The sequence below is a fragment of the Jatrophihabitans endophyticus genome (assembly GCF_900129455.1).
GTDB lineage: Bacteria > Actinomycetota > Actinomycetes > Mycobacteriales > Jatrophihabitantaceae > Jatrophihabitans > Jatrophihabitans endophyticus.
This window is the reverse complement of the sequence record NZ_FQVU01000006.1, coordinates 111,907-168,978: the sequence shown is the minus strand read 5'-3', so window position 1 is coordinate 168,978 and position 57,072 is coordinate 111,907. Positions and strand designations below refer to the sequence as shown.

Below are 57,072 nucleotides of genomic sequence, written 5' to 3'. Positions count from 1 at the left end.
GCCGATGACGCCGAAGAACAGCACGCGGTGCTGGTACTCGCGCGGCACCTTGAAGTAGCCGAAGATCAGCGCGAACACGAACAGGTTGTCGACCGACAGGCTCTTCTCCAGCAGCCAGGCCGTCGTGTACTCGACGCCGGCGTCGCTGCCCAGGCCGACGAACACGCCGACGCCGAACAGCAGCGCGAGGCCGACCCACACGGCGCTCCACCACGAGGCCTCCCTGAAGCCGATCACGTGGGCGCCGCGGTGGGCGAGCAGGTCGACGGCCAGCGCGACGACGACGATCGCGCCGAAGGCCAGCCACGCCCAGAGTGGGACGTTCATCGCAGGTCTCCTAGTACTCGTGCGGTGATGTTCGAGTACCAGTCTGCTTGCCGGGAACGTGCCTCCCCAGGCCCGAACCGGACGCATCGGGGGTCTCTCGTTGCCGGTTCCCGGCAACTACCCCGTCGAACTCAGGTGCTCGCTGTGGACCAGTCGAGCAGCCGCGCCCCGAAGGCCGCGACGTGCAGCGCGAACCGGTCCGCGGGCCGGTCGACGTCGAGCCCGGTGAGCCCGTGGACGCGCTGCAGCCGGTAGGTCACCGCGCGCACCGACAGGTGCAGCTCCCTGGCGCACGCGGCCGTGTTGCCCCCGGCCGCGAAGTAGGCGATCAGCGTGTCCAGCAGCGGCCCGGGACCGCCGCGCGCGTCGCGCAGCCCGGCCAGGGTGCTCTCGACCAGGTCGGCCAGCGCCGCCCGATCCCGCAGCAGCAGCTGGTACACGAGCAGGTCCCGCGCGTCGATCGTCCGGCCGGGGAGGCCGAGCCGCTCGGCGAGCTCGAGCGCGTCGAGCGATTCGCGGTAGGACGCGACGACGGCGTCGGCGCCGGGGCCTGGCCGACCCAGCCCGATGCGCCACCGTCCCATCGACATCCGGCCGTCACGCTGTGCGTCGAGCGTGTTCCCGATGCGGCCGACGACATGGTCGATCGCTGCCCGGTCCGGCGCGGCGAAGACGACGACGAGCCGACCCTCCTTGGAGGCCAGCAGGGCGTGCGCGTCGCCCTTGATGCCCTGGATCGCGCGGTCGAGGGAGGTGAGCAGCGGGATGCCGTCGTCGAAGGCACGCTCGGCCGCGACCGTCGCGACGGCGTGCGGGCCGGCGAGGTCCAGGCCGAAGCCGTCCGCGCGGTGCAGCAGGCTCACCACGTCGGCCGTCCCGGTGAGCAGGTCGTCGATGAACTCGCGCCGCGCCGACTCCTGCGAGCGCACGAGCGCGCGCCGAGCCAGCTGATAGCCCTCCGCCAGCGCGGCGACGACGTCGTCGGCGGCGTGCAGCATCACCTCGCCGGCGGCCACGACACCGGCGGGCCGCCGGGCCGCGTCGCGGACCGGCGGCAGGTGGGGCCACAACCGCCACGCAGCCGAGAGGTAGAGGTCGAGCAACGCCCGCAACGCGACACCGTCGCGCGCCGCGCGGTCACCGAGGCCGCGGTAGACCCGCAGCGCGGTCGGGCTGACCTGCTCCCCCGCGACGACCGCCGCGCTCACGGTCTCGAGGAAGTCGCCGAGCAGGCCGACCGGCAGGCCGCCGGCGTCCCGCGCCCCGGCGGCGGCCACCTCGGCGAGCACGTCGTCGGGCACGGTCACCGCCCCATCCAACCGCGTCCGCGGCCCGGGGGACGATGCGAGCCCCGCATGATCGGCCCCGGAGCCGGGGACGCGGTCACCGAGCCGCAGCCACGAGCCGGGAGCCGAGGGCGCGCAGGGCGGCCGCCAGCTCGGGCGACGCGTCCACCTCGAAGTCGGCGTCGAGGAAGCCGAGCCAGATCGCGAGGTCGGACGCGTTGCGCGCCCCCACGCTGAGCCGACAGCGACCGTCGGGCAGCGCCTCGACGCCACCTTCGGCCCAACCGCCCATGCGGGCCGTCACGTCGTCCGCGGCCGCCGACACGACGACCGTCGCGCGGAACGGCTGCGCCACCGACCGCGTCTTGCGCGCGACCCAGGCGGCGATGTCCTCGGCCGGGAGCGGGCGCAGGGCGAAGCGGTGACCGACGGGACGCAGCTGCGCGACCCGGTCGACGCGGAACGTGCGCCAGTCGTCGCGGTGGACGTCGAAGGCCACGAGGTACCACCGGCGTCCCCAGTTGACGAGCCGATAGGGCTCGACCCGTCGCTCGCTGCCGACCCCCGCGGCGTCGGCATAGGCGAAGCGCACGACCTCGCGGTCGCGCGCCGCCGCCGTCAGCACGCCGAGCGTGGCGCCGTCCAGCCCGGGAGAGCCGCGGGTGGCGCCGTGACGCACGGTGGCGGTGACGGCCTGCACCGCGTCGACCCGACGCGCGAGCCGCGCCGGCAGCACCTGCTGCAGCGTGGTCAGCGCCCGGAGCGCGGCCTCCTCGACCCCGGCGACGGCACCGCCGGCCGCGGTCCGCAGGCTGATGGCCACCGCGACGGCCTCCTCGTCGTCGAGCAGCAGCGGCGGCATCGCGGTGCCCGCGGCGAGCCGGTACCCGCCGACCGCACCCCGGGTGGCCTCGACCGGGTAGCCGAGGTCGCGCAGCCGCTCGACGTCGTTGCGGACGGTGCGGGTGCTGACCGACAGCCGTCGCGCGAGCTCCGGCCCGGGCCACTCCCGCGGCGCCTGCAGCAGCGAGAGCAGGGTGAGCAGCCGCGCCGACGTCTGCGTCATATCGACGAGGCTAGCCGCCCATCAGGAACGAGGCGTGCCGCTTTCCGACGGGTCACCGAGCTCGCGTGCGGCGCGACGCAGCATCACCACCACGGTTGCCCGGTGCCCCGCGGCGATGGCCCGCCAGAGCAGCCGCGAGGCCCTGCTGCCGTGGCGGATCGCGGTGGCGAAGGCGACGCGGTGGCCGTCGACGGCGACGGACAGCCGCGCGTCGAACCCCAGCCGCGAATGCGCTCCCAGCACGACGAGGTCGGCGGCCTCGCTCACCACCGGCCACCCGAGCACCCGCGCCGGGACGGCCGCTGCGGGCGGCGCGGCGAAGTCCATCCCGAGGACGCGCCATCCCGGCGGCAGGCCACGACGCAGCGGCAGCGGCGCCCGCTCGATGATCGCGCGGGCCCACTCGAGCGCGGGGCGCGTGGTCGGCGCGGCCAGCGTCAGCACCGTCCGGTCGCCGTAGTCCGCGGCGGTGGCGTGGTGGGTCGTCGTCAACGTGGGCACGGCTGCCTCCCCGGGTCGGATCACAAGTGTGCCCAGACGGCCTGCCAGGCCAGCTCGGCGGCTCCGGTCACCGGGCCCTGCTCCCCCAGCGCCGCCGGCAGCAGCATGGGCGGGGCGTCCCGCCGCACGCGCATGAGGCCCGCGTCGTAGGCGGCGGCGAGCCGCTGGGGCTCGGCCCGCATGAGCGGGACCGCGCTGCCCCCGAGCGTCACGACGTCCGGGTCGATGGCGTTGACGAAACCGGCCACGCCGCGCCCCAGCGCGTCGACCACCGCCCCGACGGCGGCGCGGGTGCGCGCGTCGGTCGAGGCGGCCGACGCCGCCCGATCGAGGAAGGCGACCGGGTCGCGCGGCTCGCGCCGGCCCAGCAACCGTGCGAGCGCGGAGCCGTCGACGGCGGTGCCCCAGCAGCCCGACGCCCCGCACGGGCAGGTGACGGCGGGGTCGCCGAGCGGGACGTGCCCGAACTCGCCGCCGAAGCCGTGCGCGCCGGTCAGCACTCGACCTCGGTCGACGACGGCCCCGCCCACGCCGGCCTGCAGCCGGATGTGCAGCGCGACCTCCGCACCCACCGCCGCACCCCGCGAGGACTCCGCCGCCGCCGCCAGCGTGGCGTCGTTGCCGGCGACGAAGAACTCCGCCCGCGGCCAGATCGCGCGGAGGTCGAGGTTGCGCCAGCTCCGTCCGGTCGCGTGGCCGACGGTGGTGCCGGCCACCGTGCCCGGCGCGGCGACGCCGATGGCACGCACGCGCCGGGGGAAGCGGCGGCGCAGCCGCGTCACCGCCGCGCGGATGTCGGCGAGCACGACGGGCGCGTCCCGGCCGGCACCGTCCGCGTCGTCGTCACCCGACCCGGTCTCGGCGCTGCCGGCGCCGGCGACCACCGCCCCGCCGATCTCGACCGCCTGCAGCAGCCACGCCTCGTGCGTGATCGAGACGGCGAGGACGAGCGGGCCGCGCTCGTGGGGAACGAGCACGGTCGTCGGCCGACCCCGACCGCCGGTCCGCTGCGCCGGCCGCTCGCCGACCAGCTCGGCGGCGGCCAGCTGCGCCACGACCTCGGTCGCCGCGCCGGTGCCGATCCCGATGGCGCGGGCGGCGTCGGCCCGTGTCGTCCCCGGGCTCTCGTGGACCACCCGGAGCAGCTCGGCCGCGCGCGGCGACATGCCCATCGAACGTTGCCTCCACCACTCGACCGAAATTAACTCTGTCTTGGAGTATATTTGTTGCAGTGACCGCTGTTCTCGACGACCGTACCGACGCCGCCTTCCGGCGAGCGCCGCTCGCCGCCCTCGGCTTCGGCTCCTTCGCCTACGTGACGGCCGAGACGCTGCCGGTGGGCCTGCTGCCGCAGATCGCCGACGGTCTCTCGGTGCCGGAGGCGCAGGTCGGTCTGCTCATGACCACCTACGCGGCGGTCGCCGGTCTGACCGCGATCCCGTTCACGGCGTTCACCATCGGGGTCTCCCGCAACCGTCTGATCGCGCTCTGCGTCGCGGTCTTCACCGTCTCGCAGGTGCTGGCGGCCGTCGCGCCGACGTTCGAGGTCCTGGCCGCGTCGCGGCTCGTCGCCGCCCTCGCCCACGGCGTGTTCTGGGCGGCGCTCGGCCCGGTCGCGGCCCGGCTCGCCCCGCCGGGACAGGTCGGCCGGGCGACGTCGTTCGTGTTCGTCGGCAACTCCATCGCCCTCGTGGCCGGCGTCCCGCTGGGCACTGCCCTCGGCCAGCTCGCCGGCTGGCGCGCGTCGTTCGCACTGATGGCGGTGGCCGGCGCCGTCGCGACGGTGGCGCTGCTGCGGCTGCTGCCGGCGCTGCCGCCGCTTGACACGCAGCGGACGGTGCCGCCCCTGGCCCGCATCCGCGCGGCGGTCGGGGTCGTCCGCGACCGGGGGGTGGGCGTCGTCTGCATCGTGACCGCCGTGGTGGTCATCGGGCACTTCGCCGCGTACACCTACATCGCCCCGCTCGTGCACCGCGCCGGTGGGCTCGACGGCCTCGCGTTGAGCGCGCTGCTGCTCGGCTACGGCGGCGCGGGGCTGATCGGCAACCTGGTCGGGGGTCGCGCGGTCGACCGGCGCCCCGGGCCCGGGCTGGCCGGCTTCGTGGGGATCGCCGTGGCCGCGCTGGTCGCGATCGCCCTGACGCCCGGGACGGTCGGCACGGTGCTCGCCGTGCTCGCGTGGGGCGTGGGGTTCTCGGCGGTGCCGGTCTCGCTGCAGTCGGCGATCCTGCGGGTCGCCCCGCACGCCCAGGACTCCGCCTCGGCGCTCTACGTCGTCGCCTTCCAGATCGGGATCGGCGGCGGCGCGCTGCTGGGCGAACGCCTCTACGCCGGCGGTCAGCTCGGCCTGCTGCCCGGCCTGGCCGCGCTCACCGCGCTGATCGCCCTCGCCGTCGTCGTGGGGGCGCGGGGGTCCTTCCCGAGGCGCACAGCACGTGCCCAGGTGGCGCTAGCGCAGGGTTGACGTCGCGGTGAGGCCGGTTTGAGCCGGCGCGGACGACGCTCGTGGTCGAGTCGCTCCTGCTGATCGAAGGACAACCATGACCACGACGCTCACCCCGCCGCCCTCGACCGCGTCACGCGCGGACGACGGCGACACCCGTACCGTCCCGCCCTCGTCCCCACCGCCGCACCGGGGCCGCGCCGCGCGTCTCGTGCGCGGTGGCGCCGACGACCCCCGCTGGGCGCGCCCGGCCCTGCTGATCCTGTTGGCGCTCACCGCCGTCCTCTACCTCTGGAACCTCTCCGCGTCCGGCTACGCGAACAGCTTCTACGCGGCGGCCGCGCAGTCGGGGTCGCAGAGCTGGAAGGCGTGGTTCTTCGGCTCGCTGGACAGCTCGAACTCCATCACCGTCGACAAACCGCCGGCCTCGCTGTGGGTGATGGGGCTGTCGGCGCGCATCTTCGGCTTCAACTCGTGGAGCCTGCTCGTCCCGCAGGCACTGGAGGGCGTGGCCGCTGTCGGCCTGCTCTACGGCGCGGTGCGACGGGTGGCCGGGCACGGCGCGGGCCTGCTCGCCGGCGCGGTGCTCGCGCTCACCCCCGCGGCCGTGCTGATGTTCCGCTTCGACAACCCGGACGCGCTGTTGACCCTGCTGCTCGTCGCCGCGGCGTACGCGCTGACCCGGGCCCTCGAGGCCGCGAGCGGACGGTGGCTGGCCCTGTGCGGCAGCGCGCTGGGCTTCGCGTTCCTGACCAAGATGCTGCAGGGCCTGCTCGTGCTCCCCGTCTTCGCGCTCGTGTACCTGATCGCCGCGCCGACGTCGCTGCGCCGACGCATCGGGCAGACGCTGCTGGCCGGGCTCTCGCTGGTCGTCTCGGCCGGTTGGTGGCTCGTCGTCGTCGCGCTGTGGCCGGCCGGGTCGCGCCCCTACATCGGCGGCTCCACCGACAACACCGTCCTCGACCTCGTCTTCGGCTACAACGGCTTCGGCCGGCTGTTCGGCAGCGAGGGCAACGGCGGCGGTGGTGGCGGTGGCGGGACCGCGGGGTCGAGCTTCGGCGGGGCCACCGGCCTGACGCGGCTGTTCGGCAGCGAGATGGGCAACGAGATCTCGTGGCTGCTGCCGGCGGCGCTCGTCGCGCTCGTGGCCGGGCTGGTGCTGACCGGCCGGGCGCCGCGGACGGACCGGACCCGGGCGGCACTGCTCGGCTGGGGTGGCTGGCTGATCGTCACCGGGCTGATCTTCAGCTACATGAAGGGCACCATCCACCCGTACTACACGGTGGCGCTGGCCCCGGCGATCGCCGCGCTCGTCGCCATCGGCGGCGCGACGCTGTGGCGGGCGCGGGCGACCGTCGCCGGCCGGCTCGGCCTGGTCGCCGTGGTCGCCGCCGCGGGCGCGTGGAGCTGGGTGCTGCTCGGCCGGGTGTCCGACTGGCACCCGGAGCTGCGGTGGGCCGTGCTCGTCGCCACCGTGCTCGCCGCCGCCGGCCTGTTGGTGCCCCGTCTCGGCCGCGCCGCCCGCGGCGTCGTCGTGGCCGCGCTCGCGGCGGGCCTGATCGGCACGGCGTCCTTCGGCCTCGCCACCGCGGCGAGCGCGCACAACGGCAGCATCCCCACCGTCGGCCCGACCGCCGCGCAGTCCAGCGGCATGGGTGGCGGAACGGGGGGCAGCGGCAACGGCGGCCCCGGCGGTTCGACGGGCGGCCAGGCCCCCTCGGGCAGCAAGCCGTCGGGCAGCAAGCCGTCGGGCAGCAAGCCGTCGGGCAGCAAGCCGTCGGGCAGCAGGCCGTCGGCGACCTCCACCTCGTCGTCGGGCACCCGGTCGATGTCGGTGAGCGGCGCCGCCACCCGTGGTGGGAGCGGCGGCGGGACGACGAGCAGCACCGCGCTGACCACGGCGCTGCGGGCGACCACCACCACGTGGGCGGCCGCCACCGTCGGCGACCAGTCCGCGGCGGAGCTGATCCTGTCCAGCGGCAAGGCGGTCATCGCGATCGGCGGTTGGAGCGGCAGCGACAACTCCCCGACGCTCGCGCAGTTCAAGGCCTACGTCGCGGCCGGCAAGATCACCTACTTCGTCGCGGGGACGGGGCAGGGCGGCGGCCAGAGCGGTGTCGCCTCGCAGATCACCGCCTGGGTGAAGGCGCACTACACCGCCACCACCGTCGGCGGCCAGACCGTCTACAAGCTGGTCTGATCACCGATCGTGGACTCTTCTGCTCGCAATTCGAGCAGAAGAGTCCACGATCGCGTCGTCACCACGACGGTCGCAGCCGGCCGGAACCGCCGATGCGCGTGGCCGCCGCCGACAACGCCGCGAACTCCGGCGACGGCAGCACGGCACGCCACCCCGCGACCACGTCCCCGGCCGCCTGCTCCGCCGCGCGGGTGCAGGCCCAGCCCCGGTCGGTGAGCACGAGCAGCCAGGCCCGTCCGTCCCGGGGGTCCGGTTGCCGCTCGACGTAGCCGCGGGCGACGAGCTGGTCGACGAGCTGGCCGGCGGCCTGCTTGCTGACGGCCAGGTGCTCGCCGAGCGCGGACGCGGACGCCGCACCGCCCGACAGGAAGGCGAACGCGAACCCGTACGCGGGCCGCACGTCGGTGAAGCCGCGCGCGACGAGGCCGGCTTGGATGCCGTCGACGAGCTGCGCACTGCATCGCAGCAGCGCGGTCGCCGTGGCCCAGTCGGAGTCGATCACGCCGTCATTGTGTCAGCCGCGATCGTCAGCTAGCTTGACCATATAGTCAACTTGCTTGACCATTGGAGGCTTCATGGATCCCGCCGTCTTCGAGCTCCACGGCAACCGCTTCGACGCCTACGTCCGCCCGGCCGCAGGCAGCACGCAGCTGTGCGCCTGGCGACTCACCGTTCCCGCGGCCCTGGACGGCACGTCGCACCGGCCCGACCGCGAGGAGGTTCTGCTGGGCCTCAGCGGCGAACTCGCGGTGACCGTCGACGACCACACACACCGGCTCGTACCCGGCGAGGTCGTGCTCGTCCCCGCCGCGGCGCGGCTGCGCGTCTCCGGCGGACCGGACGGGGGCTCGGCGTGGGTCACCACGACCGTCGGCCTCCGCGCCACGACCGATGACGGCGCCGTACTGGCCCCACCCTGGTGCGGCTGACGACCGCCGGTGCGGCCCTCGTCGATACTGGGTCGGTGAATCCACTGCACGAACTCGCCGCGGCCTACGGTGTGGACGCCGAGGTGTGGAGCTGGCAGGGCGAGCACGCGGCCGTCGACGACGCCACGCTGCGGGCCGTCCTCGCCGCGCTCGGTGCCGACGCCTCGTCCGGGGACGCCTGCCGCGGCGAGCTGGCCCGCCTCGCTGCCGAGCGCGCCGCCCGCCCGTTGCCGCCGTACGCCGTGGCGCGCGAGGGCGACGAGGTCGAGGTCGCGACGTCGGCGACCGGGGTGACGCTCACGCGCGAGGACGGCACGACGACCGAGCTCGCCGCCGTCGACGGCGTGGTGACGCTGCCGGCGGACCTCCCCGTCGGGTACCACCGGCTCACCGCCGGCGACAGCGGCTGCGCGGTGATCGCTCCGCCCCGACGCGTGCCGTTGCCGCCGCGGCTGCGCAGCGGGCCGGCCTGGGGCCTGGCCGCCCAGCTCTACAGCGTGCGTTCACGTCGTTCGTGGGGCATCGGCGACCTCGCCGACCTCGGCACCATGGCCGAGTGGGCGGCCCGCGAGCACGGCGCCGACTTCGTCCTCGTGAACCCGCTGCACGCGGCCGAGGTCGTCGCCCCGATGAATCCGTCGCCGTACTCGCCGACGACGCGGCGCTTCGGCAACCCGATGTACCTCCACGTCGAGGACGTCCCCGAGTACGGCCGGCTCGACGACGCCACCCGCAGCCGCGTCGACGACCTCGGCGCCGACGTGCGCAGCGCCGCCGGCGACCTGCTCGACCGCGACGCCGCGTGGGCGGCGAAGCGGTCCGCCCTCGAGGTGCTGCACGACGTCGCGCCCACCGCGGCGCGCGCCGCCGCGTTCGCCGCCTACCGCGAGCGCGAGGGGGTCGCGCTGCGCGACTTCGCCACGTGGTGCGCCATCACCGACGTCCACGGCAACGTGCGTGACGCGTGGCCGGCCGGACTGCAGACCCCGGGCACCGCGGCGGTGGCCGCCTTCGCCGCGGAGCACGAGCCCCTGGTCACGTTCTTCGCGTGGTCCCAGTGGCTGCTCGACGAGCAGTTGACCGGGGTGCAGCGACGGGCGGTCGAGGCGGGCATGGGGCTCGGCATCGTCCACGACGTCGCGGTGGGCGTGAACCCCACCGGTGCCGACGCCTGGGCCCTGCCCGGCGAGCTCGCGACGTCCGTCACCGTCGGCGCGCCGCCGGACGCGTACTCGCAGACCGGGCAGGACTGGGACCAGCCGCCGTGGCGTCCGGACCGCCTCGCCGCCCTCGGCTACGCGCCGTTCCGGGACCTGTTCGCCGCGGCCGTGCGGCACAGCGGCGGGCTGCGCGTCGACCACGTGATCGGGCTCTTCCGGCTGTGGTGGATCCCGCGCGGCCGACCCGCGCTCGCCGGCACCTACGTCCACTACGACCACGACGCGGTGATCGGCATCCTCATGATCGAGGCGGCCCGGGCGGGTGCGGTGCTGATCGGCGAGGACCTCGGCAACGTCGAACCGTGGGTGCGCGACTACCTGCGCGAACGCGGGATCTTCGGCACGTCCATCCTCTGGTTCGAGTACGACGGCGACGCGCCGCTGTCACCCGAGCGCTGGCGCGAGCTCTGCCTCGCGTCCGTCACCACCCACGACCTGCCGCCGACGACCGGTTACCTGGCGGGCGATCACGTGCGGTTGCGTCACGAGCTGGGCCTGCTGACCCGCGACTACGACGAGGAGCTCGGCGCGGACCGCGCGGCGATCGAGCGCTGGCTGTCCGTCGTCCGCGACGCCGGGTTGCCGACCGGTGACGACGAGGAAACCGTGCTCTCGCTGCACCGGCTGCTGGGCCGGGCACCGTCGTTGTTGCGGTGCGCCGCGCTCACCGATGCCGTGGGTGACCGGCGCATCCAGAACCAGCCCGGGACGACGCAGCAGCAGCACCCGAACTGGCAGGTCCCGCTCAGCGGTCCGGACGGCACCCCGCTGCTGCTCGACGACGTCCTCACCGACGGCCGGGCCGCCGCGGTCGCCGCCGCGATGCGCGCCGCCGTCGGCCGGGACGCGACGCACACCTGATCGACAGCTGGCAGCCCGCGCCGCGCGGGTACAACAGCCAGACCCAGTCACCGCACAGCTGCTAGGAGAGACGACCCCCGTGGCCCTCGCCCTCGTCGGGCTCGCCGCCGTCATCGTGCTGACGCTCGGCACCGCCTTGTTCGTCGCCGCGGAGTTCTCGCTCGTCGCTGCCGACCGCGCCGAGCTCGAGAACGCCCAACGGCACGGCGACCGCGCGGCCGGCCGGGCGCTGCAGGCCGTCCGCACGCTGTCCTTCCAGCTCTCCGGCGCCCAGCTGGGGATCACGATCACCACCCTCGTGGTGGGGTTCCTGGCCGAGCCGTCGATCTCGGATCTGCTGCACCCCGCACTCACCGGTCTCGGCCTCCCCGACGCGGCGAGCGAGACGATCGGCGTCGTGGTGGCGCTCGTCGCCGCCACCGTGCTGCAGATGGTGGTGGGCGAGCTGATCCCGAAGAACTGGGCCATCGCCCACCCGACGCCGGTGTCACGCCGCATCGCCGGTCCGATGCGGACGTTCACCGGCCTGCTCCGGCCGTTGATCGCCGCGTGCAACGGCATGGCGAACCTCGTGGTGCGTCGGCTCGGCATCGAGCCGCAGGAGGAGCTGCGCTCGGCCCGCTCGGCCACCGAGCTCGGCAGCCTCGTCCGGACCTCCGCCGAGGAGGGGACGCTGCCCGGCGCCACCGCGCAGCTGCTCGCCCGGTCGCTGGCCTTCGGCGAGCGCGTCGCGGGCGAGGTGATGACCCCGCGCAACCGTGTCGTCGAGCTCGACGAGAACGCCACCGTCACCGATCTGCTCACCACGACGCGGGAGTCCGGGCACTCCCGCTTCCCGGTCGTGCGCGTCGTCGACGGGCTGCGCGACATCGACGACATCGCCGGCGTCGTCCACGTCAAGAAGGCCATCCAGGTGCCGCCCGAGCGGCGCGACACGACGTCGGTCCGCGAGCTCGTCGCCCCCATCCCGCAGGTGCCCGAGCAGCTGCGCCTCGGCCCGCTGCTGGCCCGGCTGCGGCAACCGGGGCTGCAGATGGCCGTCGTCGTCGACGAGTACGGCGGCACGGCCGGCATCGTCACGCTCGAGGACGTCGTCGAGGAGCTCGTCGGCGACGTCCGCGACGAGCACGACACCGCCGAGGCGTCGGACGAGGTGCGCCGGGCCGCGGACGTCGTCGAGCTGTCGGCCCGGTTGCGCATCGACGAGGCGGCCGAGCGCGTGCCGGGGTTCACGGCTCCGGAGGGCCCCTACGACACCCTCGCCGGACTGCTGCTCGCCCGCCTGGGCCGGCTCGCGCGGCCGGGCGACACCGTCGAGGTCGACGGCTGGACCCTCACCGCGACCGACGTCGAGGACAAGCGCATCGACACCGTGACCGTCCGGCTGGCCGACGCGGGTGGGACCGCCGCCGACGCCGGGCCGACCGGGGCCGAGGTCGCGTCGTGACCGTCCTCAACCTGCTCGTCGCGGTCCTGCTGCTGATCGGCAACGCGTTCTTCGTCGGTGCCGAGTTCGCCGCGGTCAGCGTGCGCCGCGCCCAGGTCGAACCACTCGCCGACGCGGGCAACAAGCGCGCCGTCCGCGTCCTCGACGCGCTGCGTCGGTTGTCGCTGCTGCTCGCCGGCGCGCAGCTCGGCATCACGCTGTGCTCGCTGGGTCTCGGCGCGGTCGCCGAGCCGGCGGTCGCCGTGCTCTTCGAGGACGTCTTCCACGCCCTGCACGTGCCGGCCGGGCTCACCCACCCGATCGCGTTCGCCATCGCACTGGCCCTCGTCGTCCTGCTGCACATGGTGCTCGGCGAGATGGTGCCGAAGAACATCGCGCTCGCCAGCTCCGAACGCGCCGCGCTGATCCTCGTCCCCGCCCTCGACTCGTTCGTCCGCGCGACCCGGGTGGTCATCGGCAGCCTGAACGCGCTGGCGAACGGATCGCTGCGGCTGCTCGGCATCCAGCCGCAGGACGAGCTCAAGTCGGCGTACACGCCGGAAGAACTCGCCGACATCCTCGCGGAATCACGCAGCGAGGGGTACCTCGACGCCGGCCAGCACCAGCGCCTGACCAGCGCGCTGTCCTTCGGCGACCGCACCGCCGGTGACGTCGTCGTCCCGGCCGCCGAGCTCGTCACCGTCGACCCGGACACGACCGCCGACGCCGTGCAGCGGCTGGCGGCCGAGACCGGCTTCTCGCGCTTCCCGATTCGACGCGGCGATCGACTGGTCGGTTTCGTCCACGTCAAGGACGCGCTCGTGGGCGATCTGGTGAGCGACGTCGCGATGCCGGCCCGGTTCCGGCACGCCATGCCCGCCGTCGACGTCGCGATGCCACTGCCGGACGTGCTCACCACGCTGCGTCGAGCGCGCAGCCACCTCGGCCACGTCGTCGAGAACGGTCGCAGCGTCGGCGTGGTCGCGCTGGAGGACGTCGTCGAGGAGGTCGTCGGCGAGATCGCCGACACGACGCACACCGCCTAGAAGTCCCAGTGCACGCGCACCGCGGCGGGCTTGCGGAACACGAGCCCCGCCGCCGCTGCCGGGGCGACCGGACGGAGTCCGGGCAGGCCGTCGAGCAGCGCGCCGAGCCCGACGCGCGTCTCGAGCCGGGCGAGATCCATGGCGATGCACGCGTGGGGGCCGCGGGCGAACGCCAGCTGGGAGCGCGAATTTGCTCGATCCAGCTCGAATTCGTCCGGGCGGTCGAAGACGGCGGGGTCGCGGTTCGCCGCGGCGAGTGACACCCGCACGAGGTCGCCCGCCGCGATCGCGGCCCCGGCCAGCACGACGTCCGCGGTCGCGTACCGGTCGACGACGGCCGCAGCCGGCTCCAGTCGCAGCGACTCCTCCACCGCGACGGGCACCAGGTCGGGCTCGACCCTCACCCGGTCGAGCGCGGCGGGGTCGGCGAGCAGGTGCGTCACCAGGTTCGCGATCATCCCCTCGGTCGTCTCGATGCCGCCGAACATCATCACGGCCGCATTGGCCACGATCTCGTCGTCGCGCAGCGACCCGCGCGCCCCGGTGAGCACCGAGGACGCGTCGTGGCCGAGTCCACCGCGGACCGCGACGGCGAGATCGCGCATCGCCGCGATCTCCTCCCCCGTCGGCCGGTCGCCGGCGCTGAGCGCGGTCACCGCGGCGACGATGGCCGCGTACCAGCCCAGCACGGTGGGGACGTCGATGTCTCGCAACCCGAGCGTGTGCGCCACGACCGCCGTCGAGAGCGGGCCGGCGAACTCGGTCCGCAGGTCGGCGGCACGGGCGGGCCGGAGCCGGGCGACGAGGCCGGTCGCCAGCCGGGCGACCTCGCCGCCGAAGCGCTGCTCGAGCTCGGCGGCGCGGAACGGGGCCGCGAAAGGCCGACGGTGCCGACGGTGCTCGGCGCCGTCGGTCGACAGCATGCTCGCCCCCACCACCCGGGCGGTGGAGAAGCGTGGGTCCGCCACGGTGAAGTGGGCGGCGTCGCGCATGACCGCGAGCGCCGGTGCGTGCCCCGTGACCAGCCAGCCGTCGAGTTCGGCCAGCCGGGTGACCGGGGCGTGCGCGCGCAACCGGGCGAGTGCCGCCGCCGCGTCGGGCCCGGCCAGCTCGGCGAGTGTGACGTCCCGCGGGGTCTGCATCGGACCACGATCGTGGCACGTCCCGGTGGGGCAGGATCGACGGGTGTCCCGTCCCGACCCGCTGCCCTCCCCCGAGTACTTCACGGCGTCGGACGGGACGCGGCTCGCCTACCGGGAGCTCGGCGCGGGCCGTCCGGTGCTGCTCGTGCACGGCTTCTTCTCCTCGGGCACGGCCAACTGGATCGGCAACGGTCACGCCGCCGCGCTCGTCGCCGCCGGCCACCGGGTCGTGGTGCCCGATCTGCGCGGCCACGGGCGCAGCGCGACGCCGACCGACCTCGCCGCCTACCCGCCGGACGTCCTCGTGGACGACCTGGTCGTGCTGCTCGACCACCTCGGCCTCGCCGGCGACGACGATCTCGCCGCGGCGGGCTACTCCCTCGGCGCGCGCACCGTGGCCCGGTTGCTGCTGCGCGGCGTGCCCGTACGCCGCGCCGTACTCGGTGGCCAGGGTCTCGGCGCGCTCACGCACGTCGCCGGCAGCGCGCGCACCAGCGTCGCGCGTCACGTCCTCTCCGACGCGGCGGGGGGCGACCGCACCCCGGTGCAGCGCTGGTTCGCCCAGCAGTGGCGGCGCAAGGACGAGGCCACGCGGGCCGCGCTGCGGGCACTGCTCGCGTCGTCGGTGAGCACGCCGGCCGACGAGCTGCGCACGATCACGGTGCCCACGCTCGTCCTCACCGGGTCCGACGACGACGTCGCCGACGCTCGGGACCTCGCCACCACGCTGCCGCGCGCAGCGGTGGTCGAGGTGCCCGGCGATCACGTCACCGCCGCCGGCCGGCCCGAGGTCGCCGACGCGCTGGTCAACTTCCTCGACGGGGACGGCGGCCCGCGGTGAGGATGCCGCGGCCGTGGCCGCGTTCGCTGGGCAGTGCCGCCGCGCGGTTCGGTCTCGGATCGCGCGTGGTCGTGTACCTGACGCTGACCGTGCTCGTGGTGCAGCTGGCGGCGGGGGCGCGACGCGCGAACACCGACCAGGCCTCGGGTATCCGGGTCCTCGGCGCGAACCCCGCAGGAGTGGTGGCGCTGCTCGTCCTCGTGGTCGGTGTGTCGTGTTACGTCACGTGGCGGCTCGTCTCGGCATGGACCGACGGGGGCTCGGACGACACCGCGGCGCAGCGGTGGCTCGCGGCGGCCGAGGGACTGGGCTACCTGCCCTTCGGCTACATGGCGCTCGCGGTGCTGCTCGGCGACGACGCCGCCGCCAGCCAGGGGCCGCGGTACCGGACGCTGTCGGCCCGCATCATGCAGGATGCGGCGGGGCGCTGGCTCGTCGGCGCGGTCGGCGTGGTGGTGATCGTCGTCGGGCTGTTCCTGGGCTCGCAGGGCGTGCGCGCCTCGTTCCTCGACTCGCTGCACCTGCCGCCCGGCCGGCCCTGGCTCGGCCGCGCGGTACGCATCGCCGGGGGCGTCGGGTCGATCGGCCGCGGGCTGGTCTTCACGCTCGCCGGGGTGCTGGTCGTCTACGCCGCCGTCACCGCGGAACCGGCCAAGACCGGCGGCGTCGACGCCGCCCTCGACACCGTGCGGGCCGCGCCCTTCGGTCGCTACCTGTTGCTGGCGGCCGCCGTCGCGTTCGCCGCGTTCGCCCTGCTCACCCTCGCCGAGGCCGCGTGGCGCGAGGTCGGCGTCACCGCGGACGACGCCGGAGAACCGGACGACGCCGGCGAGCCGCAGGGGGTCCGCTAGTCGCGCCCCGTGCTGGTGCACACGCACACCCGGTTGCCGTCGGGGTCGGCCAGGATCGTGAACATGGGGGCGTGGCCGTCGTACACGAGGGTGCCGCCGGCGGCGACGGCCGCCGCGATGCGCTCGTCGGCGACCTCGGGAGCGAGCCAGAGGTCGAAGTGCCACCGCTGCCGCGGTGTCTCGTGCTCGTCGGTGATCTGGAACCACACGGCCGGCACGCGGTCGCTGGGGTCGAAGACCGAGTCGTACACGGTGTTGCCGGCGTCGCCGGTGAGCAGCGCCGCCCAGAACGGGCCGACCCGCTCGTGGCTCGGGGTGTCGAGGGCGAGCTCCAACTGGGCGACCTGTCTCGGCGCCGCGGTGAGGCCGCGTCGGCGCGCGATCTCGCTGATGCCGCGGGCACGGTCGACGTCGCGCGACGTGACCCACCGACCGTCCTCGACGGTGTACAGCGTGAGGTCGATCGAGCCGGGCCGCAGCCGCAGCTCGACACCGTCGGCCGCGCCGTCGACGACCGGCGCGACGTCGACGGCGAACGCGGCGCCGGCGGCGAGATCGTCGAGCAGGTAGCGGGCGTGTAGCCCCTGGCCGAGTGCGCGCCAGTCGGCGAGACCGGCGGCGACGATCTGACTGTTCCCGAGTCGCTCCATGGCGGCGAGTGTGACAGCGCCCACCGACAGCGGGGCGCGCGACGCGGCCTCGACCGCACATCGCCCCGGCCCGAGGTGGGCCGGGGCGACGACGTCCGGTCGGGTCAGCTGCCGATCGGGGTCGGGTCGGTGGGCAGCGGCGGCACGGGCAGCGAACCGTGGATCCGGTTCTGTGCCTGGCACTGGCTGGTGCAGTTGGTCGCGCCGGCCGAGAGCTCGATCGCGTCCTCCCCCAGCACGCCGCCCATGCGACCGCCGGACGCGACGCTCCACCGCGTGGTGCTGCCGTCCTGGAAGGTCTTGGTCGCGACCTGCGGGCTGTCCTTGCCGAGCAGCATCTGGTGGGCGCCCGGACCGGAGGCCACGGGGTCGAGCCCGTCCCCGAAGTTGATCTTGCCCGTGTACTGGTTGACGAAGTAGAAGAGCGTCGGGCCGAGCTTGTGCTCGATCGTGACGTTGGAGCCGAACTCCGGCTCCATCTGGAAGATGCCGCCGGTCGCGGAGTCCTTGGCCTGGACCTTCATCTTGCCGGCCGCCGTCGACACGATGGCGGTGAGCGTGTCGTCCTTGATCTCGAGCTGCGTGAGCGTCGGCCGGGCGAGCTGGGCGGCGGTCAGCTGGGGCACCTTCGACGCGAAGATCACCGTCGGCGAGGTGACCATGCGCTCGGCGGTGGGCGCCCCGGTGAGCGCGTAGTCGTACACGCCGAGCGTGGTGGTGTCGAAGTCGAAGCGGACGTTCACGCCGCGCACGGCGATGCGCCCGCCGACGGTCACGTCCTTGAGCTTGACGTCCTTGCCGGCGGCGGGGTTGTAGGTCGTGCCGTTGACGGTGGCGGCGAAGTCGCCGTTGCCGGTCGTCTTCGCCTCGGCGGTGGCGGGGGCGAGCAGCGCGAGCGCGCCGGCGGCGAGGGCCGCCGCGGCGACGCCCTGGGCGGCGGTGGTGCGGATGCGGGACATGCGGGGCTCCGTGGTGATCGGACGGGTGAGCCACCGACCGGGCGTCGGCGACGAAGATCAATCTCGTCGACCCGGGGTACGCCTCGCCATACGACCATCGCACTAGTACGTCGGGCCCGGCGAGATCCGTCGCACCCCGCGCTTGCGGACCCGACACCTCGTCTGTTAGCTTCTTGTTAGGCAGTTCGTCACCGGAATCGGGGGATTCGGGAGTCGGCCTCGGACCTGGTCCGTGTCTGCGCGAAGTGATGCTCGGGGGAACATCACGAAGCGACGCTTCGGGGGAACGTCGTACCCGCTGCAGCCTGCCGCACCACAACCTCCACGAACGGCGCGTCCCACCCGGGACGCGCCGTTCGTCGTTCACCGGACCCGCCGAGCTCCAGGCACTGGACGAACCCCGGCGCGGCCAGCGCAGGAGGATGGCCGGCGGGACGTCAGGCGGCGAGCGCCAAGGACTGCTGGTGCCGGGCGGCGTCCACCCGGCCGAGGCGCAGTGCGCAGCCGATGGCGAGCACGCAGCACAGGATCTGCAGCGCGACGAAACCGAGCGGCAGACCGAGCCCCAGCAGCAGACCGGACAGCCCGGGGCCGATCGCGGTCGCGAGCGTCTGCGCGCCGGTGACCGCGGCCAGGGTGCGGCCGGTGGCGCCGGCCGGGGCCAGGGTCGCGGCGAGCGGCGTCAGCACCGGCGCGAGCATCGTCTCGCCGACACTGAACAGCCCGTAGCCGGCGACGACGAACGTCCCACTGGCGCCGAGGTGCAGCATCGGCGCCGCCAGCACGACCCACACCCCGATCCACAGCACCGCACACGTCGCCAGGAGCACGGCCGGCGCCACCGTCCGCGTCAGCCGCACGACGGGGGCGGTGAGCGCGGCGACGAGCACCGTGTTGACGGCCACCGCGGTTCCGAGCGTGGTGGGTGCGACGTCGAGCACGCTGAGCGCGTACGCCGGCAGGCCGGAGTCGAACTGCGCGTAGCAGGCGAGCGTCAGCAGGACGGTCACGGCGAGCAGCCAGCGCACGGCGGGGACCTGGAGGACGCCGCGGTAGCCGGTCGTCGGCGCCGGCTCGTCGACGGCGAGGGCGGGCCGGGCGGTCCGGCTGGCCGCGATCGCCACCAGTACCGCACTCGCCGCACTGCACACTGCGGCGAACGCGTAGGCCGGGCGCGAGCCCGTGGGCACGGTCAGGTCGACGAGGTAGCCACCGACCATGCCGCCGACGGCGAGCCCGAGGTTCTGCCCGATGAACTGCCAGGCGAACGCGCCGCGGCGACGGGCGGCGGGCGTCAGCTCGAGGACGAGCACGGCCGTCGACGGTTGCACCACGGCCAGCGCGGCGCCGTACGCGAACGCCGCCGCCCACAGCGTCAGGGCCGTCGCGGCGTACGCCAGCGCGACGATGGCGAGCACCATGCCGAGGCGAGCGACGGTGGCGACCCGGACGGGACGGCTACGGTCGGCCAGCCGGCCGGCGAGCGGTGCGGCGACGAGCGCGCCGAGCGCGAAGGCGGTGAACGTGACGGCGGCGACGGACGCGCCGAGGTGGCGGGCGTCGGCGATGTCGGCGTAGAGGAACGGCAGGACGGCGCCCCAGCCGACCGCACCGAGGGACGAACCGACGAGGAGCACCGCCAGGCGACGGTGGGCAAAACGCATGATCGGGACCAACTTCGAATCTCAATGTTTCACTTCGAACTTCGATATCGAAGGTAACGATCGACGCGAACGGTTTCTTCCTGAGCCGTGTCGCCGGTGATCCCGTTCACCCCGGAGCCCGTCCCCGTAGGGTGCGACCATGACGCGCCGCACGCCGTGGGCCGAGTACGAACGCGCCGTGCGCGTCTACACCGACGCCGGCGCGGCCGAGACCGTGCAGCGCATCGTCACCGCCATGTCGCGCCTCGAACGCCGGCTCGACCTGTTCTACAGCGAGCGCTTCGACGCCATCGACATCTCGCGTACCGAATGGCCGGTGCTGCAGGCCCTGGCGATGGAGGGACGCCGCGGCGGCTCCCACCCGTCACGGCTGGCCGACGCCGCCGGCGTGACCGCGTCCACCATGACGCACCGGCTCGACCGCATGGTCGAGCGCGGGCTGGTGGAGCGCTCCCCCGACCCCGAGAACCGCACGCGCACCGTCGTGTCGCTCACCCGGGACGGCTGGGAGCTCTTCCGCCGCGCCGTCCTCGACGTCGAGTCCGACGAGGCCGGCGTCTTCGCGCCGCTCACCGATGCCGAGCGCACCACGCTGGCCGGCCTGCTCGAGAAGGCGCTCGCCGGCCAGGACACCGACCACCATCACCGTCGCCGCCCGCGCTGACCCTCCGTGTGGAGCCACCGGGCCCGGCCGCTACGCGACATCGACGGGACCAAGCAGCCGATCGCCGCGGCTCGTTCGATCGACGTCCTCGCGTCGACCATCCCGAGGCCGTGCGAGCTGACCGATCGGTACCGGCCGACGTGTACGTCGGCCCGCTGCTCCTCGAGTCGCGCGGCGTCGAACAGCCGCGAAGCGATCGGCGTCGTCGTCGCAGCACGACGGAAGGAGCGGGTCAGCGCGGCCGGCTCCGGGTGTCGTCCGGCGCGACGCCGTCTCCGCGGGCCTGGCGAGCGAGGTCGAACGCGAGGGCCGCGGCCTGTACGGCCGCCTCGTTCTCACCTGATCGGTTCACGCTGGTCATGAGGCGCGCGAAGACGCCGAGCAGCACGCCGGCGACGACCGAGACCAACGGCCCTTTCAGGTGCCAGTCGTCCAGCGGGGCCATGGCGACGCCGATCGACACGAACAGCGCGCCGAGGCCGTACAGCATCCCGTCGTAGGTGCGGCCCGCGCTGTCGCGGGAACGGACCATCAGGCTGCGCCCGTCCGCGGTCGGGGCAAGGAGCACCCGGCCGAGCTCACCGTACGAGCTGCTCGCATGGGCGAAGGTCACGCGGTAGGGGCCGCCGGGCTTGGACCGCTTGGCCACGCGTGTCGTCGCCACACCCGAGTTGCGGACGGTACGGCGCGCGAACGCGCGATCCAGATCACCGATCGTGACGTCGTTCGGTATCGGTACCAGGGTGGAACGCACCATCTGTCGTCATGCCTCCGCGCCGTCGAAGAGCTCGTTTCTCGTGGCAGCCGGCCGGCTGCGCCCCCCGTCACACCTGACACGCACGAGCTGCACCCCCGGGCGCGTCTGCCGCCCGCACCGCACAGGCCGCCCGCACCGCATAAGCGGCGTCGAGGGATCAACCTCGGCGTTGAGTGTGGCCTATCGGCTGTCCTCCCGCTCGCGCAGGAGTTCGTTCCACGGCACGGTCTGACGCATCACGAGGTCGCGCTCCGCGCGCACCGACGGGAGCGGTCACCGTCGGTCGGGCCGGGCACGCGCCGACGGTCCCGCGCCGGCTCGCCGCTCAGACATTGCTGCGGGACTCGGCCGGATCGCGTCACGAATAGGCGTCGCGCCGGTGGCGGATGGAGATGATCCGAACGACGACGATGTCGTCGTAGATCTCGTAGATGATCCAAAACTCCCCCCGACGCGCGGAGTACCGGCCGGCCAAGTGATCGCGCAGCGGCTTGCCGACGCGATGAGGATCGAGGGCGAGCACGTCGCGCAGAAAGTTCGCGCAGGCAGCGGCAACCGCCTCCGGCAGAGTATGGGTCAGCGCGCGTCGAGCAGCCGGCGCCAGCTCGACCCGATAGGTCACGCCGGCAGCCGCCCCAGGGTCCGCATCTCCGCCTCTACCTCGTCCAACGTCGACACGTTGCCGCCGGCGATGTCCGCGTCGGCCCGCCGGATCTCAGCCATCGCTTCGGCGTCGCCGAGTATGTCCAGAGTCTCCATGAACGAGTCGTAGTCATCGGCACTCATGATCACCGCCGCCCTGCGTCCGTTCCGGGTGACCTCGACTCGTTCGTGCGTGCGTACCGCGTCCTCCACGAGCTTGGAGAGCTGGGCACGAGCCTCGGCGAGCGGCACGGTCGTCATGTACGGAATTCTAGCGCCTTGGACGCCGGTCGCCGCCGTCAACAGGGCACGAACCGGAAGTATCTCGAGTCGTCGCTGTACCGGTGCGGCGCAACGAGCCGCAGCCCGTCACGGCCGGGAGATGCCACCGTCGAGCCGTCAGGCCACGCGTTCCCTCGCTACACGTTGAAGCGGAACTCGACGACGTCGCCGTCGCTCATGACGTAGTCCTTGCCCTCGATGCGGACCTTGCCGCGCGACTTGGCCTCGGCCATCGAGCCCGCGTCGACCAGCTCGTCGTAGGAGACGACCTCGGCCTTGATGAAGCCGCGCTCGAAGTCGGTGTGGATGACGCCGGCGGCCTGCGGTGCGGTGGCGCCGGCCTTGATCGTCCAAGCGCGTGACTCCTTGGGCCCGGCGGTGAGGAAGGTCTGCAGGCCGAGGGTGTCGAAGCCGACGCGGGCGAGCTGGTCGATGCCGGACTCCGCCTGCCCCATCGACTGCAGCAGCTCCAGGGCCTCCTCGGCGTCGAGCTCGATCAGCTCGGCCTCGGTCTTGGCGTCGAGGAAGATCGCCTCGGCCGGCGCGACGAGCGCGCGGAGCTCGTCGGTGAACGGTTGGTTGTCGAGCTCGTCGGGGTCGACGTTGAACACGTAGAGGAACGGCTTCGTCGTCATCAGGGTGAGTTCGCGCAGGGGCGCGACGTCGACACCGGCGGCGTAGAGCGTCTTGCCCGTCTGCAGGATGTCGATCGCTTCCTTCGCCGCCGCCAGGACGGACGCACGGTCCTTGTGCAGCCGGGCGTCCTTCTCCAGCCGCGGCGTGGCGTTCTCGAGCGTCTGCAGGTCGGCGAGGATCAGCTCGGTGTTGATGGTCTCGATGTCGGCGGCGGGATCGACCTTGCCGTCGACGTGGACGACGTTGGGGTCGCCGAACGCGCGGATGACCTGGCAGATGGCGTCGGCCTCGCGGATGTTGGCGAGGAACTTGTTGCCCAGACCCTCGCCGGTGCTGGCGCCGCGGACGATGCCGGCGATGTCGACGAAGCTGACCGTGGCCGGCACGACCTTGGCCGAGTCGAAGAGCGTGGCCAGGACGTCGAGGCGCTGGTCCGGCACGCCGACCACGCCGACGTTCGGGTCGATGGTGGCGAACGGGTAGTTCGCGGCCAGGACGTCGTTCTTGGTCAGGGCGTTGAACAGCGTCGACTTCCCGACGTTGGGCAGGCCGACGATCCCGATGGTGAGACTCACGTGGCGCGAGTCTACGGCCCGGACGACGTCCGACTGCCGTCAGCAGCCGTGGCCCGCCGACCGCAGCTCCATGACCATCCGGTTGACGTCGACGTCCTTGGTCCGTGTGAACGCCCCCACCCGCACCTGCAGTGAGCGGCTCGCCCAATACTCGCTGCGGCACCCCTGCCAGTGGTCGGCGGTGCGGAGGGTGAAGCGGAGGGTGCGGACGCCGCCCGGCGGCATCACCGCGGAGCCCGTGCAGTAACCGACTGCGCGGGCGTGCTCGACCGCTCGGAGACGACGTCGGTCACGACGCGGAGTCGTGACAGCGGACGAGCCCGGGGCACCGGCCCGGCGCGTCGGAGCACGAAACTGTCGGACCCCGGTGTGAGCATCGAACACATGGACGTCGCCGTGGTGCTGCTCGTGGTCGTGATCGCCGCGCTGATGCTCGGTGCGGGCATGCTCGTCGGCCGCTACCGGGCCGAGGCCGCCGGACGCGCCGCCGTCGCCCGGGCCGAGGCCGCCGGACGCGACGCGGCCGCCCAGGCCGAGGCCGCCGGACGCGACGCGGCCGCACGGGCCGAGGCCGCCGGGCGCGACGCGGTGACCCGGGCGCAGGGCGAGACGCACGCCGCCCGCACCGAGGTCGCGCGGTTGACCGCGGTGCTGGAGTCCGAACGCGCGGCCGCCCGTGAGCGGGCGGATGCCGACGTCTCCACCGAGGCCCGCATCCGCGAGGCCTTCGACTCACTGGCCGGGCAGGCGCTCGAGCGCAACAACCAGGCCTTCGCCCAGCTCGCCGAGGCCCGCCTCGCGACCGCGAAGGAGGGTGCCGACGGCGAGCTCGCCAAGCGACAGATCGCCATCGAGGCGCTGGTCACGCCGTTGCGCGACTCGCTGGCCAAGGTCGAGCAGCAGCTGAACGCGGTCGAGCGCGACCGCGCGGGCTCCTACGCCGGCCTGCTCGAACAGATCGGCTCCATGCGCCAGACCAACGAGCAGCTGCGCACCGAGACGCACCAACTGGTCACGGCGCTGCGCGCGCCCCAGGTGCGCGGCGCGTGGGGCGAGATGCAGCTGCGCCGCACCGTCGAGGCCGCCGGGATGACCGAGCACATCGACTTCGTCGAGCAGCACACCGTGCAGGGCGACGACGGGCGGCTCCGCCCCGACATGGTGGTGCAGCTGGTGGGCGGCAAGAACGTCGTCGTCGACTCGAAGGTCGCGTTCAGCGGCTACCTCGAGGCCATGGAGGCCCGCGACGACGCCACCCGCGCCGCCCGCTTCAAGGCACACGCCCGGCACCTGCGCACCCACGTCGACCAGCTGGCGGCCAAGGGCTACCACCAGCACGTCACGCCGTCGCCGGAGTTCGTGGTGTGCTTCGTGCCGGCCGACGCCTTCCTCGACGCCGCGCTGCGCGAGGACCCGACCCTGCAGGAACGCGCCTTCGACCAGAACGTGGTGCTCGCGACGCCCTCGACCCTGGTCGCCCTGCTGCGCACCATCGCCTACACGTGGCGGCAGGAGGCGCTGGCGTCGAACGCGGCCGAGGTGCACCGCCTCGGCCGCGAGCTGTACGGCCGGCTGTCGACGATGGGCAAGCACTTCGACAAGCTGGGCCGCTCGCTCAACGGTGCGGTCGGCGCGTACAACGACGCCGTCGCCTCGGTGGAGAGCCGGGTCTTCGTCACGGCGCGCCGCATGGTCGACCTCAAGGTGGTCGAGCCCACCGACGAGCTGATCGCCCCGCGCCAGGTCACCGAGACCACCCGCACCGTGCAGGCCGAGGAGATCGCGGGCCAGCGGCTGGTGACGCTACCCAAGGCATCACGCGTCCCGGCCGGGCAGGACGAGCTGCCGGTCACCCAGGACGCGCAGCGCGCCACCTCCTGATCGCCCGCCGGCCGGTCCCGGTCGGCGGCCGGCACGGCACGATGGTGCGGTGCTGTCGTCCCTCGCCCCGGCCCGGCGCCGCGTCGTGCTCGCCGCGCTCACCGCAGCGGTGGTCGCGGCGGTGGGGGCGGTCGCGGCGATCGTGGTCGTGGTCGCCGCCGACGGCGACCACGACGACGAGTCCGGCACCGCCGCCGTCGGCCAGGACCGGCTCGGGCCGGTCGTCCTCGTCCCCGGGTACGGCGGGTCCACCACCGGCCTCGACGTGCTGGCCCGCACGCTGCGCGAGCGTGGGCGCGACGTCTCGGTGTTCCCGCTGCCCGGTGACGGGCGTGGCGACCTCGACGCCCAGGCGGTCGCCCTCGGCCGGACCGTGAGCACCGTGCGGGCCCGCCACGACGGCGCCGCCGTCGACGTCGTCGGCTACTCCGCCGGCGGCGTCGTCGCCCGGCTGTGGGTGGCCGACCACGGCGGCGACCGCGCCGCCCGGCGCGTGCTGACGCTGGGCTCGCCACACCACGGCACCGACATCGCCGCGCTCGCCGGGTCGACCCTCCCCGGCGCCTGCCCGGTCGCCTGCCGGCAGCTCGCCCCGGACAGCACGCTGCTCGCCGACCTGAACGCCGGCGACGAGACCCCGGCCGGGCCGACCTTCGTCTCGGTGTGGACGACGCACGACGACGTCGTCGTCCCCGCCTCGTCGGCCCGGTTGGCCGGCGCGGTCAACCTGACGGTCCAGAGCGTGTGTCCGGGGGACGCCGTTCGGCACGCGGGACTGCCGAGCGACCCCCGGGTCGGCTCGATCGTGCTGAGCGAGCTCGCCGCGGGACCGCCGGCGCGGGCGGCCACCGTCGCCTGCTGACGACCGGGCGCGGACCGACGCGTCAGCTGGTGATGTCCTTCGTCGCGAAGTTGGCCCACGCGACACCGAGGAACACCGCTACGTAGACCAGTTGCAGCAGCGCGCCACGCTCGACGTCCCGCCACAGGATGGGGTCGCGGAACAGGTCGACGAACGAGAGCCAGTAGCGCGTCGGCAGGTAGGGCTGCAGCGGCCGGGCGGCGTCGAGGGTGAGCAGCAGCGACGAGCCGATCAGGAACGCGAGCGCACCCAGCGTCGCGCCGAGCGGCGAGTCGGTGAACGTCGACAACAGCAACGCCATGGCCGCAACACCCAGCATCGACAGCGCCACGAAGGCCATGGCCAGCGCAGTGCGCACGACGAGCTGCCCCGCCGACAGGTCACTGCCCGAGACCGTCACCAACGACGTCGCCGCCGTCTCGGGATGCGTGCCGAGCACGAACGTCCCGACCACGTAGCCGACGCCCGCGACAAGGACCACGGCGACGACGGTGAAGGCCAGCACCGTCACCAGCTTGGCGACGAGCAGCCGGGTACGTCCGGCCGGGCGGGCTATCAGGTAGCGCAGGGTCCCCGCCTGCGCCTCGCCCGCCACCGAGTCGCCGGCGACGACCGCCACCGCGATCGGCAGGAACAGCGGCAGCACGATGGCCAGCGCGGCGACCGCGAACAGCTGCCCGTTCGCCACGACCGCGGACAGGAACGCCGGTCCCTCGCCCGGGCGGGGCGCGATGTCGGTGACGGCGAGCAGGACGGCGACCACCGTGGGCAGCGCGTTGAGCAGGACGAGGGTCAGCCAGGTACGCGGCCGCCGGGCCAGCTTGGACAACTCGACGGCGATCACGGGGCCGTCCTCGCCGGAACGCGGTCGGCGCTCCCGCCGGAGCGCTGCAGCACGACCTCCTCCAGGGTGTGGTGCTGCACGACGAGCCCGGTGACGGGAACGCCCGCGGCGACCAGCCGCGCGTTGAGCTCCGCCGCGTCGTCGGCCCGGACCCACAGCGTGTCGCCGTCGCGCCGCTCCACCCGGTCGCCGAGGTCGCGCGCGGCGTCCTCCGCGGCGGCGGTCCGCACCTCGACCAGGCCGGTCGGCCGCCGCAGCGCCGAGAGCGAGTCCTGGACGACGAGCCGGCCGCGGTCCAGCACGCCGACCCGCGTGCACAGCTGCTCGATCTCGGCGAGCAGGTGGCTCGACACGAAGACCGTCGTGCCCGCCGCGTTGAGGGCGAGCAGCAGCTCGCGCATCTCGTGGATGCCCTGCGGATCGAGCCCGTTCGTCGGCTCGTCGAGGATCAGCAGCTCCGGCGAGCGCAGCAGCGCGGCGGCGATGCCGAGCCGTTGCCGCATGCCCAGCGAGAACGCCTTGACCGGCCGGCGGCCGATGCCCCCCAGCCCGACCTGGTCGAGCGCGGCGGCGACACGGTCGTCGCGCGTGCGTCGGGCCGCGCGACCGCCGGGGCCGGCGGCGTCGATCAGGGCGAGGTTCGCGCGCGCGGGCAGATGCCCGTACGCGGCCGGCCCCTCGACCAGGGTGCCGACCCTCGGCAGCACCCGCCGCGCCGCGCGCGGCATGGGCTCGCCGAACAGCCGCAGCTCCCCGGAGGTCGGCAGCACAAGACCCAGCAGCATCCGCACGGTCGTCGTCTTGCCGGACCCGTTCGCGCCGAGGAAGCCGTAGACGTCGCCCGCGCGGACGTCGAGGGCGATGTCGTCCACCGCCCGCACCCGGCCGAACAGCTTCGTCAGTCCGCGGGTCTCGATCACCGCGCGGGCCTCGTCGCGGCCCGCGCCGGCGGCAGGTCCCGCGCCGCGGCCCGCAACGCCGACGGCGAGAGCGTCCCGGCCAGCAGCCAGCGCGACCCGTGCCCCGTCGGTGGGGACAGCTGCAGGCGCAGCGGGCCGATGCCGGCCGCGATGCCCGACTCGTCCTCGACCGCGCCCGGCGCTGCCCGGACGACGGGGACGACGCGGTCGGCCACCCGTGGCCGCATCGGGATCGCCACCACGAGCGTCAGGCCCCGGCCGTACACGCCGACCGCGCCGAGGTCGAGATCGGTGCGGCGGGGCAGCCCGGCCAGCCGCGCGGGCGGCACGGCGCCGCTGAACCGGTCGATGACCGAGACGATGTCGACGTCGTCCTCCTGCGTTGCCACCCCATCGGGCGGTGTGAACGCGATGGTGCCGGCCGGCGGGCGGGCGACGGTGAGATCGAGGAACGACGTGCTCAGCACCGGGCCGCCCGAGCCGGCCGCGCCGCGGGCGTGCACGTCGACGCGGACGGGAAGCCCGCTCGCCGGGAGTGCCCAGACGTCCACGTGGTCCAGGGTCGAGCGCCGGTCGGTGACCCGCAGCCGCAGGCCGTCGGTGCGCTCCCCGGCCACGCGCCGACCGGGGATGGCCGACACCTCGTCCGCCCGGGCCTCGCCGAGGAGCCGTCGCGCCAGACCCGGCGGCACCAGGTCGTCCGGGCGCGGTGCGCGGACCGTCGGACGGAGGGTCGAGCGCCGTAGCGAGCCCGTCTCGTACTCCCACTGCCACAGCGCGCCCCCGGTCTCGCGCAGGCCGCTCTCCCCGGTCGCCTTGATCCGGTCCACGCGCCAGTCGTCGGCGTCGCGCCACCAGACCCGCAGCTGCGAGGTCTCGGCGAGGACGGTCGCCAGCGGCGCGAAGATCCCGGTGACGCCGGCACCGGCCGTCGGCACCGCGAGCGTGCTGTGCGACTCGGCGAAGCCGGAGTAGCCGACGCCGGCGGATCCGGCGATGCGGGCGAGCAGCGTCCGCACCCCGACGGGCGTCCCCTCCCCCGGCAGGAGCCGGGCGACGAGCGGCAGCGACACCACACCGACCGTGGCCGCGGCGACCACGACCCACCGCCAGCTCCGCCTCATGCCTCACCGTACGTCGGGCGGGACGGACGGGTTCATCGGCCGCTGCGAGACCGCCGATCGACCCGACCGGCGCCCCGCTCCCCCTGAGAACTCGGGTGCGCGTCCTGCGGTCCGGTCTCAGTCGCGCCGGGTACCGTGACCGAAAGGTTACCCGCCCCGTCCTCCCCTCCCCCGTCGACAGGAGAACCGCGTGTCCGGTCCGTCCGCCCCTGGCGGCTGGTCGTCCGCCGCCGACGACGGTTGGGGACCCTCGACCGCCGTGCGCGGTGGAACGGCACGCAAACCGGCACGCGGCGAGCCGTCGCGGGGGAACCGGGACGGCGGACACGGCACGACGCCGCCGGCCGACCCGCGGGCGCGTGCCTCGCAGCGGCGGCCGAGCGACGACTGGTCCCCGGCGGGGCCGGCCTCGCGCGACCAGCAGCGCGCCAACCGCGCCGCCGAACGGTCGGTCCGTGACCTCGAGGCGCAGCGGAACGCCGCGGCGCGCCCGCCGGAGCGCGGGCTGCCGGCCTGGGCGGCCCTGGTCGTCCTCGTCGTCATCGCGATCGCGGGTGGGCTCATCGACACCATCGGCTCGATCGAGGTGCAGGGCGGCTTCAACATCGGCATCGTCGCCGCGTCGGTCATCGCGATCCTCGTCGTCAAGCGGTCGCACATGTTCCCGGTCGTCATCGCGCCGCCGATCGTCTACACGCTCGGCGCCGCGTTCCAGTACACGCTGCGGGCGAGCGGCGGCAACGCCACCAAGGCCAAGCTCGACGCGGCCGCGAACTACCTCGTCTACGGCTTCCCCGCCATCGCCGCCGCCACGGCCGCCGTGCTCATCATCGCGGGCATCCGCATGATCATCCGGAAGTAGCGCGCGCCCGCAGCTCGCGGCGCAGCTCCTGCGGGAGCGCGAACGTCAACCGCTCCTCGGTGTGGCTCACCTCGGTGATGCCGTCGTAGCCGTGCTCGCCGAGCCAGCCGACGACCTCGGAGACCAGGATCTCGGGCACCGACGCGCCCGAGGACAACCCGATGGTCGCGACCCCGTCGAGCCAGGCGGGGTCGATCGCCGCCGCGTTCTCGACGAGGTGCGCGGCACGCGCGCCGGCCGCGCTGGCCACCTCGACCATCCGCACCGAGTTCGAGGAGTTGCCCGACCCGACGATGAGGAACAGGTCGGCCTCGGGCGCGATCTTCTTCACCGCGGCCTGCCGGTTCTGCGTCGCGTAACAGATGTCGTCCGACGGCGGGGCCTGCAGCTTCGGGAAACGCTGCCGCAGCGCGTCGACCGTCTCCATGGTCTCATCGACCGACAGCGTCGTCTGGGACAGCCACACCACCTTGTCCGGGTCGCGGACCTCCACCGCGGCGACCGACTCCGGGCCGTCGACGAGCGTGATGTGCTCGGGGGCCTCGCCACTGGTGCCGATGACCTCCTCGTGGCCGTCGTGGCCGATGAGCAGGATGTCGTAGTCGTCCTTCGCGAAGCGCCGCGCCTCGTGGTGGACCTTGGTGACCAGCGGGCAGGTGGCGTCGATCGTGCGCAGCCCGCGCGCCGCCGCCTGCTCGTGGACCTCGGGCGCGACCCCGTGCGCGGAGAAGACGACGGTGGCGCCCTCGGGCACCTCCGCGTTCTCCTCGACGAAGACCGCGCCGCGCTCCTCGAGGGCACGCACCACGTGGAGGTTGTGGACGATCTGCTTGCGGACGTAGACCGGAGCGCCGTAGTGCGCCAGGGCGTGCTCGACGGTCTGGACGGCCCGGTCGACACCGGCGCAGTAGCCGCGCGGCTTGGCCAGCAGGATGCGTTTTCCGGCACCGGCAGGCTGGGTCGGCGATGTGGACGTCATACCTGCGATGGTACGGACGCAGCCGATGCGGCACTGTGGTGTCATGCACCTTCCCGCGCCGCTGCGTGCCGCCGTCGGGCTCGTCGCCTCGGCGGCCGACGAGGTCAAGCACCTGCCCGATCGTGCCGTCGAACTGCCGATGCTGGCGGTGAGCACGGCGCTGCAGATGTCGTTGCGCGCGCAGCAGCGCTACGCCCGTCTCGCCGCCCGCGGCGAGGAGGTGCTGAACGGTGGCCGCGCCGGCGAGGACCCGCCGCCCTGGGCGACCTTCGACGAGCCGGTCTCGGCCGACGACCTGCGCCGCGCGGCGCTGACGCAGCTCGACAGCCTCGCTGACGGCGGTGACGCGTCCGCGGCCGGGCGGATGTTCGACGAGCTCTTCGGCGTCGACGACCCCACTTCGGGCGCAGCGGGCGCAGCGGGCCGCCCTCGCGACGACCGGTCGGCCGACGAGGACGGTGGAACGGGGGCCACGGTGACGCCGATCTCGGCCCCGGCCCGCAAGAGCCCCGGCACGAAGACCCCTCGCAAGACGTCGCGCAAGACGGCCGCCCGCAAGACCGTGGCACCGGCCAAACCGGCCGGCCGGCCCGCGACGAGCGCGACGAGCGCCACGAGCGCCACGAGCGCCGCCGCGAAGACCCCCGCGAAGAACCCCGGCAAGCGGGCGGCACCCGACGTCACGCCCGCGAACCCGACCATCGCCGACGGCCAGTCCGTCGCCGACGCCGACACCACCGACACCCCCACCAGCGACACCCCCACCAGCGACACCCCCACCACCGACACCTCCACCGCCGACCAGGGCAAGCAGGTCAACGCGCCGCGGCACGCTCCCCCGTCGAAGTTCGACCGGGCCGACGACCCGACCGACGACCCGACCGACGACGGGCCGAGCGGCTCGCCCGCCTGACCGTGGCCAGGCTCACGACGTCCGCCGACGCCCCCGTCCCGGTCCGGGTCGTCGCGCTGCGGCTCGGTGAGTGGATCGCCCGGCTGGGCGAGATCTGGGTCGACGGCCAGGTGGCCCAGCTGAACCGCCGTCCCGGGATGGCGACGCAGTTCCTCACCCTGCGCGACCCGGACGCCAACGTCTCGTTGAGCGTGACCTGTCCGCGGGGCGTGCTGCCCGACGCGGTCGGTGAGGGGTCGCGCGTCGTCCTGCGGGCGCGGCCGGACTTCTGGCTCGAACGCGGCACGCTGAGCATGCGGGCCCTCGAGGTCCGCCAGGTCGGCCTCGGCGAGCTGCTGGCCCGCCTCGAGGCACTCAAGCGACTGCTCGCCGCCGAGGGCCTGTTCGCGTCGACGCGCAAACGACCGCTGCCCTTCCTGCCCCGTCGGATCGGCCTCATCACCGGTCGGGCGAGCGCCGCCGAGCGCGACGTCGTCGAGAACGCGCACCGGCGGCTGCCCGGGGCCCGCTTCCGCGTCGAGAACGTCGCCATGCAGGGCACGAACGCCGTCACCGAGGTCGTCGACGCGCTCTCCCGGCTCGATCGCGACCCCGAGGTCGAGATCGTCGTGATCGCGCGTGGCGGCGGCAGCGTCGAGGACCTGCTGCCGTTCAGCAACGAGAGCCTGGTGCGCGCCGTCGCCGACGCGCGCACACCGGTCGTCAGCGCGATCGGGCACGAGACCGACACCCCGCTGCTGGATCTCGTCGCCGACCTCGCGGCGTCCACCCCGACCGACGCGGGCAAGCGGATCGTCCCCGATCTCGCCGACGAGCTCGGCGAGATCGCCGCGTTGCGCCGTCGCTCGCGAGCCTTCGTCCACGCTCGGATCGACCGCGAGACCGAGGTGACGGCCGGACTGCCGCAGCGGCTCCGACACACCGTGCGACAACGGCTGGCCCGCGAGGTCGACGAGATCGCGGCCGCGCGGGACCGGTGCCGCCGGCGCGTTGCCGCGCTCGTCGAGCAGAGCCGGGCCGATCTCGGGCACCTCCGGGCCCGGGTGCGCACGCTCTCGCCGCAGGCCACGCTCGAACGGGGGTACGCGGTGGTCCGCACCGACGACGGCACGGTGGTGCGCGAACCCGCCCAGGTCGACGGCCGACTGCGCGTGCGCGTGGCGCGTGGCGAGTTCGAGGTCGACCCCGCGTAGGGTCGGGTCCGCCATGACCACGGAGCCCATCGCCTACGAGGCGGCCCGCGCCGAGCTGCGCGACATCGTCGCCAAGCTCGAGGGCGGCGGCCAGTCGCTCGAGGAGTCGCTCGCGCTCTGGGAGCGCGGCGAGGAGCTCGCCGACATCTGCCGGCGCTGGCTCGAGGACGCGGGCGACCGCCTGGAACGGTCCATCGCCGAGCACGACTCGGACGCGGGCGACGGGAACGGCTCCGGCTGAGCGGCGCCCGCCCCGGGTGTGGCACCGGACTCGTCCGTACGACTCCGGCCCGTAACGAACGGTCTGCCAAGATTGGTCCGGTCAGCCGGTAGTGCCCAGAGGAAGGCCCGCGATGTCCGACGGACTCCCCGACACCTCGTACAGCGTCCCGCCCGAGCTCGCCGTGGGGCGCCAGGCTCCCGACCGCAACCTCGCCCTCGAGCTCGTCCGGGTCACGGAGGCCGCCGCGATGGCCGCCGGCGCGTGGGTCGGCAGCGGCGACAAGAACGGCGGTGACGGCGCCGCCGTCGACGCCATGCGCGCGCTCATCGGCACCGTCTCGATGAACGGCGTCGTCGTCATCGGCGAGGGCGAGAAGGACGAGGCGCCGATGCTCTACAACGGCGAGAGCGTCGGGGACGGCACCGGAGCGCTGTGCGACGTCGCCGTCGACCCCATCGACGGCACCACGCTGATGGCGAAGGGCATGCCGAACTCGATCGCCGTCATCGCGGTCTCCGAGCGCGGCACGATGTTCGACCCGTCCGCGGTGTTCTACATGGAGAAGATCGCCGCCGGACCCGAGTGCGCCGACGCCATCGACATCACTGCGCCGGTCGCCGAGAACATCGCGCGGGTGGCCAAGGCCAAGCACGGGCACCCCGAGGACGTCACCGTCTGCATCCTCGACCGCCCGCGGCACGACGACCTCGTGCGCGAGGTCCGCGAGGCGGGGGCGCGCATCCGCTTCATCAGCGACGGCGACGTCGCCGGCGCCATCTCGGCCGCCCGCCCCGGGACCGGCGTCGACCTGCTGCTCGGCATCGGCGGCACGCCCGAGGGCATCATCGCCGCCGCCGCGCTGCGCTGCATGGGCGGCGTCATCCAGGCGCGGCTCTGGCCGCAGGACGACGCCGAGCGGCAGAAAGCCCTCGACGCGGGCCACGACCTCGACCGCGTGCTGCGCACCGAGGACCTCGTCAGCGGCGAGGACATCTTCTTCTGCGCCACCGGGGTCACCGACGGCGAACTGCTGCGCGGCGTGCGCTACTTCGCCGACTCCGTGCAGACCGAGTCGATCGTGATGCGCTCGAAGTCGGGGACGATCCGGCTCGTCGACTCGCTGCACCAGCTCAACAAGCTGCGCGCCTACTCGGCGGTGGACTTCAGCAAGAGCTGACGCGGATACCCGCTGGTGGGGGCGGGGGAAGACCGCCGACGTGACCACTCACGCCGGCGGCACGGGGCTGCTGCGCACGAAACCCGTCGACGACGTCCTGGAGCAGGGCGAGGGCAAGGGCAGCGGCCTGCGCAAGCGGCTCGGCGTGCTGGACCTCACCGGTTTCGGCGTCGGCATCGTCATCGGCACCGGGATCTTCACGCTCACCGGCGTCGAGGCGAAGGACAGCGCCGGGCCCGCGGTCGTCGTGTCGTTCGTGATCGCCGGGATCGTCGCGCTGCTCGCCGCGCTCTGCTACGCCGAGCTCGCCAGTGCCGTGCCCACCGCGGGCAGCGCCTACAGCTACGCCTACGCCACCATCGGCGAGATCGTGGCCTGGATCATCGGCTGGGACCTGCTGCTGGAGTTCGTGCTCGGCTCGTCCGTCGTCGCGCGCGGCTGGTCGGGCTACCTGCAGAACCTGTTCGACCTGCCGACCGCCGTCTTCGGCGAGGACTCCACGGTCAACCTGGGCGCGGTGGCGATCGTCGCCGTCCTCGCGGTCGTCGCGATCACCGGCATCAAGCAGTCGGCCTGGCTCACCAACGTCCTGGTCGTCGTCAAGGTCGCCATCTGCCTGTTCGTCATCGTGGCGGGGGCGTTCTTCCTGAGGTCGGACAACCTGCGACCGTTCGTGCCACCCGCCGGACCGGCCGACAGCGAGAGCGGGCTGGCGCAGCCGGTCGTGCAGGCGCTCTTCGGCGCGCCGTCGTCGTTCGGCGTCGCCGGGGTCGTCTCCGCGGCCGCCGTCGTCTTCTTCGCCTACACCGGGTTCGAGGCGGTCGCCAACCTCAGCGAGGAGACCGAGCGTCCGGCCCGCGACATGCCGCGCGGCCTGATCGCGACGCTCGTCGTCGCGACCGTCCTCTACGTCGGCGTCTCCTTCGTGCTCACCGGCATGCAGAGGTACACCCGGCTCAACGCCGGCTCGCCGTTGGCGTCGGCGTTCGACTCGGTGGGGGCGAGCTGGGCGGGCACGCTCGTGTCGATCGCCGCCGTCTGCGGTCTCACGTCGGTCATCCTCGTCGAGCTCGTCGGCCTGGGCCGCATCGGCTTCGCCATGGGGCGGGACCGACTGCTGCCCGAGGCCGTCGCGAAGGTCGAGCCACGGACGGGTACCCCGGTCCGCTTCACCGTCCTCGTCGCCGCCATGATCATGATCATCGGCGGGCTGGTGCCGCTGGCCGACCTCGCCGACCTGGTGAGCATCGGCGCGCTGTCGGCGTTCACGATCGTGTCGGTGGCCGTGCCGCTGCTGCGACACACCCGCCCGGAGCTCGAGCGGCCGTTCCGGGTGCCGTTCTCCCCCGTGCTGCCCGTCGTGTCGGCGCTCGCGTGCCTGTACCTCAGCCTGAACCTGTCGGTCGAGACGTGGCTGCGCTTCGCGGTGTGGCTGGCGATCGGCATGGTCGTGTACTTCGGGTACGGACGGCGTCACGCCCGTCTCCGCACCCGGACGCGCACCTGACGCTGCCCGCTAGGGTCGGCGGCATGAGCGACGAGACCGAGTACCGCATCGAAAAGGACTCGATGGGCGACGTCCGGGTGCCGAGGGACGCGAAGTGGCGGGCGCAGACCCAGCGTGCGGTGGAGAACTTCCCCATCTCCGGCGCGCCGATCGAGCGCGAGCTCATCGCGGGCCTCGCGACCATCAAGGGCGCCGGGGCACGGGTGCGGGCGCAGCGCGGGCTGCTCGACGCCGCCAAGGCCGAGGCGATCCACGCCGCCGCCGTCGAGGTCGCGCGCGGCGACTGGGACGCCGAGTTCCCCATCGACGTCTTCCAGACCGGCTCGGGCACGTCGTCGAACATGAACACCAACGAGGTGCTCGCGACCCTCGCGGCCGAGAAGCTCGGTGCGGCCGTCCATCCCAACGACGACGTCAACGACCCGCTGTCGAGCAACGACCAGTTCCCCTCGGCGATCCACGTCGCGGCCACCAAGGCGACGAGCACGGACCTGCAACCCGCGCTCGACCACCTCGCCGCCGCGTTGGCGGGCAAGGCCGAGGAGTTCGCGGCCGTCGTCAAGGCCGGCCGGACGCACCTCATGGATGCGACCCCGGTGACGCTCGGCCAGGAGTTCGGCGGCTACGCCGCGCAGGTGCGCTACGGGATCGAGCGCCTCGACGCGGTCCTGCCGCGCGTGGCCGAACTGCCGCTGGGCGGCACCGCCGTCGGCTCGGGCATCAACGCACCGATCGGGTTCGCCGGCGAGGTCATCGCGCTGATCGCGAAGGAGTCGGGCCTGCCGCTCACCGAGGCACGCAACCACTTCGAGGCCAACGCCGCCCGCGACGGGCTCGTCGAGCTGTCCGGGGCGCTGCGCACGATCGCGGTCGGACTGAACAAGATCGCCAACGACCTGCGCTGGATGGGCTCGGGCCCGCGCACCGGATTGAGCGAGATCTTCATCCCCGACCTGCAGCCGGGCAGCTCGATCATGCCGGGCAAGGTGAACCCGGTGCTCTGCGAGGCCGTCACTCAGGTCGTCGCGCAGGTCGTCGGCAACGACGCCGCCGTCGCGTGGGGTGGCGCCGCGGGCGCGTTCGAGCTGAACGTGTACCTGCCGATGATGGCGCGCAACGTGCTCGAGTCGATCCGGCTGCTCGCCAACGTGTCGCGGGTGTTCGCCGACCGCTGCGTCGCCGGCATCACCGCCAACGAGGAGCAGTGCCGGGCGAACGCCGAGGGCACCCCGATGATCGTCACGCCGCTCAATCACTACCTCGGCTACGACGAGGCCGCCCAGGTCGCGAAGCAGGCGATCAAGGAGAAGAAGACGATCCGCGAGGTCGTGGTCGAGCGCGGCCACGTGCCGGAGCGGATCACCGAGGACGAGCTCGACGAGGTGCTCGACGTCCTGTCGATGACCCGGCCCAGGCAGTGACCGCCGGGCCGCGCGGCTACTGCTGCTGCGGCGGCTGGCCCGGGTAGCCGTACCCGGGCTGCTGCCCGTACCCCGGCTGCTGCCCGTACCCCGGCTGCTGCCCGTACCCCGGCTGCTGCCCGTACCCCGGCTGCTGCCCGTACCCCGGCTGCTGCCCGTACCCCGGCTGCTGGCCCTGGGCGCCCCAGCCCTGGTCGCCCCACCCCTGGTGTCCCCAGCCTCGACCCGAGTCGCCCCAGCCGTCGTCGCGTCTGCCGTCCGGGCCGACGTACCGCGAGCCGCCGAATCCCAGGATCGGGAAGAAGACGAACGGCAGCAGGATGAGGCCAACCGCGAAACCGCCACCGCGCCCGAACGAGCGCGCGAGCGCGACGTAGGCCAGCACGAGGAACACGATGTTCACGATGGGGATGAAGAACAGGATCAGCCACCACCCCGGCTTGCCGCTGATCTTGAGCAGCACGTAGGTGTTGTAGAACGGGATGATCGCCGCCCAGCCCGGCCGGCCCGCCTTGGTGAAGACGCGCCACATCGCGGCGATCAGCAGTACGGCCAGCGCGACGTAGAACAGCGCGATGACCACGAAGACGCCCGCAGGGAGGCCCGAGTCGACGGTGGTGGGGTAGTCGTTGTCCACGGGCCGGGACCCTAGCGTGTCCGCATCCGTCCCGCCCGGTGGCCGCCGCCGACCCGCCGGTGGGCCAGAATCGCAACCATGAGCGCCGTCCCGCCCGTCCGCGCGGTCGTCTTCGACTTCTACGGCACGCTCACACCCGGGCGCTCGGACGCCGCGCAGGGCCGCGCTCGGCGTGCCCAGGCCGAGGCGATGCGCGTCGACCCCGCCCGCTTCGACGCCGAGCTGACCGCCACGGTCGACGAGCGCTTCCGCGGCGCGGGCGGCAGCGTCGCCGGCTCGCTGCGCTGGGTGACCAGCCGGCTCGGCGTCGACGTCGCGCCGCCCCACCTCGACCGCGGCGCCGACGTCCGGCTCGCCGCCGAGCGGACCTTCGGCGAACCGCGCCCCGAGGCGGCCGAGGTGCTGCGCGCACTGCAGGCCCGCGGGCTGCGCATCGGTGTCGTCAGCGACTGCAGCGCCGAGCTGCCCGCCTACTTCGCCGAGCTGCCGATCGCGCCGCACGTCGACGCGGCCGTGTTCTCCTTCGTCACCGGCCACCGCAAGCCCGAGCCGGCCAACTACCTCGCCTGCTGCGACGCGCTCGGCGTCGCCGCCGCCGAGTGCGTCTACGTCGGTGACGGCGGCAGCGACGAGCTCGCCGGCGCCCGGGCCGTCGGCATGCGAGCCGTCCACCTCGACGTGGCCGACGAGACCGGCAGCGTCGTCTACGGGCGGCACCTGACGTGGGACGGTGAGCGGGTCACCGCCCTCGCCGAGGTGCTCGACCTCGGGTGACCGGGCGGCCCCGGCGGCTCACACGTGCAGGGTCTCGCGGAACGCACGCCAGTCGAGGGTGCCGCCGAAGCGGGGCGCCAGCGCGGCACGGGCCCGGGTACGGAACTCCCGCCCGTTCCGCACCGCTCCCAGTCCGGCCGGCAGCACGCCGCCGAGCTCGCGCCTGGGTGACATCGCCCGCAGGTCGTAGAGGTTGAGCTCCATGGCGAGATCGGGCTGGGCCGGCCAGCTGCCGACGACGATGCCGGCGAGTTCCAGCGACTCCTCGGCGATGCGCTCGACCGTCAGTGCGGTGTGATTGAGCGTGCCCAGACCGGGTGCGGTGACGACCACCAGCGGCGCGTTCAGGTGGTGGGCGAGGTCGATCATGGTCCAGGCGCGGTCGGAGTCGAAGGGCACGAGCAGGCCACCGGCTCCCTCGACCAGGACGGTGTCGTACTCGGCGTCCAGGTCGTCGATGCGTTGCGCGGTCGCGGCGAAGTCGAGCGCCGGCAGCCCGCTGACCATCGCGGCGTGGTGCGGCGAGAGGGGGTCGGGGTAGCGCGCGAACTCGTGGACGTCGGTGACGCCCGCGAGCCGGGTGACCTCGGCGAGGTCGCCGGGTGCGCCGGGCTCGACCCCGGTCTGCGCCGGCTTGACCACCGCGATGCGGCGCCCCCGCTCGGCCGCCGCAAGCCCGGCGATCGCCGCGGTCGCGACGGTCTTCCCGACGTCGGTCCCCGTTCCCGTGACGAGCAGGACGCTCATCCCGTCACCCCCACGTCGGCCAGCGTCGCGGCGAGCACGCCGGCCGCCCGGTCGAGGTCGGCCGAGCGCAGATCCGCGCGCGCGGTGAGCCGCAGGCACGAACGGCCCGGCGGCACCGACGGCGGCCGGAAGCAGCCCACCCGCACGCCGCGCTCCAGGCAGCCGGTGGCCGCGGCGAAGGCGCGGCGCGGATCGCCCAGGAAACCGGGCACGACGGCGGCGTCGGGCTCGATGGTCTCGACGGCCAGGTCGCGCAGCACGCCCGCCAGCGCGGCGGCGTTCGTCCGCACCGCGGCCACCCGCTCGGGCTCGGCGGCGAGGACGCCCAGCGCGGCACGGGCCGCGCCCGCCGCCGCGGGCGCCAGGCCGGTGTCGAAGATGAACGGGCGCGCCGTGTTGACCAGCAGGTCGATCACCTCGGGCACCGCCAGCACCGCACCGCCCTGCGCGCCGAGCGACTTCGACAGCACCAGCGTGCGCACGACGTCGGGCTCGTCGGCGAGGCCCACCGCCTCGACGCCACCGCGGCCGTGCGGTCCGATCACGCCGAGCGCGTGGGCCTCGTCGACGACCAACAGGGCCCCGTGCGAGCGGGCGACGGCGTGCAGCTCGGCCAGCGGCGCGAGGTCGCCGTCCACCGAGAACACCGCGTCGGTGACGACCAGCGCGTACGCGGTGTCGCGCGCGGCCAGTGCCGCGTCGACGGCGGCGACGTCCCGGTGACCCACGACGGTCGTCGGCGACCCGGACAGCCGGCACCCGTCGATCAGCGAGGCATGGTTACCGGCGTCGGACACGATCGCCACGTCCGGGCCGCCGAGCGCGGTCAGCACGCCGACGTTGGCGAGGTAGCCCGAGGAGAACACGAGTGCCGCCGGTGCTCGGCAGAACGCGGCCAGCTCGTCCTCGAGATCGCAGTGCAGCTCGGTGGTGCCCGTGACCAGCCGCGAGCCGGTCGCCCCGCCGCCCCACCGACGCGCCGCGTCGGCCGCGGCCGCCGTCACCCGCGGGTCGTGACACAGCCCCAGGTAGTCGTTGCTCGCGAGGTCGAGGACGCCGTCGGACGCGGCGCGCGGCCGCAGCACGCGACGCAACCCGGCGGCCTCCCGCGCCGCGACCGCCGCCTGCACGCGGTCGAGCGCGTCGCTCACCGCACGACCTCCTGGACCGACTCGGTCACGATGCCGAGCAGCTCGTCGAGGTCGGCGTTGCCGATGCCCAACGGCGGCATGAGCACGACGACGTCGCCGAGCGGGCGGACGATGGCCCCCTTGCGCCGGGCGGCCCGGCACACCTCGAAGCCCGTGCGCTCCCCGACGGAGCGGACCTCGATCCCGGTCATCGTGCCGACGCGCCGGATCTCGGCCACGCCGTCGAATTGCGCGAGTTCGCGCAAACCGCTCCCGATACGGTCGCCGACCTCGGCCGCACGTGCGACGGTGCCCCGCTCGTGCATGAGCTCCAGGTTGGCGAGCGCCGCGGCACAGCACAGCGGGTTGGCCGTGTAGGTGTGGCCGTGGAAGAACGTGCGGGCGCTCGCGGCGTCGCCGAGGAACGGCTCGTACACCGAGTCGCGGGCGAGGACGGCCGACAGCGGCAGCACTCCCCCGGTGACCCGTTTGCCGAGGACGAGCAGGTCGGGCGAGACACCGGCGTGCTCCACCGCGAACCAGCGCCCGGTGGCGCCGATGCCGGTGGCGACCTCGTCGACCAGCATCGCGGCACCGGAGGTGTCGCACAGCTCTCGCACGCCGCGCAGGAACTCGGGGTCGTGGGTGAGGATGCCGCCCGCCGCCTGGACCAGCGGCTCGACCACGATCGCGCAGATGCGGTCGCCCTCGCGCTCGATCAGCGCCCGCATCTCGGCGAGCACGGCCCGGGCCCGCTCGGCCCGGGTCTCGCCGGGCTGCAGCACGCCCGGGGACGACACCATGCGGGTCTCGATCAGCAGGGGCCGATAGGTCGCATGGAACAGCTCGACGCCGCCGAGCGACACCGCGCCGAGGGTGTCGCCGTGGTAGCCCTCGGCGCAGTGGAGGTACAGCGGGCGGTCCTCGCCGCGCTGCGAGGCCGCCTGGTACGCGATCTTGATCGCGGCCTCCGCGGCCGACGACCCGTCGCCGGCGAAGAACACCTTGGACAGGCCCGCGGGCGCGATCTTCAGCAGTTCCTCGGCGACCCGGATCCCCGGCTCGTGCGTGAGCCCCAGGAACGTGGAGTGGTCGAGGCGCTGCGCCTGCGCGCGGATCGCCTCGTTGATCTCGGGCACGGCGTGCCCGTGCACGGTGACCCAGAGCGAGGAACAGCCGTCCAGGTACCCGCGGCCGTCGCTGTCGTAGAGCCGCATGCCCTCGGCCCGGTCGATGACCAGCGGATCGTCCGCGGGCCAGAGCGAGTGCTGCGTGAACGGGTGCCACACCGACGCTATGTCGCGCTCGACGAGGTTCATCGCTGCAGCTTTTCAGAGCCGGGAGCGGACATCTCGCGTGGGTCTCGTCGCGTTCGCCGTCCCGCACCGCCAACTTCGCGCCGATCCGACTTGCTGTACCCACATCCGTGTGTAAAATCTCCGTGAGTCGTTGAGCAGCCAGCGACCCCCAGGATCAGGTACCGGACATGGACGTCGCCGAGCGGGCGCTTCGTGGCCGCCGGCGCTCGACGTCCGCGACCGCCATCACCGCCCCCACCATCACCGCCCGCGGGGTGGTGTACGCGGCGGGCGCCGTCCTGTCGCTGCGCGTCCTGCTGCAGGTCGTCGGGCCGGCGGACCGCGACTCCTGGCAGACCGTCGCGGACGGTGCCGCCGTCCTGGCCCTCGCCGTCCTCTTCGTGGTGATGGTCCGTCGGCGCGGGAACGCGCACCGGCACGAGCTGCCGGTCTGGCGCTGGTTGACGGTGATGGTCGGGGTCGTCGCCGTGGCCGCCGCCACCCGCCTCGGCTGGACGATCCTGGCGCCGGACGCCTTCGCCACCGCCCGCCACTGCGTCGACGCGGCGACGCAGCTCGCGGCCTGCGGAGCCGCCTACCAGGCCCTCATCTGGTGGGACCGCGGCGCGACCCGGATCTTCAACCCCGGCGACTGGCTCAACGGCGTCAGCGCCACCCTGGCCGCGACCGCGGTCGGCAACCTCGTCTGGCACGCCGCGCCGTCGCTGCTGGACGGGGAGTCGACGTGGGCGTCCGAGGCGGTGCTGCTGCAGGCGGCCGCCGCCGTCGTGCTCATCGGCACGATCCCGTCCGTCGCGAACCTGGGCGGTCTCGCCGGCGAGCGACGCTTCTGGATCGTCTCGGCGGGCATCACGACGCTGGCGTGCGCACCGGCCGTCGCCAGCTTCGTCCCGGCGAGCGCGACGCTGCTCGAACACGTCGCCGACGTGGGCGTGCCGCTGGTGGCCTGGGCGAGCCTGCGCCGCGCGGATCGGACGGCCGCGCCCCGACACTCGACCACGCAGGCCACCACCATCGGCGCGCTCGTGGTGCTCTTCGCCGCCGTGCTGGTCCTCGTCACCGTCACGCAGCTCGACCCCACGCACCGCGGCGTCACCGTCGGCTTCGCCCTCGGCGCCATCGCCGGCGTCAGCGTGCGGATGATGCACATCATCCGCGACCTCGCGCTGCTGGCCGAGACCCGGCAGGAGGCGCTGACCGACGAGCTCACCGGCGTCGCCAACCGACGCGCGCTGATGAAACGGCTGGCGTCCCCCGAGGTCACGACCGGAACCCTGCTGCTGCTCGACGTCAACCGCTTCAAGGAGATCAACGACCGGCTCGGACACGCCGTGGGCGACGAGCTGCTGTGCGTGCTCGCCACCCGCCTGCTCGCCGCGTTGAGCCTCGACGCGCAGCTGGCCCGCCTCGGCGGCGACGAGTTCGCCGCCCTGCTGCCCGGGCGGGACCAGGGTGACCACCTCGAGGTCGCGGAGCGCATCGTGGCGGCCGCCAGCGAGCCGGTGACGATCGGCGACCGGCGCATCCAGGTCAGCGTGAGCGTCGGGGCCGCGACCATGGCCGACGACGACCCGATGGACGGCGCGGAGCTGCTGCGTCGAGCCGATGCCGCGATGTACGTCGCCAAGTCCGCCGGCGTCGGCCTGGCCGTCTACGACCCGCAGCTCGATGCCGACCAGGCGTTGCGCGGCCGCCTCGTGGACCAGCTGCGCGCGCTCGGTCGCGCCGGCACCGACGCCGCGATCGGCGACGGCGACGCCGGCCGGCTGCTCGCCTACTACCAACCGCAGGTCAGCACCAACACCGGCCGGCCGGACGGTGTCGAGGCGCTGGTCCGCTGGGACCACCCGACGCTCGGCGTGCTGCCGCCCGCCGCTTTCCTCCCGCTGGTCGAGGAGCACGGCCTGATGGAGATGGTGACGACGACGGTCATGCGCCAGGCCGTGCACGACGCCATCCGCTGGAACCGCAGCGGCCGCCGGCTGCACGTCTCGGTCAACATCTCGACCAGCTGCCTCACCAACCCGGGGCTCGTGCCGCTCGTCGCCGAGGTGCTCGGCGAGACCGGGCTGGCCCCGGAGCTGCTGGTCATCGAGGTCACCGAGACCGATGCGATCTCCAGTCCCGACGCCGCCGCGGCCGCGCTGAACGCACTCGTCGCGCTGGGCGTCGGCGTCAGCATCGACGACTACGGCACCGGGTACAGCTCGTTGGCCTATCTGAAGGACCTCCCGGTCTCGGAGCTGAAGCTCGACCGTTCGTTCACCGTCGACCTCGTCCACGACGCGCGGACCGCGCATATCGTCGCCGCCACCATCGAGCTGGCCCACCGCCTCGACATCGACGTGGTCGGCGAGGGCGTCGAGGACTTCCCCACGCTGCACGCGCTGCAGACCCTCGGCTGCGAGCGCACGCAGGGCTACCTGCACGGCGCCCCGATGTCGGAACCGGACTTCGTCCGCTGGCTCGACCACCACGTGCCCCAGGACATCCCCGCCCGCACCGTCGCCTGACCCTGCGACACCGGGCGCGCTTGGGCCCCACGTGCGCGCGGTGGCGGGCGCGTTTGGCCCCACGTGAGCGCGGGCGTGGAGATCAACTGACCGCGCGCGCATGGGGCCAACCGACTCTCAGCCGGCGCACCTGGCTGCTGCTCCCGCTGTCGGTCGTGATCGGCACGCTCACACACGTGGGATGGGACGAGTTCACGCACGCGGGCCGGTGGTGCACGACCCACGTCTCGTGGCTGGCCGACGATCACCTCGGTCACGCCGGCTACCACTGGGCGCAGGCGGCCTCGTCCGGACTCGGGCTGACGGCGATCGCGGGGTACGCGGCCTTGACGCTCGCGCGCCGCTCCCCGCGGTGGACGTCGATCCGGGCACCACGTGTCGCCCGCGGCGCGATGGGCGCCGCGATCGCCGCCGCGGCCGTCACCGGCACGGCGTTCGGGGTTGCGAATGCCGACGACGGCCTGCACCACGCCGCCGTCGTCGCCGCGCAACGCGGGTTGGGTGTGGCAGTGGTGGCGACGATCGCCGCCGGCCTGGTGTGGCGCCGCGCTGCGGTCAGCCGGCCGGCCGCGCCCGGTGCCGCTTGCGACGGGCCCGCCGGACCGTCTCGTGCACCAGCGCCATGGCCGCCAGGTAGATCCCACCGAGGGCCACGAACGTCACCACGACGAACACGCTGAGCCGCCCCTGGTGCTGCCAGTAGACGTCCTTCAGATTGAGCAGCAGCGCGTACTCGTCGAGGATCAGCGCGAGGCCGATGCCGTAGCCGACGCCGAGCCACTCCCAGCCGCGCTTCGGTTTCCAGAACAGCCCGACCGCGCCGACCAGCCCCAGCAGGATCATGCCGAAGATGTAGTGGTGGACGTGATGGCCGGCGATGGTGATCGCCGCGCCCTGCGAGCTGTCCTTGCCGTGGATGGTGATCGCGCGGGTGACGAGCCACGTGACCAGGAACGCCAGCCAGGCCAGGCAGCTGGCCTGGCGCGGATCGGAGAAGCTCCGCCAGAGATCACGCAGCGACTGCTCGTCCTGTTTCGTGTCACCCACGCCGAGGAGTCAACACCCTCCCGGTCGTGACCGCTCAGTCGATGCCGAAGAGCGTCTTCAACGGCGCGATGGCGAAGTAGACGGCGAACAGCACCGAGACTATCCAGAGCAGCGGGTGGACGGTGCGGGCGCGACCGGTGCAGACGCGGATGACGACCCAGCTGACGAACCCGGCGCCGACGCCGTTGGTGATCGAGTAGGTGAACGGCATCAGCACGATCGTCAGGAACGCGGGCACCGCGATGGACAGGTCGCGGAAGTCGATCTCGCGCACCTGCCCCATCAGCAGCACGCCGACGACGACGAGCGCGGGCGTCGCGGCCTCGGACGGCACGATCTGCGCGATGGGCGACAGGAAGATCGTCACCACGAACAGCAGGCCGGTGACGACGCTGGCGAGCCCGGTGCGGGCGCCGTCCCCGATGCCGGCGGCCGACTCCACGTACGTGGTCGCCGACGACGCACCCGCCGCGCCGCCGCCGACCGCGGCGACGCCGTCGACGAACAGGACCGGGCCGATCCGCGGCAGGTTGCCCCGCTCGTCGAGCAGCTTGGCCTCGCTGCCGAGCCCGATCGTCGTGCCCATGACGTCGAAGAAGTCCGACAGCACGAGCGAGAACACGATGACGATGCCGGAGATGATGCCGACGGCGCTGAAGCCGCCGCCGAGGGAGAAGCTGCCCAGCAGGTGCAGGTCGGGCATGCCGAAGCTCTTGCCGTCGAAGCTGGGCACGTTGAGCTTCCAGCCGTCCGGGTTGGTCTTGACGTCGAAGGCACCGACGTCGGCGACGGCCTCGATGATGACGGACAGGACGGTGGCGACGGCGATGCCGATGAGCAGCGCGCCGTTCACCTTGCGGATCATGAGGACGGCCGTGAGCAGCAGACCGACGACGAAGACCAGCGTCGGCCAGCCCCGCAGCCCCTCCGCACCGCCCAGCTGCACCGGCGTGCCGCTCCCGCCCCGCACGAACCCGGCGTCGACGAAGCCGATCAGGGCGATGAACAGCCCGATGCCGACGGCGATCGCGCTCTTGAGCTCGCGCGGGATGGCGTGGAAGACCGCGGTCCGGAAACCGGTGAGGACGAGGACAGTGATGACGAGGCCCTCGATGACGACCATGCCCATCGCCTCGGGCCAGGACATCTTGTTCGCCACCTGGAACGCGACGAACGCGTTCAGGCCGAGGCCGGTGGCGAGCGCGAACGGGTAGCGCCCGACGATGCCCATGAGCAGCGTGAAGAAAGCGGCGACGAGCGCCGTCACCGCCGCGACCGCGCCGAGGTCGAAGGTGTGGCCGGCACCGAGGAAGTTGTGGTTCTTGTCCGGCGCGGTGCCGATGATCAGCGGGTTCAGCACCACGATGTAGACCATCGCGACGAACGTGACGAGTCCACCGCGCACCTCGCGGGCGACGGTGCTGCCCCGTTCCGTGATGGCGAAGAACCGGTCGAGCCCGCTGCGCGGTGCCGGTCGCGCGGCGCCCTTGTCGGTGCTGATGTCACTCACAGGCCGGGATCATGCCGCACGCCTTGTTGCCGTCGTGTTGCGGGCGGCCCGCTGGCTTCGGCCCGTTCAGGAACCAGGCCTCGACGTCGCGGTACCTGCGAGTCAATCCAGGTTGAGGCGATACCCCCGCTTGACGACGGTCTGGACGATCGCGGGGTCGCCGAGCGCGGTGCGCAGCCGGCCGACCGCGACCTCGACGGCGTGCCCGTCACCGGCGCCGCCCGGCAGGGCCTGGCCGAGGGCGCCGCGGCCGAGCACGCGGCCGGGGTCGGCGGCCAGCGCCCGCAGCATGGCCATGGCCGAGCCCGCGAGCGGGACGAGGTCGTCGTCCACCACCGCGGCCTGGCCGCGCAGCTCCACGCGGTGCCCCGCGAGGGTGAGGACGGTGGCTCGCCGTGGCAGCTGCTCCACGACCTCGCGCACGAGCGCGCCGAGTCGGAACCGCTCGGGTTGGACGACCGGTAGCCCGGCGGCCTGCAGCGGGGCGCCGGTCACCGGGCCGACCGCGGCGCAGAGCACGGGGCCGCGCAGCGCCGCGCGCACGTCCTCACCACGCCCGAGCCCGTCCGCGGTGCGCAGGAAGTTCACCGCCGCGGGCGCGCTGGTGAAGGTCAGCGCGTCGACGGCTCCGGCGGCCACCGACTCGACGAGACGCAGCAGCGGCTGCTCGTCCTCCGGCGGCTCCCACCGGTAGACCGGCACCTCGATGACGTCCGCGCCCGAGTCGCGCAGCGTGTCGACGAGCTCGCGCAACGGCTCGCCGTGCAGCTGGACCGCGACGCGCCGGCCGGCGAGCTCGTGGTTCGCGAGCAGGTGCGCGAGGACCTCGGCGCTGGACTCGGACTCGGGCGACCAGGCCTCGCGCAGCCCACCCGCCCGCACCGCGCCCCGCACCTTGGGGCCGCGCGCGAGGATCGTCGAGCGCGCCAGGGCGGCGGTGAGCGGCTCGGCCAGTCCCCACGTCTCGGCGGCGTCCAGCCACCCGCGGAACCCGATGCCGGTGGTCGCGACGGTGAGGTCGAGCGGTGCGGCGAGGCAGCGCTCCGTCGCCGCCAGCAGCCGGGTGTCGTCGGCGAGCGGCACGATGCGGATGGCCGGGCCGTACACGACCCGGGCACCACGACGCTCCAGCGCGCCGCCGAGCTCCTCGCGACGGCGCGCCGCGGTGATGCCGACCGTCCAGCCGGCGAGGACGGGCGTGGTCACGAGCTGAGTCGCACCTCCACCGTGTCGCCGCTGCGCCGGACCTCGTGCGCCGCGACCGAGACGTCCGGGTCGCCGACGCACGCGCCGGTGCGCAGGTCGAACGCCTGCTTGAACAGGGGGGACGCGACGGTCGGTGCGTCCCCGGCGGTGCCCACGATGCCGCGCGACAGCACGAACTGCCCGGTGTAGGGGTCCTGGTTGTCCACGGCGTACAGCATCCCGTCAAAGGTACGGAACAGCGCGACCTGCCGGTCGCCCACGAGAGCCGCGACACCCCGTTCGGGCTGCAACCGGTCGTAGGAGCAGACCGGCACCCACTCCGGGGCGCCCCGCGGCGTCACCGCGGCGTCACCTGCAGCAGCGGCCGCTTCATGTCCCGCTCCGGGGTGAACGCGATGCTGGGGTCCGGCGTGTCCGGCGCGTTCACGAACGACACGAACCGCTCGAGCCGCTCCGGGTCGGCCAGCACGTCGGCCCACTCGTCGGAGTAGTTCTCGATGTGCTTCGCCATCGCCGCGTCCAGGTCGTCGCAGATGCCCAGCGCGTCGTCCACGATCACCGAGCGCAGGTGGTCGAGGCCGCCGGCCATCGCCTCGATCCACGGCGCGGTGCGCTGCAGCCGGTCGGCGGTGCGGACGTAGAACATCAGGAACCGGTCGATCGTGCGCAGCAGCGTCGCGGTGTCGACGTCGTGGACGAGCAGCTGCGCGTGCCTCGGCGTGAACCCGCCGTTGCCGCCGACGTAGAGGTTCCAGCCGTTCTCGGTGGCGATGACGCCGAAGTCCTTGCTCTGCGCCTCGGCGCACTCGCGGGCACAGCCCGACACGCCGGACTTGATCTTGTGCGGTGCCCGCAGCCCGCGGTAGCGCAGCTCCAGCTCGATGGCGAGGGCGACGGAGTCCTGGACGCCGAAACGGCACCAGGACGACCCGACGCAGGACTTCACGGTGCGCAGCGCCTTGCCGTAGGCGTGCCCGGACTCGAAACCCGCGTCCACCAGCCGCTTCCAGATCGCCGGCAGCTGTTCGACGCGCGCCCCGAACAGGTCGATCCGCTGACCCCCGGTGATCTTCGTGTACAGGTCGAAGTCGCGCGCGACCTCACCGATGACGATGAGCTTCTCGGGGGTGATCTCGCCACCGGCGATGCGGGGGACGACCGAGTAGGTCCCGTTCTTCTGCATGTTGGCGAGGAAGTGGTCGTTGGTGTCCTGGAGGGCGGCGGACTCGCCGTCCAGCACGTGAGCCACCTTCGCCTGGCTGGCCAGGATGGACGCGACCGTCGGCTTGCAGACGTCGCAGCCCCGCCCCGAGCCGTACCGTTCGATCAACTCGCTGAAGCCGGTGATGCCGGTCGCCGCGACGATCTCGAACAATTCTGCGCGACTCTGCGCAAAGTGCTCGCACAGAGCGGAGCTGACCTCCACGCCGCTCTCGGCCAGCAGGTCCTTCAACAGCGGCACGCACGATCCGCATCCGGTCCCCGCCTTGGTGCACGCCTTGACCGCGGGGACGTCGGCCAGCCCCTCGACGCGGATCGCCTCGCAGATCGCGCCCTTCGTGACCGCGTGGCAGGAGCACACCTGCGCGGTGTCGGGCATCGCGCCGGCGCCGATCTCCACGCCACCCTCGGGTGTGATCAGGGCCAGTGGGTCGCCCGGGATCGTCGCGCCGACCATCGGCCGCAGCACGGCGTACCGCGTCGCGTCCCCGACGAGGATGCCGCCGAGCAGCGTCGTCGCGTCGTCGGACACCACCAGCTTGGTGTAGCTGCGGTCGACGGGGTTGGTCACGGTGATCTCGAGCGCTCCCTCGGTGACCGCGTGCGCGTCGCCGAAGCTCGCCACGTCGACCCCGAGCAGCTTGAGCTTCGTCGAGGTGTCGGCACCCGGGAACTCGGCCGTCCCGCCCAGGAGTCGGTCCGCCACGACCTCCGCGGCGGCGAACCCCGGAGCGACGAGCCCGTACGCGACGCCCTCGACGCTCGCGCACTCGCCGATCGCGTAGATCGCGTCGTCGGCCGTACGGCAGCCGGCGTCGACCGCCACACCGCCACGCGGACCCAGTTCGAGCCCTGCGGCGCGAGCCAGCTCGTCGCGCGGCCGCACCCCGGCGGAGAACACGACGAGATCGAGATCGAGCTCGTGACCGTTGGTCAGCGAGGCGAGCAGCCGGCCGCGGTCCGTCGCGATCCGCGCGACCGAGGTCCCGACGTGCACGGTGACGTCGAGCTCCTCGATCAGCTGCTTGAGCAGCGCGCCGCCGCCCTCGTCGACCTGGATGGGCATGAGCCGCGGCGCGAGCTCGACGACGTGCGGCGACATGCCGAGCAACCGCAGCGCCCGCGCCGCCTCGAGTCCGAGCAGGCCGCCACCCACGACCATGGCCGCGGGACGGACCCCGCCGCGGGCCCGGGCCGCGTCGGTCGCCGCCCGGATGGCGTCGAGGTCGTCCAGCGTCCGGTAGACGAAGCAGTTGGCGAGGTCGTGGCCCGGCACCGGCGGCACGAACGGGTACGAGCCGGTGGCGAGCACGAGGGCGTCGTAGTGCAGCGTGCGACCCCGGTCGGTCGTGACGGCCCGGGCGTCGCGGTCGATCGCGACGACGGCCTCGGCCAGGTGGAGGCTGCGCGCGGGATGGTCGTAACAGTCGGCCGCGACGACGTCGAGCGCGGCCGCGTCCACACCGTCGAAGTAGGACGACAGCGCGACCCGGTCGTAGGCGCGGCGAGGTTCCTCGCCCACGACGGTCACCTGCCACTCGGCGTCGCCGTCCCGGTCGCGCAGCGCCTCGACGAGCCGCTGCCCGACCATCCCGTTGCCCACCACCACGAGTCGTCGTGCCATGTCCCCGGACGCTAGGCAGCGACGGTTCGGCGCACGTCACGCCGCGATGACACCGATGTGTCGGCGCGTTCACGGACGACGGCCCGGTGCGGTGCGGCCGGCGACCCACCGACGTAACGCGACCGACCCACCGGCAACACGGCGGCTCGCGACGCTGGCGCCGTGACGCAGACGCACTGCCCGTACTGCGCGCTGCAGTGCGGCATGACGGTGACTCCCGGCACGAACGACACGGACGGCCCGACCGTCGGCGAGCGCGACTTCCCCACCAACCGCGGCGGGATGTGCCAGAAGGGCTGGACGTCCGCCGCGCTGCTCGGCGGTGACGGGCGCCTGACCACTCCCCTGGCCCGCGACTCGCGCGCGGAACCGCTGCGCCCCACGACGTGGGAGGACGCGCTGGACCGGACCGCCGCCGCGATCCGGCGGACGCAGCGGGCGCACGGCCGCGACGCGGTCGGGGTGTTCGGCGGTGGCGGGTTGACCAACGAGAAGGCCTACCTGCTGGGCAAGTTCGCCCGCGTCGCGCTACGAACCTCGGCCATCGACTACAACGGCCGCTTCTGCATGTCCTCGGCCGCCGCGGCGGGCAACCGGGCGTTCGGCGTCGACCGCGGGCTGCCGTTCCCGCTCCCCGACCTGGCCGACGCCGACTGCATCCTGCTCGTCGGCAGCAATCCGGCCGAGACCATGCCGCCGTTCACCCGCTGGCTCGCCGACCAGCGCGCCCGAGGCGGTGCGCTCGTCGTCGTCGACCCCCGGCTGACGCCCACGGCGCAACGCGCGACGCTGCACCTGCAGCTGACGCCGGGTACCGATCTGGCCCTCGCCAACGGCCTGCTGCACCGGGTGATCGCCGGCGGCCACGTCGACGTCGACTACGTCCGGGCGCGCACGACGGGGTTCGACGAGGTCGCCCGGGTGGTGGCCTCGTACTGGCCGGAGCGCGTCGAGCGCATCACCGGGGTGTCGGTGGCCGACCAGCAGGCCGCCGTCGACCTGCTCGTGCGGGCCGAGCGCGCGATGGTGCTCACCGCGCGGGGCGCCGAGCAGCACAGCAAGGGTGTCGACACCGTCAGCGCGCTGATCGACCTCGCCCTCGCGCTCGGTCTGCCGGGTCGGCCCGGCCGCGGATACGGCTGCCTGACCGGGCAGGGCAACGGGCAGGGCGGACGCGAGCACGGTCAGAAGGCCGACCAGCTGCCCGGCTACCGCCGCCTCGACGACCCCGCGGCGCGCGAGCACGTCGCGGGCGTGTGGGGCGTCGCCGCCGACGATCTGCCCGGCCCGGGCCGCTCGGCCTACGAGCTGCTGGCGGGCCTCGGTGACGCCGACGGCGTCCGCGCGCTGCTCGTCGCCGGCTCGAACGTCGTGGTCTCGGTGCCGTCGTCCGGACGGATCCGCGACCGGCTGGGTCGACTGGACTTCCTGGCGGTCAGCGACGTCGTGCTGTCCGAGACCGCCGCGCTCGCCGACGTGGTCCTCCCCGTGGCGCAGTGGGCCGAGGAGGACGGGACGATGACCAATCTGGAGGGCCGCGTGCTGCTGCGCAGGCAGGCGCTGCGTCCTCCACCCGGCGTGCGGACGGATCTCGACGTCGTCGCGGGTCTGGCCACGCGGCTGGGCGCGCCGGGCGAGTGGCCGACACTTCCGCGTGTGGTGTTCGACGAGCTGCGGCGGGCATCCGCCGGCGGCCCGGCCGACTACGCCGGCATCAGCTACGAGCGCATCGCCGCCGAGGACGGCGTTTTCTGGCCCTGCCCGGACGACGGGCACCCGGGCACGCCGCGCATGTTCCTCGACCGCTTCGCCACCCCGGACGGCCGGGCGCGTTTCGTGCCCGTCGAGCATCGGCCGGCGGCCGAGGACGTCGACGCCGACTACCCCGTCTACCTGACGACCGGGCGGGTGCTGCGGCACTACCAGAGCGGCGCGCAGACCCGCCGGATCGCGGCGTTGCGCGACGCGCATCCCGAGGCCGCCGTCGAGATCCACCCCGACCTCGCCGAGCAGCACGACCTCGGCGAGGGCAATCGGGTGCGGGTCGTGAGCCGGCGCGGCGCGGCCGAGGGACCCGTGCGCATCACCGACACCATCCGCACCGACACCGTCTTCATGCCCTTCCACTGGGGCGGCGCGAACTCGGTCAACGCGGTCACCAACGCCGCCCTCGACCCGATCTCGCGGATGCCCGAGTTCAAGGTGTGCGCCGTGCGACTGGAGCGCTGCCCGTGAGCTCGCTGGTCGTCGTGGGCAACGGCATGGCGGGGGCGCGCCTCGTGCAGGAGCTCCTCGCCCGCGACCCGGCGCGGGACCGGGACATCACCGTCGTCGGCGACGAGCCCGGCGGGGCCTACAACCGGATGCAGCTGTCGAACGTCCTCGCCGGGACCACCCGGTCGGACGCGATCGACCTCGCCCCGCCGGAGTGGTACGCAGCCCACGACGTGACCCTGGTCGCCGGCCGGGCCGTGACCGGGATCGACCGCGCGGCGCGCCGCGTGCACGTCGGCACGGGCGGCAGGGACGGCACAGCTGCCGCGCTGCCCTACGACGACCTCGTGCTCGCCACCGGCAGCGATGCCGTCCTGCCCCCCGTGGCCGGCCTGCTCACCGGCGACGGGCTGCTCCCGGGTGTGGCGACGTTCCGTACGCTCGCCGACTGCGTGCGCATCGACGAGCTGGCCCGTACGGCCGGTCGGGCGGTCGTGCTCGGCGCCGGGGTGCTCGGCCTCGAGGCGGCTCGGGGGCTCGCCGGCCGCGGTCTCGACGTCACCCTCGTCCAGCGGGGTCGACGGCTGATGGAACGCCAGCTCGACGCCGAGGCCGCCCGGACGCTGGCGCGCTCCCTCGCCGCGCTCGGGCTGACCGTCTCCACCGGCAGCGGCGTCGCCGGGGTCACCGGCGAGGACCGGCTGGACGGGGTCGTGCTCGGCGACGGCCGGCGGCTGCCGTGCGACCTGCTCGTGCTGTGCTGCGGCGTGCGACCCCGTGTCGAGCTCGCCACCGCGGCAGGGCTGCCGACCCGTCGCGGCGTCCTGGTCGACGACGAGCTGCGCAGCGTCGGCGACCCGCACGTCCGGGCGATCGGCGAGTGCGCCGAGCACGAGGGCACGACCTACGGGCTGGTGGCGCCGTGCTGGGAGCACGCCCGCGTCGTTGCGGACCTCCTGGCCGACCCGGCCTGCGGGACGCGCTACCGCGGCTCGGCCGTCGTCACCCGGCTCAAGGCCGCCGGTCTCGAGCTCGCCACGGTCGGTGAGGCGCACGCGGCCGGCGACGCCGACGACGACGCCGATCTCGAGGTCGTCCGCTTCAGCGACACCGCCCGGGGCGTCTATCAGAAGCTGGTGGTGCGCGACGGCCGGTTGACCGGCGCCATCCTGCTCGGCGACACCCGCACGGTGGGTACGGTCACGCAGCTCTACGACCGCGGCGCCCTGCTGCCGCCGGATCGCAGCGCGCTGCTGCTGCCACGCCGCGCGGGGGCGACCGAGGCCGTCGAGAGCCCTACGGCGCTGCCGGCCACCGCGACCGTCTGCCAGTGCAACGGCGTCACCAAGGGTGCGATCGTCTCGGCCTGGCAGGACGGCGCCCGCACCGCCGCCGACGTCGCGGCCCGCACCCGGGCCACGACCGGGTGCGGCACCTGCCGGGACACGGTGTGCGGGTTGGTCGAGTGGCTCGCCGCCGCCGACCCCGACGAGCCGGCGCCGACCCGCGTCCTCGATCGCGCCGGGTAACGACCGCACCCGAGAAAACGAGCAGTTCCGTGCAGCTGCTGCGTGTTCGTGGACAGTACCGCGCGATCTCGGCCAGGATGGGAGCGTGAACGAGCGCGACCTCCCCGGCAGCCGTCCCCGGTGATCCTCTGCGTGTGTCCCAGCCCCGCCGTGGACGTCACCTACGACGTCGCCCGATTGTCGGTCGGCGCGACCGTGCGGGTCACGCGGGTCACCCGCCGGCCCGGCGGCAAGGCGGTCAACGTCGCGCGGGTGCTCCACGCGATCGGCGAGCCCGTCCACGTGCTCGCACCCGTGGGCGGCACGACCGGCGCCGAGTTCGCCGCCGGGCTGGCCGCGCTGGGCGTCCCCACGACGCTCGTCCCCAGTTCGTGCCCCACGCGCAGCACGGTGACCGTCGTCGCCGACGACGGCACGACGACGGTGCTGAGCGAGCCGGCCGCCGTCGACTGCTGGGACGCGCTGCGGGAGGCGGTGACCGAGCTCGTCGCGCACGCGGACGTCGTCGTCGCGAGCGGCCGGCTGCCCGAGGGCGCACCGGACGACGCGTTCGCCACCGTCGTCGAGATCGCCCGGGCGGCGGGTCGGCCCGTCGTCGTGGACACCAGCGGTCCGGCGCTGCTCGCCGCGCTCGCCGCCGGGCCCACCGTCGTCAAGCCCAACGCCGACGAGCTGGCCGAGATCGCCGGCGTCGCCGACGGCAGCGCGCCGGTGGCCGCCGCCGGTCGGCTCGCGGCGTCCTCCGGTGCGACCGTCGTCGCGTCCCTCGGCGCGGACGGTGCCGTCGCCTGCACGGCCGGCCCCGCCGGCGAGCGAGCCTGGCACGGCCGGCCCGCCGCGCCACTCGCCGGCAACCCGACGGGCGCCGGCGACGCGGCCGTGGCGGGCATCGCCCGGGCGCTCCGCCACGATCCGCACGCCGCGTCCCCACCGGTCGAGCTGCTGCGCGACGCGGTCGCGCTCGGTGCCGCCGCCGTGCTGTCGCCGGTCGCCGGCGACGTCGACGCCGCACACCACGCCGATCAGCTCGCCGGCGTCACCGTGCACGAGCTGGCGGACGTGCGATGACGCTCGCGCCGACGGGTGACCTCGTCGCCGCCGCGGTCGCGGCCGGCACGGCCGTCGCTGCCGTCAACGTCATCACCCTGGAGCACGCCGAGGCCATCGCCGCGGCGGCCGAGACCAGCGGGACCGCGGTCGTCATGCAGCTGAGCGAGAACGCGGTGCGCTACCACGGCGGTCGCCTCGGCCCCATCGCCGCGGCGACGCACGCCATCGCGACCGCCGCGACCACGCCGGTCGCACTGCACCTCGACCACGTCACCGACGACGAGCTCGTGGCCGCGGCGCTCGAACCGCCGTTCGTCACGATGTTCACGTCGGTCATGTACGACGCCGGGCACCTGCCCTACGGCGAGAACGTGTCGCGCACGGCCGACGTCGCGCGGCGCGCCCACGCCGCCGGACTCTGGGTCGAGGCCGAGCTCGGCTACGTCGGCGGCAAGCCCGACGCCGTGCGCAGCGCCCACGCCGAGGGGGTCCGCACCGACCCCGCCGAGGCCGAGCGCTTCGTCGCCGAGACCGGGGTCGACGCGCTCGCCGTCGCGGTCGGCAGCTCGCACGCCATGACCGACCGGACCGCGCGCCTCGACATCGACCTCGTCGCGGCCCTGCGCGACCGGCTGCCGGTGCCCCTCGTGCTGCACGGCTCCTCCGGCGTGCCCGACGACGAGCTGCGCCGTGCCGTGGCCGCCGGCATCGGCAAGGTCAACGTCGGGACGCTGCTCAACGTCGCGCTCACCGGCGCCGTCCGCGACGCCCTCACCGATCCGCGGCTCACCGATCCCCGCAAGTACCTCGCGCCGGGTCGCGACGCGATGCGCCGCAGCGTCGACCAGGTGCTCGCCACGCTGCGCCCGCTCGGCTGAGGGCGACCGGTACCGCCCGCACGCCGTCGTCCGCGACGGGCCGCGGCCGACGCGCGGCTGCTCTAGGCTGCCGCCATGACGATGCCGCCTCCGGGTCCGGGCCGGCCCGCACAGTGGAATCCGCAGGGCAACCCGCCCACCCGGCAGCAGGGTTACACCGCGCCCGGGCCGTACGGCGGGCCGCCGCCCAACGGCCCCCCGGCACCGGCCGGTGGCCCCGGCGGGCACCGCGGGCAGGGCGGTCCCGGTGGGCAGGGCGGTCCCGGTGGGCAGGGCGGTCCCGGTGGGCAGGGCGGCCCCGGTGGACCGGCCGCGCCGTGGGGCCCGGGCCGGCCGCCGGAGGCGCACGCCGGCGGTGCCCCGTCGGCTGCCGGCGCGGTGTGGCTGCTCGGTCTCGTCGGCCTCGTCGCGGTGATCGTCGGGCTCTCGGTGCCCGAGAACGACAAGACGGCGTGGGAGTCGGTGCACGCCTGGGGCGCGATCGCGATCCTCGGCGCGGTGCTCACGCTCGTCCCCGCGGCCGGACCGTCGCTCGGGCTGACCCGCGAGCGCGCGTGGCGGGTGGGCGCGTTCGGCGCGGGCGCGCTGCTGCTGTTCTGGGTGCTGTTCACCTTCCCGGACGCCGGCAGCAACACGAGCCTGGCCGTCACCGTCGGGGTCGCCGCCGGGCTGGCCGCCGTCTGGCGCGCCCCGGGTCGTCCGGTGTCGGCGGGCGCGCCGCCGCGGCCTACCGTCGGTGAGCCGCCCCGCAACCCGCCGGCCTGGTGACGCCGCTGCTGCGGGCGCCGTCGACGGCCGT

General features: G+C 74.0%; 54 protein-coding genes and 1 pseudogene (2 of these 55 cut by a window edge). 27 read left to right on the top strand and 28 right to left on the bottom strand.

The features are described from left to right. The 5 genes from BUE29_RS19485 to BUE29_RS19465 form a co-directional block, all read right to left on the bottom strand. Positions 1 to 327 carry the beginning of a TerC family protein gene (locus tag BUE29_RS19485; protein ID WP_073392123.1) on the bottom strand. 687 nt of this gene lie to the left of the window's left edge, so only the first 327 of its 1,014 coding nucleotides appear in the window; the start codon lies at positions 325 to 327; the stop codon falls past the left edge of the window. A 131-nt stretch (positions 328 to 458) separates the two neighbouring features. Next, positions 459 to 1,634, bottom strand: coding sequence for a PucR family transcriptional regulator (locus tag BUE29_RS19480; RefSeq protein WP_084181481.1), 1,176 nt, complete (start codon positions 1,632 to 1,634; stop codon positions 459 to 461). 76 nt (positions 1,635 to 1,710) lie between these two features. Further along, on the bottom strand, positions 1,711 to 2,679 hold the full coding sequence (locus BUE29_RS19475) for a helix-turn-helix transcriptional regulator (protein ID WP_073392121.1): 969 nt from the start codon (positions 2,677 to 2,679) through the stop codon (positions 1,711 to 1,713). 21 nt (positions 2,680 to 2,700) lie between these two features. Beyond that, positions 2,701 to 3,180, bottom strand: a complete 480-nt coding sequence (locus tag BUE29_RS19470) for a hypothetical protein (RefSeq protein ID WP_084181479.1) — start codon at positions 3,178 to 3,180, stop codon at positions 2,701 to 2,703. 20 nt (positions 3,181 to 3,200) lie between these two features. Beyond that, positions 3,201 to 4,352, bottom strand: a complete 1,152-nt coding sequence (locus BUE29_RS19465; protein WP_200800322.1) for an ROK family protein — start codon at positions 4,350 to 4,352, stop codon at positions 3,201 to 3,203. A 59-nt stretch (positions 4,353 to 4,411) separates the two neighbouring features. On the opposite strand from BUE29_RS19465, the gene BUE29_RS19460 reads away from it, so the two are divergent. Further along, the gene (locus BUE29_RS19460) at positions 4,412 to 5,644 is read left to right on the top strand and encodes an MFS transporter (protein ID WP_073392120.1); all 1,233 of its coding nucleotides are present in this window, start codon (positions 4,412 to 4,414) and stop codon (positions 5,642 to 5,644) included. A gap of 76 nt (positions 5,645 to 5,720) precedes the next feature. After that, positions 5,721 to 7,823 (top strand): ArnT family glycosyltransferase, encoded by a 2,103-nt coding sequence (locus BUE29_RS19455; protein WP_073392119.1) that lies wholly within the window; start codon positions 5,721 to 5,723, stop codon positions 7,821 to 7,823. Between the two features lie 58 nt (positions 7,824 to 7,881). Here BUE29_RS19455 and BUE29_RS19450 read toward each other — a convergent pair whose 3' ends face one another. After that, on the bottom strand, positions 7,882 to 8,325 hold the full coding sequence (locus tag BUE29_RS19450; RefSeq protein ID WP_073392118.1) for a MarR family winged helix-turn-helix transcriptional regulator: 444 nt from the start codon (positions 8,323 to 8,325) through the stop codon (positions 7,882 to 7,884). A 55-nt stretch (positions 8,326 to 8,380) separates the two neighbouring features. Between BUE29_RS19450 and BUE29_RS19445 the strand changes: the two genes are divergently transcribed. From BUE29_RS19445 to BUE29_RS19430, 4 genes are all read left to right on the top strand, one after another. Further along, positions 8,381 to 8,752, top strand: a complete 372-nt coding sequence (locus tag BUE29_RS19445) for a cupin domain-containing protein (protein ID WP_200800321.1) — start codon at positions 8,381 to 8,383, stop codon at positions 8,750 to 8,752. Positions 8,753 to 8,787: 35 nt separating this feature from the next. After that, entirely contained in the window at positions 8,788 to 10,833 is a 2,046-nt protein-coding gene (gene malQ, locus BUE29_RS23265; RefSeq protein ID WP_234971528.1) for a 4-alpha-glucanotransferase, read from the top strand. A 79-nt stretch (positions 10,834 to 10,912) separates the two neighbouring features. Next, positions 10,913 to 12,280, top strand: a complete 1,368-nt coding sequence (locus tag BUE29_RS19435) for a hemolysin family protein (protein ID WP_073392116.1) — start codon at positions 10,913 to 10,915, stop codon at positions 12,278 to 12,280. Then, on the top strand, positions 12,277 to 13,305 hold the full coding sequence (locus BUE29_RS19430) for a hemolysin family protein (protein ID WP_073392115.1): 1,029 nt from the start codon (positions 12,277 to 12,279) through the stop codon (positions 13,303 to 13,305). The genes BUE29_RS19435 and BUE29_RS19430 overlap by 4 nt, the downstream gene beginning before the upstream one ends. On the opposite strand, the gene BUE29_RS19425 is transcribed toward BUE29_RS19430, so the two are convergent. Then, positions 13,302 to 14,447, bottom strand: coding sequence for a cytochrome P450 (locus BUE29_RS19425; protein WP_073392114.1), 1,146 nt, complete (start codon positions 14,445 to 14,447; stop codon positions 13,302 to 13,304). The two genes, BUE29_RS19430 and BUE29_RS19425, sit on opposite strands and share 4 nt — an antisense overlap. Before the next feature lie 43 nt (positions 14,448 to 14,490). On the opposite strand from BUE29_RS19425, the gene BUE29_RS19420 reads away from it, so the two are divergent. Both BUE29_RS19420 and BUE29_RS19415 read left to right on the top strand, forming a co-directional pair. Beyond that, positions 14,491 to 15,288, top strand: a complete 798-nt coding sequence (locus BUE29_RS19420) for an alpha/beta fold hydrolase (RefSeq protein ID WP_073392113.1) — start codon at positions 14,491 to 14,493, stop codon at positions 15,286 to 15,288. A 2-nt stretch (positions 15,289 to 15,290) separates the two neighbouring features. Next, the gene (locus tag BUE29_RS19415) at positions 15,291 to 16,139 is read left to right on the top strand and encodes a DUF1206 domain-containing protein (protein ID WP_073392112.1); all 849 of its coding nucleotides are present in this window, start codon (positions 15,291 to 15,293) and stop codon (positions 16,137 to 16,139) included. On the opposite strand, the gene BUE29_RS19410 is transcribed toward BUE29_RS19415, so the two are convergent. From BUE29_RS19410 to BUE29_RS19400, 3 genes are all read right to left on the bottom strand, one after another. Then, positions 16,136 to 16,789, bottom strand: coding sequence for a VOC family protein (locus BUE29_RS19410; protein WP_073392111.1), 654 nt, complete (start codon positions 16,787 to 16,789; stop codon positions 16,136 to 16,138). The genes BUE29_RS19415 and BUE29_RS19410 overlap by 4 nt on opposite strands. Positions 16,790 to 16,893: 104 nt before the next feature. Then, complete coding sequence (locus BUE29_RS19405; protein WP_073392110.1) at positions 16,894 to 17,748, bottom strand: hypothetical protein; 855 nt, start codon at positions 17,746 to 17,748, stop codon at positions 16,894 to 16,896. Positions 17,749 to 18,185: 437 nt separating this feature from the next. Continuing rightward, positions 18,186 to 19,412 carry an MFS transporter gene (locus BUE29_RS19400; protein ID WP_073392109.1) on the bottom strand — a complete coding sequence of 409 codons (1,227 nt, stop codon included), beginning with the start codon at positions 19,410 to 19,412 and terminating at the stop codon, positions 18,186 to 18,188. A 139-nt stretch (positions 19,413 to 19,551) separates the two neighbouring features. Here BUE29_RS19400 and BUE29_RS19395 point away from each other — a divergent pair, with 139 nt between their 5' ends. Beyond that, entirely contained in the window at positions 19,552 to 20,076 is a 525-nt protein-coding gene (locus BUE29_RS19395) for a MarR family winged helix-turn-helix transcriptional regulator (protein ID WP_073392108.1), read from the top strand. Between the two features lie 232 nt (positions 20,077 to 20,308). Here the strand turns inward: BUE29_RS19395 and BUE29_RS22635 are convergent, their stop codons facing one another. The 5 genes from BUE29_RS22635 to BUE29_RS19370 all read right to left on the bottom strand — a co-directional run bounded on the left by BUE29_RS22635 (position 20,309) and on the right by BUE29_RS19370 (position 23,196). Continuing rightward, a complete protein-coding gene (locus BUE29_RS22635) occupies positions 20,309 to 20,740 on the bottom strand; it encodes a hypothetical protein (protein WP_159440910.1) in 432 nt (143 codons plus the stop codon). A 451-nt stretch (positions 20,741 to 21,191) separates the two neighbouring features. Beyond that, positions 21,192 to 21,455, bottom strand: coding sequence for a type II toxin-antitoxin system RelE family toxin (locus tag BUE29_RS19385; protein ID WP_073392106.1), 264 nt, complete (start codon positions 21,453 to 21,455; stop codon positions 21,192 to 21,194). Further along, a complete protein-coding gene (locus BUE29_RS19380; RefSeq protein ID WP_073392105.1) occupies positions 21,452 to 21,736 on the bottom strand; it encodes a type II toxin-antitoxin system Phd/YefM family antitoxin in 285 nt (94 codons plus the stop codon). The genes BUE29_RS19385 and BUE29_RS19380 overlap by 4 nt, the downstream gene beginning before the upstream one ends. Positions 21,737 to 21,894: 158 nt before the next feature. Continuing rightward, positions 21,895 to 22,968, bottom strand: coding sequence for a redox-regulated ATPase YchF (ychF, locus tag BUE29_RS19375; RefSeq protein WP_073392104.1), 1,074 nt, complete (start codon positions 22,966 to 22,968; stop codon positions 21,895 to 21,897). A 39-nt stretch (positions 22,969 to 23,007) separates the two neighbouring features. Then, positions 23,008 to 23,196 carry a hypothetical protein gene (locus tag BUE29_RS19370; RefSeq protein ID WP_073392103.1) on the bottom strand — a complete coding sequence of 63 codons (189 nt, stop codon included), beginning with the start codon at positions 23,194 to 23,196 and terminating at the stop codon, positions 23,008 to 23,010. Positions 23,197 to 23,352: 156 nt separating this feature from the next. On the opposite strand from BUE29_RS19370, the gene BUE29_RS19365 reads away from it, so the two are divergent. Continuing rightward, on the top strand, positions 23,353 to 24,849 hold the full coding sequence (locus tag BUE29_RS19365; RefSeq protein ID WP_143168271.1) for a DNA recombination protein RmuC: 1,497 nt from the start codon (positions 23,353 to 23,355) through the stop codon (positions 24,847 to 24,849). 49 nt (positions 24,850 to 24,898) lie between these two features. Further along, positions 24,899 to 25,711 carry an esterase/lipase family protein gene (locus tag BUE29_RS19360; RefSeq protein WP_073392101.1) on the top strand — a complete coding sequence of 271 codons (813 nt, stop codon included), beginning with the start codon at positions 24,899 to 24,901 and terminating at the stop codon, positions 25,709 to 25,711. Positions 25,712 to 25,733: 22 nt separating this feature from the next. On the opposite strand, the gene BUE29_RS19355 is transcribed toward BUE29_RS19360, so the two are convergent. Genes BUE29_RS19355 through BUE29_RS19345 form a run of 3 tightly spaced genes read right to left on the bottom strand, consistent with a single transcriptional unit; the run spans position 25,734 to position 28,599 of the window. Beyond that, complete coding sequence (locus BUE29_RS19355) at positions 25,734 to 26,555, bottom strand: ABC transporter permease (protein ID WP_073392100.1); 822 nt, start codon at positions 26,553 to 26,555, stop codon at positions 25,734 to 25,736. After that, entirely contained in the window at positions 26,552 to 27,475 is a 924-nt protein-coding gene (locus BUE29_RS19350) for an ABC transporter ATP-binding protein (protein WP_073392099.1), read from the bottom strand. Before BUE29_RS19350 ends, BUE29_RS19355 begins: the two co-directional genes overlap by 4 nt. Continuing rightward, entirely contained in the window at positions 27,472 to 28,599 is a 1,128-nt protein-coding gene (locus BUE29_RS19345) for a hypothetical protein (protein ID WP_073392098.1), read from the bottom strand. The genes BUE29_RS19350 and BUE29_RS19345 overlap by 4 nt, the downstream gene beginning before the upstream one ends. Positions 28,600 to 28,858: 259 nt before the next feature. Here BUE29_RS19345 and BUE29_RS19340 point away from each other — a divergent pair, with 259 nt between their 5' ends. After that, a complete protein-coding gene (locus tag BUE29_RS19340) occupies positions 28,859 to 29,461 on the top strand; it encodes a DUF6542 domain-containing protein (RefSeq protein ID WP_143168270.1) in 603 nt (200 codons plus the stop codon). Here BUE29_RS19340 and BUE29_RS19335 read toward each other — a convergent pair. Next, on the bottom strand, positions 29,448 to 30,440 hold the full coding sequence (locus BUE29_RS19335; RefSeq protein WP_073392096.1) for a 4-hydroxy-3-methylbut-2-enyl diphosphate reductase: 993 nt from the start codon (positions 30,438 to 30,440) through the stop codon (positions 29,448 to 29,450). The genes BUE29_RS19340 and BUE29_RS19335 overlap by 14 nt on opposite strands. A gap of 43 nt (positions 30,441 to 30,483) precedes the next feature. Between BUE29_RS19335 and BUE29_RS22630 the strand changes: the two genes are divergently transcribed. The 6 genes from BUE29_RS22630 to BUE29_RS19305 all read left to right on the top strand — a co-directional run bounded on the left by BUE29_RS22630 (position 30,484) and on the right by BUE29_RS19305 (position 36,874). Then, positions 30,484 to 31,353, top strand: a complete 870-nt coding sequence (locus BUE29_RS22630; RefSeq protein ID WP_073392095.1) for a hypothetical protein — start codon at positions 30,484 to 30,486, stop codon at positions 31,351 to 31,353. Continuing rightward, entirely contained in the window at positions 31,350 to 32,546 is a 1,197-nt protein-coding gene (gene xseA / locus BUE29_RS19325; RefSeq protein ID WP_407657351.1) for an exodeoxyribonuclease VII large subunit, read from the top strand. Before BUE29_RS22630 ends, xseA begins: the two co-directional genes overlap by 4 nt. A gap of 13 nt (positions 32,547 to 32,559) precedes the next feature. Further along, complete coding sequence (locus tag BUE29_RS19320) at positions 32,560 to 32,787, top strand: exodeoxyribonuclease VII small subunit (RefSeq protein ID WP_073392093.1); 228 nt, start codon at positions 32,560 to 32,562, stop codon at positions 32,785 to 32,787. A 112-nt stretch (positions 32,788 to 32,899) separates the two neighbouring features. Then, positions 32,900 to 33,946, top strand: coding sequence for a class II fructose-bisphosphatase (gene glpX, locus BUE29_RS19315; protein ID WP_073392092.1), 1,047 nt, complete (start codon positions 32,900 to 32,902; stop codon positions 33,944 to 33,946). 40 nt (positions 33,947 to 33,986) lie between these two features. Continuing rightward, entirely contained in the window at positions 33,987 to 35,453 is a 1,467-nt protein-coding gene (locus tag BUE29_RS19310) for an APC family permease (RefSeq protein WP_073392091.1), read from the top strand. 23 nt (positions 35,454 to 35,476) lie between these two features. Next, entirely contained in the window at positions 35,477 to 36,874 is a 1,398-nt protein-coding gene (locus tag BUE29_RS19305; RefSeq protein ID WP_073392090.1) for a class II fumarate hydratase, read from the top strand. A gap of 16 nt (positions 36,875 to 36,890) precedes the next feature. Here the strand turns inward: BUE29_RS19305 and BUE29_RS22915 are convergent, their stop codons facing one another. Beyond that, on the bottom strand, positions 36,891 to 37,511 hold the full coding sequence (locus tag BUE29_RS22915) for a DUF5684 domain-containing protein (RefSeq protein ID WP_073392089.1): 621 nt from the start codon (positions 37,509 to 37,511) through the stop codon (positions 36,891 to 36,893). A 78-nt stretch (positions 37,512 to 37,589) separates the two neighbouring features. On the opposite strand from BUE29_RS22915, the gene BUE29_RS19295 reads away from it, so the two are divergent. Next, positions 37,590 to 38,285, top strand: a complete 696-nt coding sequence (locus BUE29_RS19295) for an HAD family hydrolase (protein ID WP_073392088.1) — start codon at positions 37,590 to 37,592, stop codon at positions 38,283 to 38,285. Between the two features lie 18 nt (positions 38,286 to 38,303). Here the strand turns inward: BUE29_RS19295 and bioD are convergent, their stop codons facing one another. From bioD to bioA, 3 genes are read right to left on the bottom strand one after another with little or no spacing between them, the layout of a single operon-like run. After that, positions 38,304 to 39,032 (bottom strand): dethiobiotin synthase, encoded by a 729-nt coding sequence (gene bioD, locus BUE29_RS19290; protein WP_073392087.1) that lies wholly within the window; start codon positions 39,030 to 39,032, stop codon positions 38,304 to 38,306. Continuing rightward, positions 39,029 to 40,183, bottom strand: a complete 1,155-nt coding sequence (locus BUE29_RS19285) for an 8-amino-7-oxononanoate synthase (protein ID WP_073392086.1) — start codon at positions 40,181 to 40,183, stop codon at positions 39,029 to 39,031. Before BUE29_RS19285 ends, bioD begins: the two co-directional genes overlap by 4 nt. Next, positions 40,180 to 41,481, bottom strand: coding sequence for an adenosylmethionine--8-amino-7-oxononanoate transaminase (gene bioA, locus BUE29_RS19280; protein ID WP_073392085.1), 1,302 nt, complete (start codon positions 41,479 to 41,481; stop codon positions 40,180 to 40,182). Before bioA ends, BUE29_RS19285 begins: the two co-directional genes overlap by 4 nt. Positions 41,482 to 41,648: 167 nt before the next feature. Between bioA and BUE29_RS19275 the strand changes: the two genes are divergently transcribed. Together BUE29_RS19275 and BUE29_RS23690 are read left to right on the top strand one after the other, a co-directional pair. Then, positions 41,649 to 43,994: a putative bifunctional diguanylate cyclase/phosphodiesterase gene (locus tag BUE29_RS19275; RefSeq protein WP_073392084.1), complete on the top strand. Its 2,346-nt coding sequence runs from the start codon at positions 41,649 to 41,651 to the stop codon at positions 43,992 to 43,994. Positions 43,995 to 44,014: 20 nt separating this feature from the next. After that, positions 44,015 to 44,449: pseudogene (locus BUE29_RS23690) on the top strand (DUF4184 family protein); the annotation flags it as partial. A 100-nt stretch (positions 44,450 to 44,549) separates the two neighbouring features. Here the strand turns inward: BUE29_RS23690 and BUE29_RS23255 are convergent. The 5 genes from BUE29_RS23255 to nirB all read right to left on the bottom strand — a co-directional run bounded on the left by BUE29_RS23255 (position 44,550) and on the right by nirB (position 50,602). Then, entirely contained in the window at positions 44,550 to 45,041 is a 492-nt protein-coding gene (locus tag BUE29_RS23255) for a hypothetical protein (RefSeq protein ID WP_234971526.1), read from the bottom strand. Between the two features lie 34 nt (positions 45,042 to 45,075). Beyond that, positions 45,076 to 46,551 (bottom strand): NCS2 family permease, encoded by a 1,476-nt coding sequence (locus BUE29_RS19260; protein ID WP_073392082.1) that lies wholly within the window; start codon positions 46,549 to 46,551, stop codon positions 45,076 to 45,078. Positions 46,552 to 46,653: 102 nt separating this feature from the next. Then, complete coding sequence (locus BUE29_RS19255; RefSeq protein WP_073392081.1) at positions 46,654 to 47,757, bottom strand: uroporphyrinogen-III synthase; 1,104 nt, start codon at positions 47,755 to 47,757, stop codon at positions 46,654 to 46,656. Continuing rightward, a complete protein-coding gene (gene nirD / locus BUE29_RS19250) occupies positions 47,754 to 48,098 on the bottom strand; it encodes a nitrite reductase small subunit NirD (protein WP_073392080.1) in 345 nt (114 codons plus the stop codon). Before nirD ends, BUE29_RS19255 begins: the two co-directional genes overlap by 4 nt. Further along, positions 48,095 to 50,602, bottom strand: a complete 2,508-nt coding sequence (gene nirB, locus BUE29_RS19245; protein ID WP_073392079.1) for a nitrite reductase large subunit NirB — start codon at positions 50,600 to 50,602, stop codon at positions 48,095 to 48,097. Before nirB ends, nirD begins: the two co-directional genes overlap by 4 nt. 162 nt (positions 50,603 to 50,764) lie before the next feature. Here nirB and BUE29_RS19240 point away from each other — a divergent pair, with 162 nt between their 5' ends. From BUE29_RS19240 to BUE29_RS19210, 6 genes are all read left to right on the top strand, one after another. Continuing rightward, a complete protein-coding gene (locus BUE29_RS19240) occupies positions 50,765 to 52,837 on the top strand; it encodes a molybdopterin oxidoreductase family protein (RefSeq protein WP_073392078.1) in 2,073 nt (690 codons plus the stop codon). Continuing rightward, on the top strand, positions 52,834 to 54,345 hold the full coding sequence (locus BUE29_RS19235) for an FAD-dependent oxidoreductase (protein WP_073392201.1): 1,512 nt from the start codon (positions 52,834 to 52,836) through the stop codon (positions 54,343 to 54,345). Before BUE29_RS19240 ends, BUE29_RS19235 begins: the two co-directional genes overlap by 4 nt. 132 nt (positions 54,346 to 54,477) lie before the next feature. Beyond that, positions 54,478 to 55,413 carry a 1-phosphofructokinase family hexose kinase gene (locus BUE29_RS19230; protein ID WP_234971525.1) on the top strand — a complete coding sequence of 312 codons (936 nt, stop codon included), beginning with the start codon at positions 54,478 to 54,480 and terminating at the stop codon, positions 55,411 to 55,413. Then, positions 55,410 to 56,273, top strand: coding sequence for a class II fructose-bisphosphate aldolase (locus BUE29_RS19225; RefSeq protein ID WP_073392076.1), 864 nt, complete (start codon positions 55,410 to 55,412; stop codon positions 56,271 to 56,273). Before BUE29_RS19230 ends, BUE29_RS19225 begins: the two co-directional genes overlap by 4 nt. Before the next feature lie 75 nt (positions 56,274 to 56,348). Beyond that, the gene (locus BUE29_RS22220) at positions 56,349 to 57,041 is read left to right on the top strand and encodes a hypothetical protein (RefSeq protein ID WP_143168269.1); all 693 of its coding nucleotides are present in this window, start codon (positions 56,349 to 56,351) and stop codon (positions 57,039 to 57,041) included. Then, on the top strand, positions 57,038 to 57,072 hold the beginning of the coding sequence (locus tag BUE29_RS19210) for a hypothetical protein (RefSeq protein WP_073392073.1). 448 nt of this gene lie beyond the right edge of the window; only the first 35 of its 483 coding nucleotides appear in the window; the start codon lies at positions 57,038 to 57,040; its stop codon lies beyond the right edge, outside the window. The genes BUE29_RS22220 and BUE29_RS19210 overlap by 4 nt, the downstream gene beginning before the upstream one ends.

Coding starts and splice junctions, on each gene's coding strand:
- BUE29_RS19365 (WP_143168271.1), top strand. CDS start 23,353: ATGGACGTCGCCGTGGTGCTGCTCGTGGTCGTGATCGCCGCGCTGATG.
- BUE29_RS19345 (WP_073392098.1), bottom strand. CDS start 28,599: ATGAGGCGGAGCTGGCGGTGGGTCGTGGTCGCCGCGGCCACGGTCGGT.
- BUE29_RS19405 (WP_073392110.1), bottom strand. CDS start 17,748: ATGTCCCGCATCCGCACCACCGCCGCCCAGGGCGTCGCCGCGGCGGCC.
- BUE29_RS19455 (WP_073392119.1), top strand. CDS start 5,721: ATGACCACGACGCTCACCCCGCCGCCCTCGACCGCGTCACGCGCGGAC.
- BUE29_RS19415 (WP_073392112.1), top strand. CDS start 15,291: ATGCCGCGGCCGTGGCCGCGTTCGCTGGGCAGTGCCGCCGCGCGGTTC.
- bioA (WP_073392085.1), bottom strand. CDS start 41,481: ATGAACCTCGTCGAGCGCGACATAGCGTCGGTGTGGCACCCGTTCACG.
- BUE29_RS19410 (WP_073392111.1), bottom strand. CDS start 16,789: ATGGAGCGACTCGGGAACAGTCAGATCGTCGCCGCCGGTCTCGCCGAC.
- BUE29_RS22220 (WP_143168269.1), top strand. CDS start 56,349: ATGACGATGCCGCCTCCGGGTCCGGGCCGGCCCGCACAGTGGAATCCG.
- BUE29_RS19305 (WP_073392090.1), top strand. CDS start 35,477: ATGAGCGACGAGACCGAGTACCGCATCGAAAAGGACTCGATGGGCGAC.
- BUE29_RS19475 (WP_073392121.1), bottom strand. CDS start 2,679: ATGACGCAGACGTCGGCGCGGCTGCTCACCCTGCTCTCGCTGCTGCAG.
- nirB (WP_073392079.1), bottom strand. CDS start 50,602: ATGGCACGACGACTCGTGGTGGTGGGCAACGGGATGGTCGGGCAGCGG.
- bioD (WP_073392087.1), bottom strand. CDS start 39,032: ATGAGCGTCCTGCTCGTCACGGGAACGGGGACCGACGTCGGGAAGACC.
- BUE29_RS19295 (WP_073392088.1), top strand. CDS start 37,590: ATGAGCGCCGTCCCGCCCGTCCGCGCGGTCGTCTTCGACTTCTACGGC.
- BUE29_RS19395 (WP_073392108.1), top strand. CDS start 19,552: ATGACGCGCCGCACGCCGTGGGCCGAGTACGAACGCGCCGTGCGCGTC.
- BUE29_RS19400 (WP_073392109.1), bottom strand. CDS start 19,412: ATGCGTTTTGCCCACCGTCGCCTGGCGGTGCTCCTCGTCGGTTCGTCC.
- BUE29_RS19320 (WP_073392093.1), top strand. CDS start 32,560: ATGACCACGGAGCCCATCGCCTACGAGGCGGCCCGCGCCGAGCTGCGC.
- BUE29_RS19225 (WP_073392076.1), top strand. CDS start 55,410: ATGACGCTCGCGCCGACGGGTGACCTCGTCGCCGCCGCGGTCGCGGCC.
- BUE29_RS19425 (WP_073392114.1), bottom strand. CDS start 14,447: ATGCAGACCCCGCGGGACGTCACACTCGCCGAGCTGGCCGGGCCCGAC.
- BUE29_RS19335 (WP_073392096.1), bottom strand. CDS start 30,440: ATGACGTCCACATCGCCGACCCAGCCTGCCGGTGCCGGAAAACGCATC.
- BUE29_RS22630 (WP_073392095.1), top strand. CDS start 30,484: ATGCACCTTCCCGCGCCGCTGCGTGCCGCCGTCGGGCTCGTCGCCTCG.
- BUE29_RS19380 (WP_073392105.1), bottom strand. CDS start 21,736: ATGACGACCGTGCCGCTCGCCGAGGCTCGTGCCCAGCTCTCCAAGCTC.
- glpX (WP_073392092.1), top strand. CDS start 32,900: ATGTCCGACGGACTCCCCGACACCTCGTACAGCGTCCCGCCCGAGCTC.
- BUE29_RS19465 (WP_200800322.1), bottom strand. CDS start 4,352: ATGGGCATGTCGCCGCGCGCGGCCGAGCTGCTCCGGGTGGTCCACGAG.
- BUE29_RS19275 (WP_073392084.1), top strand. CDS start 41,649: ATGGACGTCGCCGAGCGGGCGCTTCGTGGCCGCCGGCGCTCGACGTCC.